Origin of the sequence: Pseudoruegeria aquimaris (assembly GCF_900172235.1) — a bacterium.
In the GTDB taxonomy this organism is placed as follows: domain Bacteria; phylum Pseudomonadota; class Alphaproteobacteria; order Rhodobacterales; family Rhodobacteraceae; genus Pseudoruegeria; species Pseudoruegeria aquimaris.
This window is the reverse complement of record NZ_FWFQ01000002.1, coordinates 108,506-164,548: the sequence shown is the minus strand read 5'-3', so window position 1 is coordinate 164,548 and position 56,043 is coordinate 108,506. Positions and strand designations below refer to the sequence as shown.

Sequence of the window (56,043 nt, the reverse complement as noted above, 5' to 3'; positions counted from 1 at the left end):
CGCACCTACTGCCCCGTCGGCGCGGTGCTCTTCGATCACCCGGATCCCTCGATCTTCACCGTGCTCACCGCGCCTTCCGGCGTGCCGGGCACGGCCAACATCGATTTCGTCCTGTTCCGCGAGCGCTGGATGGTGGCCGAGGATACCTTCCGCCCGCCGTGGTATCACAAGAACATCATGAGCGAGCTGATGGGCAACATCTACGGAATCTACGACGCCAAGCCCGAGGGCTTCGTGCCCGGCGGCATGAGCCTGCACAACATGATGCTGCCCCACGGCCCCGACCGCGACGCCTTCGAAGGCGCCTCCAACGCCGATCTCAAGGCCGAGAAGCTCGACAACACCATGTCCTTCATGTTCGAGACCCGCTTCCCGCAGCACCTGACGGCCTTCGCCGCCAATGAGGCGCCGCTGCAGGACAATTACATCGATTGCTGGGCCTCGTTGGAGAAGCATTTCGACGGCACGCCGGGCCGCAAATGACGCTCCACGGCTACTGGCGCTCCACCACGACCTTCCGCGTGCGGGCGGCGCTGAACCTCAAGGGGCTCGCCTACGCCTGGGAGCCGGTGGACCTGCTGGCCGGCGCCCAGCACGCCGCAGGCTTCGTGGCGATGAACCCGGCGCAGGGGGTGCCGGCGCTGGTGCTGGAGGATGGTACCGTGCTCACCCAGTCGCTGGCGATCATCGCCTGGCTCGACGCGCTCCACCCGGAGCCGCGGCTCCTGCCGGAGGATCCGCTGGCGCGGGCGCGGGTCGAGGCGCTGTCGCACGTCGTGGCGATGGACATCCACCCGGTCAACAACCTGCGCGTGGTGGACCGGCTGCACGATGTCTTCGGCGCGACGCAGGCGCAGGCCCGCGACTGGATGATCCACTGGATGGAGCGCGGCTTCGCGGCGGCCGAGGCGATGGTGGCGCCGGAGGCCACCTTCACGCTCGGCGAGGCGCCGGGCATGGCCGATCTCTGCCTCGTGGCGCAGCTCTACAACGCGCGGCGCTGGGAGATGGATCTCGCGCCCTATCCGAACCTGCGCCGCGTGGAGGCCGCCTGCCACGCCGTCCCCGAAATCGCCGCCGCCCATCCGGACACACACCAGACACCCGAGGCCATCGCATGACCCTGATGAAAAGCTGGCTCGAAAGCGCCAATTCCGAAGACACCCCGTTCCCGCTCAACAACCTGCCCTACGGGGTGTTCTCGATGGACGACGGCGAGATGCGCTGCGGCGTCGCGATCGGCGACCGGATCGTGGACGCCACAGGGCTGGAGGCCGCCGGCATCCTGCGCGCCGATCCCGAGGCCGATGTGCTGGATGCGCCCTACTGGAACGATTTCATGGAACTGGGGCCGAAGGCCTGGGCCGAATACCGGGCCGCGCTGCAGGCGATGCTGGGCGCGGGGGCCGACGAGGCCACGCGGGATGCGCTCACCACCTATTCCGTCCCGATGGCGAAGGCGCGGCTGCACATGCCCTTCCGCGTCAGCGAATACACCGATTTCTACGCCGGGCGGCACCATGCCGAGAACGTGGGCACGATGTTCCGCGGCCCCGAGAACGCCCTGCCGCCCAACTGGCTGCACATCCCGATCGGCTACAACGGGCGGGCGTCGTCCGTCGTGGTTTCCGGCACCCCGGTGCGCCGCCCGATGGGGCAGGTGAAGGCGCCGGACGAGGCGGCACCGCGCTTCGCGCCCTCGGCGCGCTTCGACATCGAACTGGAGCTGGGCGCCATCGTCGGGCAGGCCTCCGACGGCCCGCTCACCGTGGCGCAGGCCTTCGAGAACATCTTCGGCTACGTGCTGCTGAACGATTGGTCCGCCCGCGACATCCAGGCCTGGGAATACCAGCCGCTCGGCCCCTTCCAGGCCAAGGCCACGGCCACCTCGATCAGCCCGTGGATCGTCACCGCCGCCGCGCTGGAGCCCTTCCGGGTGGATGCGCCGGCGCGCGAAGTGCCGCTGCTGCCCTACCTCGCGGAGCCGGGGCCGATGCTCTACGACATCGCGCTCTCGGTCGGGCTCACGCCGGCCGGGGGGCGGGAGACCATCCTCAGCCGCACCAACGGGCGCGAACTCTACTACTCCGCCGCGCAGCAGCTCGCCCACCACAGCAGCTGCGGCTGCCCCATGCGGGTGGGGGACCTGCTGGGCTCGGGCACGATCTCGGGTCCCACGAAGGATAGCCGGGGCTCGCTGCTTGAGATGAGCTGGGGCGGGCAGGAACCGATCGCCCTTCAGGATGGCGGCAGCCGCAGCTTCATCGAGGACGGCGACACGCTCGCGCTCTACGGACATGCGCAGGGGCGGGGCTACCGCATCGGCTTCGGCACCTGCACGGGCACGGTTCTGCCGGCCGAGGCCCCGCCGGGCTGAGCCGCACGCCACGCTTTGCGCAGGCCTGCCTTTTCGCTAAGGAAAGGAAGAGTGACGGCCGGCAAGGAGTTGAGGCATGGCAAAGCGCATCGCGCTGGTGGCGCATGACGCCCGCAAGGACATCATCGTGGAATGGGCGAAGGCCAATGCAGAGGCCCTCTCCGGCTTCTCGATCTGCGCCACGGGCACGACCGGGGGCCGGTTGCAGAAAGACGCGGGCCTCACCGTGGACAGGCTGCTCTCCGGCCCGCTGGGCGGGGATGCGCAACTGGGCGCGATGATCGCCGAGGGGCGGCTGGATGCGCTGTTCTTCTTCATCGATCCGCTTTCGGCGTTGCCCCACGACGTGGACGTGAAGAGCCTGCTGCGGCTGGCGATCCTCTATGACACGCCGCTGGCGATCAACAAGGCCACCGCCGATGCCGTGCTCGGCCACCTCGTGCGGGGCTAGGCAGTAGCGCCGGACAGCCTATCTTTCCGTACAGGCAAACGAAGGAAGCGTGCCATGACCGCCCGACTCATCGATACCTCCGCCCCCGTGATGGTGACCGGCGCCACCGGCTACGTGGCCGGGTGGATCGTGAAGGGCCTGCTTGAGGCGGGGGTGACCGTCCATGCCGCGGTGCGCAACCCGGAAGACACCGAGAAGACGGCCCATCTGAGCGCCATCGCCGCCACCGCGCCGGGGCATCTGAAGCTCTTCGCCGCGGACTTGCTGGAAGAGGGCAGCTACGCCTCGGCCATGGCCGGCTGCGCCATCGTCTTCCACACCGCCTCGCCCTTCAGGATGAACGTGGCGGATCCGCAGGCCGATCTGGTGGATCCGGCGCTCAAGGGCACGCGCAACGTGCTGGCCGAGGCCAGCCGCCACGGCTCGGTGCGCCGGGTGGTGCTCACCAGTTCCGTCGTCGCCATCTACGGCGACAACGCCGACATCGCGCAGGCGCCGGGCGGCCGCATCGACGAAACCCTCTGGAACACCTCCTCCTCGCTCACCCGAAACCCCTACGCCTATTCCAAGACGCTGGCCGAACGGGCCGCGTGGGAGATGGCGGAGGCGCAGGATCAGTGGGATCTGGTGGTCATCAATCCGAGCCTCGTGATCGGCCCGGCGCTTCAGGCGCGGCCCACGTCGGAGAGCTTCAACATCCTGCGCCAGATGGCGAGCGGGCGCATGAAGGCCGGCGCGCCGCGCTGGGGCATGGGCGCGGTGGACGTGCGCGACCTCGCCGAGGCCCACCTGAGCGCGGCCTACCTGCCGCAGGCCGAGGGCCGCAACATCGTCTCCGCCCATGAGACGGATTTCGTCGAGATGGCGGCCACGCTGCTGCCGCGCTACGGAGATCGCTACCCGCTGCCGCGGCGCGCGCTGCCCAAGTGGCTCGTCTGGCTCGTCGCGCCCATGGCCCGCATGACGCGGGAGACCGTCGCCCGCAACGTAGGCCTGCCGTTCCGGGCCGATACCAGCAAGGCCCAGGCGGCTTTCAGCCTTGCCATGCGGCCGCTTGCCGAGTCGATGAACGACATGTTCGCCCAGATGATCGAGAGCGGGCAGATCCCGGCCCGCTAGCGGTGCGTCAGGCCTCGTAGAGCTCGATCGGCAGCCCGTCCGGATCGGCGAAGAAGGTAAAGCGCGCGCCGGTGAAAGGGTCCACGCGGACAGGCTCGACCTTCACGCCGCAACTATCCAGCCGGGCCACTTCCGCCGCGATGTCATCCACCCGGAGGGCAAGGTGGCGCAGCCCGCAGGCTTCGGGCCGGCTCACGCGCGCCGGTGGATCGGGAAAGGAAAACAGCTCAAGCTGCCCGCCCCCCGGCACCGCGAGATCGAGCTTCCAGGAGTCGCGCTCGGCGCGATGGGCCTCGTGCAGGATCTCGCAGCCCAGAATCTCGGTGTAGAAGGCTTTCGAGCGGGCGTAATCCGACGCGATCAGCGCGATGTGGTGCAGGCCTTTGATCATCGCCTTCTCCTGGCTTGGCCCCCGGTGGGCGCGCAGCCCGCCCGAAGGCATTGGGTGTCCGGCCCGCCGGGTGCGCGGGCAGCGGTGTTGCTCCCGAGGTATAGCGCATCGGAGCGGCCGCGCATCGGGCGGTGTCGCGATCGCGACCTGTTCGCCGTTGCCCGTGGCCCGCCGGCTACGGGCCTTCGGGCAGGAACCGCGCCCGGAAGGCCGCCACCACCGCCGGGTTTGGCGGGGTGCCGGTGAAGCCGGTCAGGTAGTGTTCGATCCGCGAAAGGCGCAGCTCCATCGGTTCGCGCACGTCCAGCGCGTGGTAGCCCAGCTGCATGAAGTAGAGGATGCGCGCGCGGGCATCGGCCTCATCCGCGGGGTAGCCCTGGCGGACGAACATCGCGGTGACGGCTTCGATGCGGCGGGCGTCGGCGGAATCGATGCGCGCGCGCACGCCGGGATCGCGGCGGGCCCATTCGCGGACGGCGAAATCCAGCCCCTGATCAAACAGTTCGGGATCGACGAAGCAGGTGAAGAAATTGCAGACGGCCTCGGCGATGGAGGTGGCGGGCAGGGCGCAATGGGTTTCGATGGTGGCGGTGTTGTGGGCCTCCCACTCGGCCAGCAGCGCCTCCAGAAGGTCGGTGCGGCTCTTGAAATACCAGTAGAAACTGGAGCGCGAGACGCCGAGCCGCGTGCTCAGGGGCAGGATCTTCACCTCGCCCACGCCATCGCTCACCAGCACGTCCCGCGCGGCGCGCAGCCAGTCTTCGCGGGTGGCCTTGGTGTGCGCCAGCGGCGGGCTGTCGGAAGGGGCGGGGTCGGCCATGGCTCAGCTTTCCGGCGGGGCGCCGCCTTCGGCGGTGCGCTTGGCGATGAAGGTGCGCAACTGGTCGGCGCGGGCCTGATCTACGGCCACCGCGGGGCCCTGCGCAAGGATGTCTTCCCAGATCGCGGTGGCCCGCTGGGACGCATCCCGCGCGCCCGCCTCCTGCCAGGTTCCGAAATTGGCCGTATCGGCCACCAGAGGCTGGTAGAATTCGCTCTGGTAGCGCGCCATCGTCTGGGTGGTGGCGAAGAAATGGCCGCCCGGATCCACCTCGGCCAGCGCGTCGAGCCCGATTTCGGCCTCCCCGGCTTCGGTCGCGGCGCAGAGTTCGGCCACCATTTGCAAGACCTCCAGATCGCAGATCATCTTTTCGAACGAAACGGTCAGCCCGCCCTCCAGCCAGCCCGCCGCGTGGATCACCACCGTGGCCCCGGCCATGAGGCAGCCCCAGAGGCCGAATTGCGTTTCATTGGCGGCCTGCGCGTCGTTCAGGTTGGCCGCCGATCCGGCCGCACTGCGCCAGGGCAGGCCGATATGGCGCGCCAACTGCCCGGCCGCGAGCGACGCCTTGAAGTGCTCCGGCGTGCCGAAGGCGGGGCTGCCGGATTTCATGTCCACGTTGGAGGTGAAGGTGCCGTAGCAGACCGGCGCGCCGGGGCGGGCCAGTTGCGCCAGCGTGATCGCCGCCAGCGCCTCGGCATGGCTTAAGGTGATCGCACCGGCCACGGTGATCGGGGCCATCGCGCCCATCAGCGTGAAGGGCGTGATGATCGAGACCTGCCCGGCGCGCGCAAAATCGATGATCCCCTGCGCCATGGGGATGTCGAGCGTGCGGGGGCTGTTGGTGTTGATGATCGTGTAGCAATGGCTGGAGCCGTGAAAGGCGTCATCCGACAACCCGCGGAAATCGCGCAGCATCTCGAAACTGTCCATCACCTGCGGCGTTCCGCGGGAGAAGATGAAGGGCAGCTTGTCCGACAGGGTGAGCTGCGCTTCCAGCGTGAAGTAGTGGCGCAGATGGGTGGGGATGTCCTGCGGCTCCACCACCGGCGGGATCATGTGCAGCACGTCGAAGGCCTGTGTCAGCTGCACGAACTCGCGGAAGTCCTGCCCCGATCCGGGCCGCCGCCCGCGCTTCAGATCGGTGGCATGGGGCGCGCCCGCGCCGGGCTGGAACACCAGCGCGCCGGGCTCCAGCACCAGATCCCGGTGCCGTGCGCCCGCAAGGCAGGGGATGCTGCGGGGGGCTGATGCCAGCGCCGCCTCCACCATCTCGCGCCCGATATGGACCATCTCGCCGTCCGGCGCGATGCGCGCGCCGCCGGCCTTGAACAGTGCGCGGGCCTCGGGCAGCAGGACCTTGATCCCGAGCCTTTCCAGCACCTCCAGCGCCGCCGCATGCATCGCCTCCACCCGGTCCTGCGTGAACAGGTTCATCGGTGGAAAGGGGTTGCGCAGGGTGCGGTAGTTGACGTCGCGCCGCGGGGCAGGGGGCTCGGCGCGGGCGCGCCGCCCGCCGCCCGCGCGCCGCCGCCCGCTCATCCGCGCATCGCCTTGCCGGCGGGATCATAGGGCGACGCCGCGATCACCTCGGCCGCGCGCTCCACGCCCACCACATGCACCGAAAGCGCCGTGCCCGCTTCAGCACAGCCCGCCTCCACCAGCGCCATGGCGAGCGAAGCGCCCACCGTGTGGCCATAGCCGCCCGAGGTGACGAAGCCGACCTTGCGCCCGTCGCACCACACCGGCTCATAGCCGCTGGCATCGGCGTCGCCATCGGCGACCTTCAGCGTCACCAACCGGCGAGCGGGGCCGTTGCCCTCGGCCTCTGCCCTGGCGGCCGTGCGCCCGAGAAAATCGCCTTTCTCCCAGTCGATCCAGCGATCCATCCCGGTTTCGCCGGGGGTGTAGGCCTGCGTGAACTCGCGGCTCCAGATGCCGAAGCTCTTCTCCAGCCGCAGGCTCAGCAGCGCGTTGAAGCCAACCTCCCTCAGTCCCAGCCCTTCGCCCGCTTTCAGGAGCGCGCGGCGCAGGGCGGCGTGATCGCCCATGCGGCAGGTGATCTCGTAGCCGAGTTCCCCGGTGACCGACATCCGCGCCACATGGGCCCGGATCAGCCCGATGTCGAAACGTCCGCAGCCCATGAAGGGCAGATCGCCCACGGGATCTTCGCTGAGGCGTTCGATCACCTTGCGCGCATTGGGGCCGGAGAGCGAGAAGCCCGCCATCTCCTCCCCCAGATCACGCAGCGAAACGCCCGCGTCCATGTGATCGTCGAACCAGCGCATGTGCCAGGCGCGCAGGTAGTAGGAGCCCATGATCCACCAGGTGCCATCGCCCCAGTTCAGCAGCGTCAGATCGCCCTTGAGCTTTCCGTTCTCGCCAAGCGCCACCGCCAGCCGCGCCCGGCCCGGCTTGGGGAGTTTCGTGGCGAAGATCCGGTTCAGCCAGCGCTCGGCATTGGGGCCGGAGACCTCGTAGCGCGAGAAGCCCGTGATATCCAAAAGCCCCACCGCCTCGCGCACGGCGCGGCATTCCTCGGCCACGATCGGGTGCGCGTTGGAGCGCTTGAGCGTGGGGGTTTCCACGAAATCCTCGCTGGGGGCGAAGTAGAGCGGCACCTCCAGATCCCAGCTCACGCCCCAGTGGCAGCCGGCTGCGCTCATCTCGGCGTAGGCCGGGGCCATCTTCAGCGGGCGGCCCGCCGGAAGCTGCTCGTTGGGGTAGGTCATCACGAAGCGGCGGGAGTAGAACTGCCCCGTCGTCTGGCGGATGTATTCGCGGTTCTCGGCAAAGCTTCCGTAGCGGGCCACGTCCATCGGCCAGGCGTCGGCCTCGGGCTCGCCGTGGATCATCCATTCGGCCAGCGTCTTGCCCACGCCGCCGCCCTGCAGGAAGCCCGCCATCACCGCGCAGGCCGTCCAGTAGCCGCGCTTTCCGGGCACCGGGCCCACGAGCGGGTTGCCGTCTGGAGAGAAGGTGAAGGCGCCGTTGACCCATGTCTTCACGCCGACCTCCTGCAGGCAGGGGTAGCGCTCGAAGCCCATGATCAGCTCTTTCTCGATGCGGTCGGTCTGCTCCTGGAACAGCTCCATGCCGTAGTTCCAAGGCGCGCCGTCCATCGCCCAATGCTCGTGATCCACCTCGTAGATGCCCAGCAGAACGCCCTTCTGATCCTGCCGCAGGTAGGTGAAGCCTTCCAGATCCACGGTCATCGGCACTTCGAAATCAAGCGCCTCGATCTCGGGGATGCTGTCGGAGATCAGGTAGTGGTGCTTGAGCGGGGAGACGGGCAGTTCCACCCCTGCCATGCGCCCCACCTGCTTGGCCCAGAGCCCGGCCGCATTCACCACGTGCTCGCAGGTGATCGTGCCCTTGTCGGTGATCACGCGCCAGCCGTCCGCCGTCTGTTCCAGCGCCTCCACCTTGGTGTGCTCGAAATAGCTCGCCCCGCGCTTCTTCGCGGCCACGGCATAGGCGTGCACGGTGCCGGTAGTATCAATATAGCCCTCGCGATCGGCCCACATCGCGCCGAGAATGCCGTCGGTGGACATGATCGGGCAGCGCCTCTGCGCCTCTTCGGGGGTGAGCAGTTCGCAATCCTCGATGCCGATGGATTGGAACACCCGGTATGCCGATTGCAGCCATTCCCAGCGGTCCGGCGTGCCCGCGAGCGTGAGCCCGCCCGTCATGTGCAGCCCGATGTCCTGGCCGCTCTCGGCCTCGATTTCGCTGAGTAGATCAATGGTGTAGGCCTGAAGCGCGGCCATATTCGGGTCCGCGTTGAGCGCGTGGATGCCCCCCGCCGCATGCCAGCTTGAGCCTGCCGTGAGCACGCTGCGCTCCAGGAGGCAGACATCCTGCCAGCCGAATTTCGCAAGGTGATAGAGCACGGAGGTGCCGACGACACCGCCCCCGATGATGACGACACGATACTGTGATTTCATGGCCGGCCTTCCCGAATTGGCATCTGCGGCAAACGGTAGGTGGATGGGGCGGGCCGTGTCTAGACATTTGTGTCTAGGGAGGCGTTGGAGGCGCGGGCGGACGGTTTCTTCAGGAGAATTTGATCCTCATGCGATTTGGGGCCGTAGTCTCTTCGATAGCGAAACGAGGAGCACATATGTCCAACCGCATGGGAATCGCCTGCATGGCCGTCGCGCTGGCCTGTCTGGGAAGCGCCGCGCAGGCCGGCCTGCTGGTCCGCTTCGTCGAAGGCGCGCCGAAGGACCGGTTTGAAATCCGCAACGAAGGCACATGCCCGACAGCGGCGGGCACGCTGATGCTGGACCTGTCGAAATCCGCAGGGGGCCTGATCTTCGACGTGACGGGCCGCGGGGCCGGTGTCGAGGTCTTCCAGCCATTCGAGATGGTCGCGGGGGCGGAGGCGCTGGCCTCTCTGCCGAAGGTGCGCGACGGGCAGGACAGGCTCGAACTCGCGATCGAGAACTTGCCGCCGGGCGGCCTGATTGCCTTCACCATCGATGTCGATGACACCCTCGGCGCAAGGGCCATCACCGTTTCCGGCGCCGAAATCGCCGGCGCGACGGTGTCTCATGTGCATGGGCAGGGCGCGACCATGGCCACGTTCACGGAAGGGGCTACGGCGCGGCTGTCCGGCAACGGCTGCTGAGGAGGAACGGGAAGGGAGCCGTCAGAACACGCCTTTTCGGCGTTCAAACGATGATGATTTGTGGAGGGAAAGTGGCTGGGGTGGTAGGATTCGAACCTACGGTACACGGTACCAAAAACCGCTGCCTTACCGCTTGGCTACACCCCAACTGTGAGCGCGTATTTACGGCTACGCCCCGGTGGGTGCAAGCCCAAAACGGCAAAAAATTCGGCGGAGGTTTCACTTTTTTGCCCCCGCCGCGCGCAACGTGTTGCAGCGGCTTCGGTGGTCGGGGGCGGGCGAAATGCACGCCCCCGGACGCGGCCGGATGGCTCAGATGGTCTGGTCGTAGTCGCCCACCGCGGGCTCGGTGCGGATGAAGCCGTCGATCTCGGTGAAGATCTGCTTCAGTTCCGCCTCGCTGTCCGGGCTTTCGCAGACGACGACGAGATTCGGCGTGTTGGAGGAGGCGCGCACCAGCCCCCAGGCGCCGTTTTCGAGAATCACGCGGGCGCCGTTGACCGTCACCACGTTGGCGATCGCACGCCCTGCGATCGTGCCGCCGCCTTCGGCGTGCGCCACCAGCCGGGCCACGATTCGATCCAGCACCGCGTATTTCTCGGTGTCGGCGCAATAGGGCGACATGGTGGGGGTGGAGTAGGTTTTCGGCAGGGCCTTGCGCAGGTCCGACATGCTCTTGTCGGGGTTGCGGTCCATCAGTTTGCAGATCTCCACGGCGACCCGCATGCCGCAGTCGTAGCCCCGGCCCACCGGCTCGGCGAGGAAGTAGTGGCCGGATTTCTCGAAGCCCGCCAGAGCGCCGATTTCCTTCACGCGGCGCTTCATGTGGCTGTGGCCCGTCTTCCAGTAGTCGGCCTTCACGCCGTTGGCCTTCAGTTCCGGATCGGAGGCGAAGAGCCCGGTGGATTTCACGTCGGCCACGAAGGTGGAGTTCGGGTAGAGCTTGGAAAGATCGCGGGCCATGATCACGCCCACCTTGTCGGCGAAGATCTCCTCGCCCTCGTCATCCACGACGCCGCAGCGATCGCCGTCGCCGTCGAAGCCGAGCGCGAGATCGGCGCCGGAGGCCTTCACGCTGGCAGCCATGTCATGGAGCATCTCCATGGCCTCGGGGTTGGGGTTGTAGTTGGGGAAGGTGTAATCCAGCTCGGTGTGGCTGGGCACGACCTCCACGCCGATGCGCTCGAAAATCTCGGGCGCGAAGGCGGCGGCCGTGCCGTTGCCCGTGGCGCAGACGACCTTCAGCGGGCGGCTCATTTTGAAATCGCCCACAAGATCCTCGATGTAGGCTTCCTTCACGCCCTCCACGAATTCGTAGGAGCCGCCGGGCACCTCCTCCCAATCGCCCGAGAGTACGATGTCGCGCAGTTCGGCCATCTCGTCGGGGCCGTGGGTGAGGGGGCGGTCGAAGCCCATCTTCACGCCCGTCCAGCCGTTGGGGTTGTGCGAGGCGGTGACCATCGCCACGGCCGGCACGTCGAGGTGGAACTGGCTGAAATAGGCCATGGGCGAGAGCGCCGGGCCGATGTCCTTCACGGCGATGCCGGCGCGCATCAGCCCCTGGATCAGCGCGAGCTTGATCGAGAGCGAGTAGTCCCGGTAGTCGTTGCCGACGGAGATCACCGGTTCGATGCCGCGGCGGCGCATCTGGGTGCCGAGGCCGAGGCCCAGGGCCGTCATGCCCGGCAGGTTGATCTCTTCGGGGTATTTCCAGCGGGCGTCATATTCGCGAAAGCCCGTGGGGGCGATCATCGGGTCACGCAGGAAGCTCCAGGTGTTCGGGGCAACGGCGGCGATGGGTTTCTTCAATGTCAAAACTCACTTGGATCGGTTCAAAACGAAAAACGGCTTTGCCGGTGTATCGGCGCAATACCACCAGACTATGACATGGTTTCAAGCCCCAAGCCCACCGGGCAATGGCGATGGGGCCCGAAATTTCTGCATCTGCCCTGCGCTTGGGCAGGGCAGAGCTCACGAGGAAATCTGATCGCGCAGCACGGCGGCGGTGAGCGAGATCATCAGGTAGATACCGCTGAAGATCAGGAAGGCCAGAACGGTGTTCTCGAAGGCGCGGGGGTAGGTGGCCTCGTCCGGAGCGACGGGGCTCACGCCTTGCGAGATGTAGCGCACCTGGCGGTTGGCCTCCACGCGGGCGGTTTCAAGCTGTTGCAGCGCCTGCTGCAGGAGCAGCGTGCGGGTTTGAAGATCCGATTCCGCCACGGCCAGCTCGCTGCTGATGCGCGCGATGGAGAGGCTGTCGCCCTGGCCTTCGGTCAGCTGGTCGCGCAGCGAGGCGATCTCTTCCTCGAGGTTCTGGATCCGGCGCTCCAGCGGGGCCAGCTTGGCGGGGTTGGGGCGCGTGTTGGATTGCAGTTCGCGCAGGTTGAGCCGTTCCTGGGTCAGCTCCAGTTCGAGGGTCGAGATCAGGTTGGTGGCAGCGAAACCTCCAGATCGCCGCTGATGACCTTGAACTGCTCCTGCAGTTCGATCACCCGCTGCTGGGCGCGGCGCATTTCCTGCTCGGCCTGCTCGTAGCTTTCGCGGGCATCGCGCATCTGGTCTTCGCGCAGGCGCTGGGTCAGATCGTCCACCTGCTCCTCGGCATAGCTGAGCAGGGCGCGCGAGAAGGCCGCGCTTACCTCGGGATCGGCGGCAGTCACCTGCATCTTGATGATGCCCTCGGTCGGATCGTAGCCGAGTTTGACCCGTTTCTTGTAGACCTTGTAGGCATCCTCGTTGGTGGCATCGCCGGGCAGGCGCTGGATCGGATCGATCGTCGGCTGGCTGAAATGCGCCTTGAAGCCGAGGTCCTGGTCCAGGCGCAGCATCGCGTCCCGCGATTCGAGGTAGCTCTGCACGGTGATCGAATCCTGGGAGGCGGCAAAGCCCGTGCCCGCGAACAGGCTGCCCAGCGAGGTGGTGCCCTGGCTTTCCGTCTTCTGGATCAGGAATTCGGAGCGTGTCTCATACATCGGGGTGGCGATGTTGTAGTAGTAGTAGCCCGCGATGAGGGTGGGCAGCCCCACGAAGAAGGCCAGCCGGGTGGCCAGCAGCGCCATCTTGCGGCGGCGGCGGCGCACGATGTCGCGCTGGATCTCGCGGATCTCGCGCTCGCGGATTTCGGAGGGCGCCAGATCCTGGCTCGGCAGGTTGGAGCCGGGGGACGGCACCGTCTGGGGCAGGTTCGGCGGGGGCGTGCCGCCGCCGCTGCCGCCCTGATCCTGGGTCACCAGATCCAGCGCGGTGGTGCGCTGGAAGGGATCGATCCCCTGCGCGCGCAGCAGGCGGACGGCGTCGAAATCGGACGTGGGGGCGAGCCCGTGCTTCTGGGCGACCCTGCGGGCCATGCGCAGCTGGCGGCCCGTCAGCCCTTCCTTGCGGATGGCGGCAATTTCCTGCTCCGTGCTCACCTCGCGCGCGGAGGAGACCTCGCCGGCCCGTGCGGCCGGGGCCGCGCCCGGCTTCGGCGCCGCGGCCTGCGTGTTGGCGGGGGTGGGCTGGGCCGCAGCGGCGGCGTCTGCCTGCGGGGCGGGGCGCCGGATCCGGAACTTCTTCGCTTTAGGCTTGGTAGTCATAGAGCCGCTTCGCTTCTTCCAGGGTGTCGAACATGAACAGCTGCCCGTTGCGCAGCACGGCTGCGGAGCGGCAATACTGCTCGAGCGTTTCGGGGGAATGGGAGACCACGACGATCGTGGTGTTGCGCAGGCGCTCGCGCAGGATGGAGCCGGCCTTGCGGTTGAACTCCACGTCGGTGGTGGCGGGCATGCCTTCGTCGATCAGGTAGATGTCGAAATCCAGCGCCAGCAGCAGCGCGAAGGAAAACCGCGCTTTCATGCCGGAGGAATAGGTGCCCACCGGCATCTCGAAATATTCCTCCAGACCGCACAGCCAGCGGCAGAAGGCCTCCACGTAATCGGGATCGAGATCGTAGAGCTGGGCGATGTAGCGGGAGTTCTCCACCGCGGAGAGCTTGTTGGAGACCCCGCCCATGAAGCCCAGTGGGAAGGAGATGCGACAGCCACGCCGGATCTCGCCGGAATCGGGCTTTTCGAGCCCGGCCATCATGTTGATCAGCGTCGTCTTGCCGGTGCCGTTGGGCGCGAGGATGCCCATCGAACGCCCCAGATCCACCCGGAACGAGACGTTGTCCAGGATCACCTTGTGCTGTTCCCCGGTCCAGAACGATTTGCTGACATTGTCGAATTCGAGCATCCCGTTGCCTCGATCATGCCTCTCTTGGCAGGTGCTTGTATCAGACACTTCTTAACGGGTCTTGTAGCCTGCCTTCAGCCGATATTATGGCGCAGGCTGCGGGTAATTGACAGCCCATTGCCACGCCTCCGCGGGAATTTCCCCGCCTTGCCCAAGGGTATAGCGCGGGAAAATGTCCAAAAATGGGAAACGGTGTGGCCAAAACCCCATGGCGTCACAGGTGTTGTTTCTGCACGCGGAACAATCGCCCCGCCCCGAGCGAAATCAACGCGGCGCCGAAGCTGAAGAGCGCCCCCATCTTGGCCGCGTCCTGCACCGGCCCGGCCGGGAAGGCCACCGAGGCGATGAAGAGCGCGACGGTGAAGCCGATCGCGGCGACGCATCCGATGACGAAGAGATCCACGACCCGCATACCCACCGGCAGCCCGAGCCCGAGCGGGCGCGCGGCGATCCAGCCGAACAGCAGGATGCCGGCCGGTTTGCCCAGCAGCAGCCCCGCCAGCACCAGCCAGGTGGGCGCGCCGATGGCGGAAAACTCGACGCCGGCGTTGAGCAGCCCGAAGAAGAAGAGAATGACTTCCACCGGGTGCTTCAGCAGGTGTTCGGTTTCGTTCAACAGGTCGTGCAGGTGGGTTTCGGCCTCCGAGAAGATGCCGAAGGCCCTGTCGGCGTGGGGGATGGCCGGAACCACCGGCAGCAGGCCCAGCGAGGGGTGCAGGCCGGCCTCCTGGAAGCCATACCAGCTGAGCGCGCCGGCGGCGGCGTAGGGCCAGAACGACAGCCGCTTGCGGCACCACGTCGAGCAGCTCCGCAGCTGGTTGCCCCGGTCCAGCCGGCGGGGCAGCCAGTTGAACAGCAGGAAGGCCGCAAGAGCGGCGCCGGCCGAGAGCAGCAGCCATTCGGGCGCCAGTTCGCCCGAAGGGTAGAAGACGGCCAGGATGATGAGGCCGGCGGCGTCATCGGCGATGGCCAGCAGCAGCAGGAAGCGCACCGCCGGATGCCCCGCGCCGAAGACCAGCCGGCCCACGAGGTAGGAGAAGGCGATGTCCGTCGCCGTGGGGATGGCCCAGCCGCGGCTGACCGCGCTCAGCGTGTCGGAGCCGAGCACCGCGGCGATGCCGAGATAGACGGCGACGGGCCCCAGCATGCCGCCGGCGGTGGCAAACAGCGGCGTGGCCGCCTTCCGGCCCCGCAGCGCGCCGTTCTTCAGGATGATCGCCTCCCAGACCTCCTTGGCGGCGATGGCGAAGAAGAAGGCCATCAGCACGTCGTTGACGAGGTAATGCAGGGTCAGGGTGCGGCGGATATGGCCGTGGTCGTCCGCGTGGGCGTGGCCGATGAAGAAGTCGTCGATCAGCACGTAGTCGACGAAGGCGTGGTAGCCGTGGGCGTCGATGTTGGCCCAGATCAGCGCCGAGACGGCGCCGAAGATCAGCAGCAGTGAGTAGTTGGTGACGAAGTTCCAGACCCGATACATGCCGCTCTCTCCCGGCGCTTTGCGCGCCCGTTCTGCCGTTCCCTTCGCGCAGCATGAAACGAGTCTGGCCCCGGGGCAAGCTTTCGTGCCGCCGCCGGGTCGGGGCGGCGGCGCGAGGGGTGTTTACGGCGCTGTGTCCGGCAGCCTTCAGGGGCGTTTCTCGGCGGCGGTCAGGCCACCGCGGCCCAGGCGAGCCCGGCCAGCGTGGCCCCCGCGAGGGCGATGCCGAGATAGGCGAAGAACACCCGCGGCTTCACCAGCGCCCAGACGGCGATGGCGGCGGGGATGCAGCTCACGCCGCCCGCGATCACGAAGGACATCGCGGCGCCGTTGCTCATGCCCTGTTCCAGCAGCGCATCCACCAGCGGCACGGCGGCATAGCCGTTGAGGTAGGCCGGAGCCCCCACGAGTGCGCCGAGCAGGATCGGGCCGACGCCCTCCCCGCCCAGCACGCGGGCGATCACCTCGGCAGGCACGTAGTGCAGCATCAGGGCCTCGATCATGTAGGCCAGAAGCAGCCATTTGCCGAGGAAGAGCGCGTTCTCGAAGGCGGTGTCGCGGAAGGCGGCCCGGCGGGTCGGCTCTTTCCAGAAGGCCCATTCCGGCTTGCCGGTGAACGGGTTGCTGCCGCAGCCGCAGCCGCGTTTCGCGGGTTGTTCGCGCAACGGATCGGCGAACACCGGCCCCTTGGCGAAGGCCATGACGGTGAAGCCGCCCAGCAGGCCGAGGCTGACGGCGGCGAGCGTCTTGGCGAGGGCGAAATCGAAGCCCAGCGTGCCCGAGGTGATCAGGAACATGGCCGGATCCATCAGCGGCGAGGCCAGCCAGAAGGCCATGACCGCCGAAAGCGGCGCCCCCACGGCGAGAAGGGCGGCGATGAAGGGGATCACCTCGCAGGAGCAGAAGGGCGAAAGCCCGCCCAGCAGCGCCGCGAGGAAGATCATGCGCACCTGCCGCCCCTCGAAGGCCTTGGCCAGCAGCGATTCCGCGCCCGTGGCCTTGAGGTAGGCCACCGCGAGCACGGCGAAGGCGATGAAGATCCCCGTATGCCCGAGCGCCTCGACGGCGAAGCGGATCGTCGGGCCGACCTGCGGCCGGTCGAAGAGCGCGAGGATCAGCGGGATCAGCACGATGGTCAGCCAGGCCTTGTCGGCCCGGCGCAGGGCTTCGAGCGGAGACCGGGACGGGTGGGGCAGGTCAGTCATGGTGGTGGGCCTCGTGGGGGGTGGGGCAGTCGGCACAGCATTCCGACAGCAGGAAACGGGAGAGCGCGCGCATTTCGTCATAGGCGGCGGCGACGCAGATGATCGAGCGGCCCTGTTTGGACTGGCTCACCAGCCCGGCCTGCGCGAGGATCTTCATGTGATGGGTGAGGGTGGAGCCCGTCACGCCGCAGCGCGCGCCCAACTCGCCGATGCTCAGGCCCTCCGGCCCGGCGCGCACCAGCGTGCGCAGGACGGAGAGGCGCTGCTCGGATCCGAGCGCGGCGAAGGTGGAGGCGGCGACTTCCAGCGGCAGGGGCGGGGCTTCGCCGGCGGTGGCGGGTGTGTGGGGGTCATGTTTCATGATTCGATAATTCTAGAAATGTCGAAATGAGTCAAGCCCGGGGGTGAATTTCTTTGCCCGCGGTCATGGGCTCGGGTAGTCCTGCCGCCATGCAGCAGCAGCCCGAGAGCCTCGAAGCGCGGATCCGCGCCTGCCGCCTCTGCGCGGAGCGTTTCGCCGCCACCCATACGGCCCATGGCCCGCGGCCCGTCGTCTGGTTCCGCTCGGGCGGCACGGCGCGCATCCTCGTGGCAGGGCAGGCGCCGGGCCTGAAGGTGCACCAATCCGGCCGCCCGTTCACCGATGCCAGCGGCGCGCGCCTGCGCGACTGGATGGGGGTGAGCGAGGCCGAGTTCTACGATCTTTCCCGCATCGCCGTGGTGCCCATGGCCTTCTGCTTTCCCGGCTACGACGCCAAGGGCGCGGACCTGCCGCCGCCTGCGATCTGCGGCGCCACCTGGCATGGCCGGGTGATGGACGCGCTGCCCAACCTGCGCCTGCCCATTCTCGTCGGCGGCCACGCGCATCGCTATCACCTCGGCGGCCGCAGCAGCGTCACCGCGCGGGTGCGCGCCTGGCAGGACCACGCGCCGCAGGTCTTTGCCTTGCCGCATCCCTCTTGGCGCAATACAGCATGGCTCAGGAAAAACCCGTGGTTCGAAGAGGAGGTTCTGCCGGCTCTTCGCACCACCGTCAGGAGCCTTCTGGATGACCCCGCTTGATACCGCCCATGCCGCCATGCAGGCCGCGCCGCAGGATGATGCCGCCCGGTTGCGTTTCTACGAGCGGCTGGCCGACGGCGAACTGTTCCTCCTGCTGGCGCGCGAGGCCGAAGGCGAGCAGATCGAGCCGCGCCTGTTCGAAACCGATCAGGGCAGCTTCGTGCTGGTCTTCGACCGCGAGGACCGCCTTGCGGATTTCGCCGGCGGGATCGCGCCCTACGCCGCCCTGTCGGGCCGGCTTATCTGCGGGATGCTCGCGGGGCAGGGGCTCGGGCTCGGGGTCAACCTCGGCGTGGCGCCTTCCGAAATCCTGATCCCCGCGCAGGCGGTGGACTGGCTGAACGATACGCTCTCCGAAGCGCCCGACGAGGTGCAGGCCCGCCCCGAAGAGGTGCGCGCGCCGGGGCGGCTGCCCGAGGCGCTGCTGACGGGGCTCGACGCCAAGCTGGCCACGGCCACGGGGCTGGCCCGTTTCGCCTATCTCGTTTCGGTCACCTACGAGGGCGGCGCGCAGGGCCACCTGCTGGCCTTCGTCGATCCGGTACCCGGCGCCGAGCCGCCGCTGGCGCGCGCCGTGGCCGAGGCGCTGACCTTCTCGGGCATCGAGGCCGGGGCGCTGGACGTGGCCTTCTTCCGCGCGTCCGATCCGATCTGCGCCAAGCTGGCCAAGGTCGGGCTGCGCTTCGATCTGCCGGAGTTGCCGGCGGAGCCCGCGAAGATCCCGGGTGCCGCGCCGGGCATGGACCCGGAAAAGCCCCCGCGTTTGAAATAAACCCGGCCCGGAACAAGGCCGCAGGCCGCCGGGCCAGCGGCGGACCGTCCCGGCGGTCTGCCGCTTTGACAAAGGTGCAACCTCGCCCGGAGGTCATGCGTATTTGGCACGATAAAGCGCTTGGCTCTGGCCGTGGTGCGGCAGCCTACGGTCAGACGCTGGCCCGGCTTTGCGTTCAGTAACCTGCGTTGCGATCCACCAGGTAAAGGAACGGCTCGCCCGCCTCGCCGCGACGGATGTTCTCGGCGATCACCTCCGAGGCGGTCTCGGGGCGCGTTTCCGAGGCGATATGCGGCGTGACGGTTACCCTGGGATGGGCCCAGAACGGGTGATCGGCGGGCAGGGGCTCCACCCGGAAGACATCCAGCGTGGCATGGGCGATCCGTCCGCTGTCGAGGGCGGCGAGCAGGGCGTCATCGTCGACCAGCGGGCCGCGCCCGGGGTTCAGAAGGAAAGCTCCCCGCGGCATCAGCGCCAGCGTATCGGCGTTGAGCAAGGCTTCCGTGGCCGGTGTCTGCGGCAGCAGCAGCACGCAGATCTCGGCCTGTACGAGTGCCGCCTCAAGCCCGTCGGCACCGGAGAGACAGGCTACGCCCGGCACCTCCTTCGGGCGGCGGCTCCAGCCCGTCACCCGGAAGTTCAGCGCCGCCAGGGCCTGTGCGCAGGCGGCCCCCAGCGCGCCGAGGCCCAGAACCGTCACCCGGCGGTTGCGCGCAAGCGGCGGGATGACGGGCTCCCACAGGGGGCGCTGGTCCGTGATCCAGCGATCCATGCCGAGGTGGTGGCGCAGCACGTGGCCAGTGACCCATTCCACCATGCCCTCCTGCAGACCGGCATCCACCATCCGCGTCAGCGGCTGGGTGAGTGTCGGGTTGCCCACCAGCTTCTCCACCCCGGCCCAGAGGTTCAGCACCGCCTTGGCGTTCACGAAAGGCGAGAAATCCTCGACCGATCCGTTCGGCGCGTGGACGAGATAATCCACCGCTTCGGGCCGGTCGTGATCGCGGTGCAGACGCACCTTGAGCCCCTTGGCGGCAAAGGCGGCGGGCAGGGCTTCGGCATAGGCGGGCCAGCGGGCTCCGCCGGCGGAAAACAGGACATCGATCACCGGGCGAACACCCCTTCGCTTGCGGCGAACCCCTTGATCTCGATCGGGTTGCCGGAGGGATCGCGGAAGAACATCGTGCTCTGCTCGCCCGGCTCCCCGGCAAAGCGGGTGACGGGGGGCAGCTCGAACGCGACGCCGGCCCCGGTGAGCCTTTCGGCCAGCGCGTCCCATTCCGGCTTCGGCAGCACCACGCCGAAATGCGGCATCGCGACGAGGTGTTCGCCCACGTGGCCGGTGTTGGCGGTGGCAAAGGGCGTGCCGAGGTGCAGCGAAAGCTGGTGGCCGAAGAAATCGAAATCGACCCATGTCTCGGTGCTGCGGCCCTCCCGGCAGCCCAGCAGCCCGCCGTAGAAGGCGCGCGCGGCGTCCAGATCGGTGACGTTGCAGGCGAGGTGGAAGACGGACATGGGGGGCGCTCCTTGGTTTGGCTGGCCACAGGCCTAGCAAAGCCGCACCGGCTTGCACAGACGCCTATCGTGGGCGATGCACATGCGCGCTCTGCACCAGCCCGAAGGCCGCGAGCAGCACCAGCATGGCCGAGCCCCCGTAGGAGACCAGCGGCAGCGGTACGCCCACCACCGGCGCAAGCCCCATCACCATCGACATGTTCACCGCGAAGAAGAGGAAGAACGTCGTGGCGATGCCAAGGGTCAGCAGCGAGGAGAAGCGGTCGCGGTTGGACAGCGCCGAGGCGACGCAGAACAGCAGGATCAGCGTGTAGAGCGCAAGCAGCGTCATGCCGCCCACGAAGCCGAATTCCTCGGCCAGCGTGGTGAAAATGAAATCGGTGTGTTTCTCGGGCAGAAAGTTCAGCCGGCTCTGGGTGCCCTGCATGAAGCCGCGCCCCGTCCAGCCGCCGGAGCCGAGCGCGATCTTGGACTGGGTGATGTGATAGCCCGCGCCCAAGGGGTCGGACGAGGGATCGAGGAAGGTGTCGATCCGGCGATACTGGTAATCCTTCAGCAGCTGGTAGGGTGTGCCGCGGAAGTGGAAAACGGCAAAGATCAATCCGCCGACCATCGCCAGCACCGCGCCGAAATACCACCAGCTCACCCCGGCCAGGAACATCACCGTGGCCCCGCCCACGAGCAACAGCACCGAGGTGCCAAGATCGGGCTGGCGCAGCACGAGCGCGGTGGGCACGAGGATCAGAACTACAGGAATGGCCACGTAGAGCGGGCGGGAGACCTTCTTGATGTCGAGCCAGTCGTAGTAGGCCGCGAGGATCATCACCAGGGTGATCTTCATCAGTTCGGACGGCTGCAGGCGCATGAATCCCAGGTTGATCCAGCGCTGCGCCCCCATGCCGACGGAGCCGAAGAACTCCACGTAGAGCAGCAGCAGCAGGGAGATGCCGTAGGCCAGCCCCGCCATGTTGCGCCAGAACCAGATCGGCACCATGGCGATGGCAAACATCACCGCAAGCCCGAGCGCGAAGCGCTTCATCTGCGGCTCCGCCCATGTGGAGAGCGTGCCCCCGGCCACCGAGTAGAGCATCAGGAAGCCGACCGAGCAGACCGCCGCCAGCAGCACCACAACGGGCCAGTTCAGGTAGAGCACCTTCTTCAGCCCGGTGGGCACGGTCTTGACGTTGTATTCGAGGTAGCTCATGCGCGCGTCTTGCCCTTGCCGAAATTGTCGAAATCGCGCAGCACGAGCTTCTTCTGCTGGCTTTCGATCCGGGGGCGATCCTTCTGCGGATAGGCGGTGAGCGGCGGCGTGCCCTCGTAGAGCGCCTGGAGCACGATGTCGCGCGCGATGGGCGCGGCCGCCGTCGAGCCGCCGCCGCCATGTTCCACCACCACGCTCACGGCGATGCGCGGATCGTCATAGGGGGCGTAGCTGACGAAGAGCGCGTGGTCGCGGCGCTCCCAGGGCAGATCGGCGTTGCGCACCACGCCGCGCGCGCGCTCGGCGGCGGTGATGTTGCGCACCTGGCTGGTGCCCGTCTTGCCGGCCATGCGGAAGGCGTCCTCGACGATGCGCATCGAGTAGGCCGTGCCGCGCCGGCTGTTGGACACGTTGTACATCCCCTCCTGCACCTCGCGCAGGAAACTCGGCGAAAAGCCGAGGTCGCCCCCGCCCTTGATCGGCTGCTCCACGTCGTTGATCGCCTTGATCAGCCGCGGCACCACCTCCTTGCCGGTGGCGAGCCGGGCCGTCATGACGGCCAGTTGCAGCGGAGAGGCCAGCACGAAGCCCTGACCGATGGAGGCGTTCAGCGTGTCGCCCTTGAGCCAGGCCTGCCCGCGCACTTCCTGTTTCCACGCCCGCGTGGGGATCAGCCCTTCGGCGACGGCCGACATCTCCACGTCGAACCGCGTGCCCAGGCCCAGCCTGCGCGCCATCTCGGCGATCTTGTCCACCCCGATGCGAAGCGAAAGATCGTAGTAGTAGACATCGCAGGACTGCTGGAGCGACTTGTTGAGATCCACCTGCCCGTGGCCGCCGCGCTTCCAGCAGTGGAAGCGGCGGTCGCCCAGTTCCATGTAGCCTGGGCAGTAGACCGTTTCGCCCGGTTTCACCGCCCCTTCTTCGAGTGCCGCCAGCGCCACCACCATCTTGAAGGTGGAGCCCGGCGGATAGGTGCCCTGCACGGATTTGTTGGCCAGCGGGCGATACTTGTTGCCCGTCAGTTCGGCGTAATCCTTCACCGAGATGCCGCGCACGAACTTGTTGGGATCGAAACTCGGGGTGGAGCCCGCGGCGAGAATGTCGCCGGTGCGGGTGTCCAGCACGACGGCGGCGGCGCTTTCCTCGCCGAGACGGGCCTGCACGTAGTTCTGAAGCCGGCTGTCGATGCTGAGTTGCAGGTTTTCGCCCGGATCGCCTTCGCGGCGGCCCAGCTCCCGCATCACCCGGCCCACGGCGTTGACCTCGATCTGCTTGGCCCCGGCGCTGCCGCGCAGGACTTTCTCCATCTTGGTTTCGATCCCCGATTTGCCGATCTGGAACTTCGGGATCTGAAGCAGCGGGTCCTGATCGTCGATCCGGCTGAGATCGTAATCGGACACCGGGCCGACGTAGCCCACGATATGGGCGTAGTCCTCGTATTGCGGATAGTAGCGCGACAGGCCGACCTCCGGCGTGATGCCGGGAAGGGCGGGGCTGTTCACCGCCACGCGGGAGAATTCCTCCCAGGTGATGCGGTCGGTGATGGTGACCGGCACGAAGGGGCTGCGGCGCTTGATCTCCTTGCGGGCCCGTTCCAGGTCCGCCGGTTCGAGGTAGACGAGCTTCTGCAGGCGGGCGATCACCTCGTCCACGTCGCCGGCATCCTCGCGCACCATCACGATGCGGTAGTTCTGCGTGTTGTCGGCCACGGTGATGCCGTTGCGATCGTAGATCAGCCCGCGCGGCGGCGGCAGCAGGCGGATGTTGATCCGGTTTTCTTCTGCAAGAAGGCGGTATTGGTCGGCTTCCTTCACCTGCAGTTGGCGCATGCGCAGACCCAGCACGCCGATGAAGGCAAGCTGGATGCCGCCCACGAGAAGCCCGCGGCGCGAGATGCGACGGCTGCTTTCCGCCGTGTCCTTGGGCGAGCGCTTCATACCAGTCTCCCCTTGGGGTCCACGTCGCCGGGGGTGCGCTTGCGGATGCCCAGAACATGGGTCGTCGCCAGCACCACCAGTGGATAGGCCGCGATCGTCATCAGCGCCTGGATGAAGGTCAGGCCGAGGCGGGGCAGCGGCACGAAGATCGCCGCCATCACCAGCCGTTCGGCCAGCGCGATGCCCAGCACCACGGCCCCGACGAGCGCCCATTCCACCAGGAAGGGCAGATCACGGTTCAGGATCATCCGGCTGCGCAGGAATTCCGCGCCGATCAGCACCAGCGCCGCCTGCAGCCCGGGCGGGCGCTGCAGCAGCAGATCCCCGGTGAAGGCCACCGCCGCGATCAGCAGCGCAGGCAGGTAGTCCGGGCGCCGCAGCATCCAGGCGAAGGTGAGCGCCATCAGGAAGTCCGGCGCCGCCCAGCCGCGCGGCACCGTCTGCAGCGGCACGAGGTGGAGCAGGATGATGAGCCCCGAGAGCGCCACGTAGAAGATCCGGTAGGCCAGCCGGCTGGTGAAGATGGAGTTACCCATTGCCGGCCTCCGCTTCCGCGCCGGCCTCGGCGGTGCCCGCGGCCGGATCTTCCGGCGCGGCCGGCGCCTGCACCGGCGCAAGCAGGCTGCCGGGATCCGACAGCGGCTCCACGACCCGGCTGCGCAGCACCCGCAGGAACTCCAGCCGCTCGTAGTCGGCCGCAAGCCGCACCCGCAGCCGGCGATCGCTGCCCTGGGCCACGTGGCCCACCAGCAGGCCCGCCGGGAACACCCCGCCGTCGCCGGAGGAAACCACCCTGTCGCCGGGGCGCACCAGTTCGGGGCTCTCGATGAAATCGATCGGGGGCAGGGCGGTGTTGTCGCCCGAGAGCATCGCCTTCTGGCCCGAGGGCTGGATGGTGACGGGGATGCGGCTGTTGGAATCGGTCAGCAGGATTACGCGCGCGGTCGAGCGCCCCACGCCCGACACCCGGCCCACGAGGCCGATGCCGTCCATCGTCGCCCAGCCGTCCTGGATGCCGTCCCGCGCGCCCACGTTCACCAGGACGGACTGCCGGAAGGGGCTGCCGGAGTCGGCCAGCACCACGCCGGTCACGTAGGTGAGCTTGGGATCGAGGCGCACGTTGTTGAGATCGAGCAGCTTGGCGTTCTTCTGCTCCAGCTGCAGCGCGGCCTCCTTCCACGCCTTCATCTGCTGCAGCTCCCGCTTGAGCTCCTGGTTCTGCTCGTAGATCCGCTGGTAGGACTGGAAATCGTCGAACACGTTGCCCACGAAGGTCAGCGGCGCCAGCGCCCAGTCGAAACTCGGCACGATCCGGTCGGTGATCTCGGCGCGGAACCGCTCCACCCGCGGGCTGTCGATCCGCCACACGGCGAAGATGCCCAGCAGGACAAGCAGCAGAATCCCGATCAGGATGCGCCTGATCGGGTTGAAATATTCCGATGTGGTATTCCGCTCGTATGCCACCGTCTCTCCCGGGGGCGAAGGGCGCCCGTCAGCTTTCGTAGTCTATCACATGGCGCAGTTGTTTTTCATACTCCAGCGCCTTGCCCGTGCCCAGAGCCACGCAGTTCAAGCTTTCGTCAGCCACCGAGATGGCCAGGCCGGTCTGCTCCCGCAGCGCGAGATCCAGCTCGCCCAGCAGCGCGCCGCCACCGGTGAGCATCACGCCCCGGTCCACGATGTCGGCCGCGAGATCGGGCGGCGTGGCTTCCAGCGCCGTCATCACCGCCTCGCAGATCTGCTGCACCGGCTCGCTCAGGGCCTCGGCCACCTGCGCCTGGTTGATTTCGATCTCCTTGGGCACGCCGTTCAGCAAGTCGCGGCCCCGGATCTGCATCGCCGCGCCACGCCCGTCATCGGGCATCCGCGCGGTGCCGATGGAGGTCTTGATGCGCTCCGCCGTGGCTTCGCCGATCAGCAGGTTCTGCTGGCGGCGCAGGTAGGAGATGATGGCCTCGTCCATGCGGTCGCCGCCGACGCGCACGGAGCGCGCGTAGACGATGTCACCCAGCGACAGAACCGCCACTTCCGTGGTGCCGCCGCCGATGTCGACGACCATGTTGCCGGTCGGATCGGTGATCGGCATCCCGGCCCCGATGGCCGCCGCGATCGGCTCGGCGATCAGCCCGGCACGGCGCGCGCCCGCGGAAAGCACGGATTGCCGGATCGCGCGTTTCTCCACCGGCGTGGCACCGTGCGGCACGCAGACGATGATCTTCGGCTTGGAGAAGGTGGTGCGCTTGTGGACCTTGCGGATGAAGTGCTTGATCATCTCCTCGGCCACGTCGAAATCCGCGATCACGCCTTCGCGCATCGGCCGGATCGCCTCGATGGAGCCGGGCGTGCGCCCCAGCATCAGCTTGGCATCTTCCCCCACCGCGAGCACCTGCTTGCGGCCGTCCTTGACGTGGTAGGCCACCACGCTGGGCTCGTTGAGGATCACGCCCCGTCCCTTCACGTAGACGAGCGTGTTCGCCGTCCCAAGGTCGATCGCCATGTCCGACGAAAACAATCCCCCAAAGCCTAGCATGTATCGGTCTTCCCGTTCCCCAGATGCGCCATTGGCCCTGCCCGAGTCGTGGCTCGGCGGGCCGCAGTGTTATAGGCCCTTGACGCTCAGGTTGAAAAGGCCAATGGCACCCGCCTCGGCACCTTTTCGCCGCCTTTCGATTTTCTGACTTTTTGCCAGGATTTCGTCAGGCCGAACGCCGAATCCTTTCCAATATCCAACATCTCCCCGGCCCCACTTTGTTTCGCAAATATCCCGGGGGAGCCGCCGGACGGCGGCGGGGGCGGAGCCCCCTCAATTTCGCGACGCAACGAAAAACGCCCCGGCCGCGGGGGCCGGGGCGCTCAGAAAGGGGCCGCCATGGCCCGTTTCGTCAGGAGACGTCCTTGTAGGAAACCGTCTTCACGTCGTCGCCGGGCTTGGATTTCTCGCGCCGCACCAGCAGGCGGTTGAGCGCGTTCACGTAGGCCTTGGCCGAGGCCACCACCGTGTCGGTGTCGGCCGCCTCGCCGTGCACGATCTTGCCGTCTTCCTCCATGCGCACGCTCACCGTAGCCTGGGCGTCGGTGCCCTCGGTCACCGCGTGCACCTGGTAGAGTTGCAGGCGCGCGCTGTGCGGGAACAGCGCCTTCACCGCGTTGAAGGTGGCGTCCACCGGCCCGTCGCCCTGGGCGGTGATCTGCTTGTCCACGCCGTCGATGGTCAGGGTCAGATCCGCCGACTGCGGCGCTTCGGTGCCGCAGATCACGCGCAGGAACTTCACCTGGATGCGCTCGTTGGCCGGGTCCGAGCCGCTGTCGCGCATCAGCGCCAGCAGGTCGTCCTCGTAGACTTCCTTCTTGCGGTCCGCCAGCGCCTTGAAGCGCACGAAGACGTCCTTGAGCTGGTTGTCGGCCAGCTCGAAGCCCAGTTCCGCCAGCTTGGCGCGCAGGGCGGCGCGGCCCGAGTGCTTGCCCATGACGAGGTTCGTTTCGGACAGGCCGATGTCCTCGGGGCGCATGATCTCGAAGGTCTCGGCGTTCTTCAACATGCCATCCTGGTGGATGCCGCTTTCGTGGGCGAAGGCGTTCTTGCCGACGATGGCCTTGTTGTACTGCACCGGGAAGCCCGAGACCGTCGCCACGCGGCGGGAGATGTGGATCAGCTTCTTCGTGTCGATGCCGGTGCGGAAGGGCATGATGTCGTTGCGCACCTTCAGCGCCATCACCACCTCTTCCAGTGCGGTGTTGCCGGCGCGTTCGCCCAGGCCGTTGATGGTGCATTCGATCTGGCGCGCGCCCGCCTCCACGGCGGCCAGCGCGTTGGCCGTGGCCATGCCCAGATCGTTGTGGCAGTGGGTGGCGAAGACGATCTCGTCCGCGCCCGGTACGCGCTCCAGCAGCATGCGGATCAGATCGGCGCTTTCGCGCGGCGCGGTGTAGCCCACGGTGTCGGGGATGTTGATCGTGGTGGCGCCGGCCTTGATCGCGATCTCCACCACGCGGCAGAGGTAGTCGTGCTCGGTGCGGGTGGCGTCCATCGGCGACCATTGCACGTTGTCGCACAGATTGCGCGCGTGGCTCACGGTCTCGTGGATGCGCTCGGCCATTTCGTCCTGCGTCAGGTTCGGAATGGCGCGGTGCAGGGGCGAAGTGCCGATGAAGGTGTGGATGCGCGGGCGGGCGGCGTGTTTCACCGCTTCCCAGCAGCGGTCGATGTCGCCGAACTGGGCGCGGGCCAGCCCGCAGATCACGCTGTTGCGGCTGCGCTTCGCGATCTCGCTCACGGCCTTGAAATCGCCTTCCGAAGCGATGGGGAAGCCGGCCTCGATGATGTCCACGCCCATCTCGTCGAGCAGCGAGGCGATCTCCAGCTTCTCGTCGTGGGTCATGGTGGCGCCGGGGCTCTGCTCGCCGTCGCGCAGGGTGGTGTCGAAGATCAGGACCTGGTCCTGCTGGCTCTTGTCGGTCGTCATGGCAATGTCTTTCGTGCTGTCTGCTTAGCCGGATTGGGGTTCAAGGTGCGTCACGTATCCTCTGAGCGGTCGCACCGAACCGGCACGCTCAGAGGCGGCTAAGGAGCAGGGCTAGCGCGGACAGCACGGCGGCACCGGCAAAAGCCGGGGCGGCGAAGGGGCTGATATGCGCAAAGCGATCCATGGCGCGCGATAATACGCAGCTGCGAAGGAAAGGGAAGCCAAATCGGGCTGCGGTGGGCGGGAAATTGACGCATCTTCCTTTCGGCTTAGCTCCCGCCATGATCGTCGTGCGGCGGAAGGCCGCCGAAGCGCAGGAAAGGCAGAGGAACACCATGGAGCGGGTTCTCATCATCGGGTCATCGGGCGGAATCGGCGCGGCGCTGGCGCAGGCGAGTCGCGCGCGTGGGGCTGAGGTGGTCGGCCTGAGCCGCAGCGGCGACGGGCTGGACGTGACCGACGAGGCCAGCGTCGTGGAGGGTCTGGGCCGGGTGCCGGGGGCATTTGATCGCATCATCTGTTGCGTCGGCCAACTGGCCCCGCCGGGCGCGGCGCCTGAAAAATCCCTTCGAGCCGTCGAGTCAGATGCGCTGGCCCACCTCTACGCGGTCAACGCCATCGGCCCGCTGCTGCTGCTCAAGCACCTGCTGCCCCGCCAGCCGCGCAACGCGCCGTGGCAGTTTGCAGCGCTTTCGGCCCGTGTCGGCTCCATCGGCGATAACCATCTCGGTGGCTGGTATGGCTACCGCGCTTCGAAGGCGGCGCTCAACCAGATGCTGCGCACCGCCGCGATCGAGATCGCGCGCACCCACAGGCAGGCCGTGATCGCCGCGCTGCACCCCGGCACCGTGGCCACCGATTTCACCGCGAACTATCGCGGTCGCCACCCGGCCGTCGCCCCGGAGGAAAGCGCGGCGAAGCTGCTGGCGGTGCTCGACGGGCTTACCCCGGCCGAAACCGGCTGTTTCCGCGATTGGGCCGGGAAGGAGATCGCCTGGTGAGCACCTCCGATTCTCCCCGGCTCGTTCTCGTTCTCGGCGATCAGCTTTCGCCGGGCCTCTCGGCGCTCAAGGCGGCGGACAAGCGCCGCGACGTGGTGGTGATGGCGGAGGTCGCCGCCGAGACGGGCTACGTGCCGCACCACCCGAAGAAGATCGCCTTCATCCTCGCCGCGATGCGCAGGTTCGCCGCGCGGCTGGAGGCCGAGGGCTGGCGGCTGCGCTACACGCGGCTCGACGGCGATGACCCAGTGGCCTCCATCCCCGAGGCCCTTCTGGCGGCGGCGCAGGCCACCGGTGCCCAAAGCGTTCTGGCCACGCGTCCGGGCGAATGGCGCCTGATCGAGGCGCTGGAAGAGATGCCGCTCGAGATGCACTTGCTGGAAGATGACAGGTTCATCTGCGCGCAAAGCCGGTTCGCTGCCTGGGCGGAGGGGCGCAAGAGCCTGCGGATGGAGTATTTCTACCGCGAGATGCGGCGCGAAACCGGCCTGCTGATGGAGGGCGGCAAGCCCGCCGGCGGAAAGTGGAACTACGATCACGACAACCGCAAGCCCGCCAAACCCGACCTGTTCCGCCAGGGGCCCAGGCGTTTTGCGCCGGATGAGACGACGCGCGCGGTGATCGCAATGGTGAACGATCGTTTTTCCGGCAACTTCGGCAGCCTCGATGATTTCTGGTTCGCCACAGATGCCGCCGAGGCGCAGCAGGCTTTCGCGCATTTCCTCGCCCACGGGCTGCCGGGGTTCGGCGAGACACAGGACGCCATGCTGAAGGATGACCCTTTCCTGAACCACGCGATGATCGGGCTCTATCTCAACGCGGGCCTGCTGGATCCGCTGGAGGTCTGCCGCGCGGCGGAGGCGGAATACGCCGCGGGCCGCGCGCCGCTCAACAGCGTGGAGGGCTTCATCCGCCAGATCCTCGGCTGGCGTGAGTTCATCCGGGGCGTCTACTTCCTCGAAGGCCCCGGCTACACCCGGCGCAACGCGCTCGGGCACACGGCCGATCTGCCGGCGGCCTACTGGGGTGGTGAGACACGGATGGCCTGCATCAAGGCCGCCGTGGGCCAGACCGAGCGGGAGGCCTATGCCCACCACATCCAGCGGCTGATGATCACCGGAAATTTCGCGCTGCTGGCGGGCGTCGATCCGGCGCAGGTGCACGAATGGTATCTCTCCGTCTATGCCGATGCCTTCGAGTGGGTGGAGGCGCCCAACACGCTGGGCATGTCGCAGTTCGCCGACGGCGGCGTGGTGGGCAGCAAGCCCTATGTCTCCTCAGGCGCCTACATCGACAGGATGTCGGATTACTGCAAGAGCTGCGCCTACGACGTGAAGGCGAAGAAGGGGGAGGGGGCCTGCCCGTTCAACCTGCTCTACTGGCATTTCCTGAACCGCCACCGGGAGCGCTTCGCGGGCAATCCGCGCATGGCGCAGATGTATCGCACCTGGGAGCGGATGGACGCGGGCCACCGGGCGCAGGTGTTGCGCGAGGGCGATGCGCTGCTGGCGCGGCTGGAGGCGGGGGCGCCGGTCTGACGCGGCGCCGGCGCCGCCGGCCGGGCGCGACGCGACGATTCATTGCGGGGGCTGCGGATTTTCCTCGCCTTGGGCTGCGTTTGCGTGAATAAGCCGGAGTCTGTGTTGACGGCGCGGCGTGGGTTGCCGCGCGAAACGGAGTGACGTCATTGGACACGCAATTCCTGCTGGGATGGGAAGAATGGCTGAGCCTTCCGGAGCTTGGGCTTCCGGCGGTTCTGGCCAAGGTGGATACCGGGGCCCGCACATCGGCGCTGCACGCGGCGGAGATCGAGCCCTTCGGCGCTGCGGACAACCCGCAGGTGCGCTTCCTGCTGCACCCCAATCCCGATGACCCCAACCTCGAGATCACCTGCTCCGCGAAGGTCGTGGACAGGCGGCAGGTCACCAGTTCGAACGGCGAGGTGGAACTGCGCTACGTGATCGAGACGCCGCTTCAGATCGGCGGGCGGGTCTGGCCGATCCAGGTGACGCTGACGAACCGCGAAACCATGGCCTACCGGATGCTGCTCGGGCGCACGGCGATCCAGGACGACATGGTGGTGAACCCCAACATTTCCTGCGCCCAGCCGGTGCTGTCCTACGACGCCTACAAGGGGCTGCCGCGCCGCCGCCCGGTGAAGCGCCCGCTGCGGCTGGCGCTGCTGACGCGCGAGGCCGGCAACTACTCCAGCCGCCGCCTGATAGAGGCGGCGCAGGCCCGCGGGCACGTGGTGGAGGTGATCAACACCACGCGCTGCTACATGAAGATCGGCGGCGTATCGCCCGAGATCCATCTCGACGGCAAGGTGCTGCCCCGCTTCGACGCGGTGATCCCGCGCATCGGGGCCTCGGTGACGGGCTACGGCATGGCCGTGCTGCGCCAGTTCGAGGCCACCGGCGCCTACTGCCTGAACTCCGCCGCCGCCATCGGCGCCTCGCGCGACAAGCTGCTCGCGCACCAGCTTCTGGCGCGGGCCAACATCCGGATGCCGGTGACGACCTTCGCCAACTCGCCCAAGGACACCAAGGACCTGATCGAGCTGGCCGGCAAGGCGCCCGTGGTCGTCAAGCTGCTGTCCTCCACGCAGGGCAAGGGCGTGATCCTCGCCGAGACGCGCAAGGCGGCCGAAACCCTCGTGGATGCCTTCCGCGGGCTGGACGCCAACTTCCTCGTGCAGCAGTTCGTGAAGGAGGCCGCCGGCTCGGACCTGCGCTGCTTCGTGGTGGGCAACAAGGTGGTCGGGGCGATCAAGCGCACCGGGGCGGAAGGGGATTTCCGCTCCAACCTGCACCAGGGCGGCACCGCGAAATCCGTGCGCACGACGAAGGAGGAGCGCGAGACCGCCAAGCGGGCGGCGCGCGAGCTTGGTCTGTCGGTGGCCGGGGTGGACATGCTGCAATCGGCCGAGGGGCCGAAGGTGCTGGAGGTGAACTCCTCGCCGGGGCTCGAAGGCATCGAGAAGGCCACGGGCAAGGATCTCGCCTCGCTGATCATCGAGCACCTGGAGCGGCAGGTGCGGCCGCTGTCGCGCTATCGCGATGGTCGCGCCTGATTGGGCCCGATCCGGTCTGACGGGCCACGAGTAAAGCTGAACGTCTTGTGAAAACACGGCGCCCGGACGGGAAACCCGACCGGGCGCTGCTGTTTTCGGAATGGGCCTTCGGTGTCGCGAAGGCCCAAGGACGGGCGCGGCTCAGTTGCCCGTGCCGCCGTCGGCCGCTTCGCCCTGCGCCGGTGCGGTGCCGGCATCGGACTGCGGCGCCTCGGCGCCATCGCCCGCGGGGAAGGTCGTCTCGCCGTCGGCGAAGGCGCCGCCTTCCCAGGTGCCGCTCTGGCGCTGGCCGGTGGCGAAGCGCATGGTGCCTTCGCCCTGGCGTTTGCCGGCCTTGAACATGCCCTCGTAGACATCGCCGTTGGCATAGGTGGCCACGCCCCTGCCGTCGATCTCGCCGCCTTTCCACTCGCCCTCGTAGCGGAAGCCGTCGGGCATCACGATGGTGCCGAAACCTTCGCGCTGGCCGGCGCGGAACTCGCCGGTGTAGACGGTGCCGTCGGCATAGGTGGCCACGCCTTGCCCGTGGCGCTGGCCGTCGAACCACTCGCCTTCGTAGCGGTAGCCGTCGGGGTAGGTCATCACGCCCTGGCCGTGGTTCCTGGCATTGGCGAACTCGCCCTCGTAGACGAGCCCGTTGGTGTAGCGGGCGATGCCCTTGCCCTCGATCACGCCGGCCTTCCACTCGCCTTCGTAGGTGTTGCCGTCCGGGTAGGTGATCTTGCCGGTGCCATCGGCGAGATCGTTCCTGAAGGTGCCCACGTAGACGGAGCCGTCGGGGTAGGTGACTTCGCCGGTGCCCTCGATGCGCCCCTCCACCCAGCCGCCGACGTAGCGGTAGCCGTCGGTGCCGATGAAGGTGCCTTGCCCGTGGCGCTTGTCGTTTCGGAAGCTGCCTTCGTAGACATCGCTGTTGGCGTAGATGACCTTGCCCTGTCCGTGGCGCTGCCCGGCCACGAACTCGCCTTCGTAGACGTCGCCGTTGGGCTGGGTCAGCTTGCCGGTGCCGTCGATCTGGCCGTCGAGCCAGTCGCCTTCGTAGACCAGCCCGTCGGGCATCGTCAGCTTGCCCTTGCCCTCGCGCTTGCCCGCGACCATGCCGCCTTCGTAGATCGCGCCGTCGGGGTAGGTGATGAGGCCGGTGCCCTCCTTCACGCCATCCACCCAGTCGCCTTCGTAGATGTAGCCGTTGGGGCTCTTCATTGTGCCCAGCCCGTGGTGCAGCGCGTTGCGGAAGCCGCCTTCGTAGACCACCCCGTTGGCGTAGGTCGCGATGCCGTTGCCCTCGATGCGGCCGTCCGTCCACTCGCCTTCGTAGGTGCCGCCGTCGGCGAAGGTGATCTTGCCCACGCCCTCGGGCTTGCCGTTGGCGAAGCTGCCCACGTAGACCGAGCCGTTGGGGAATTTCGCCATCCCCTGGCCGCGGATCTCGCCGTCCTGCCATTCGCCCGTGTATTCGTAGCCGTTGGGCAGGCGGTAGGTGCCCTGCCCATGCTGTTTGCCGTTGCGGAAGGTGCCTTCGTAGATGCCGCCGTCCTCGTATTGCTTCGTCACCACGGCGCCGCCGCCGGCGGACTGGGCCGCGGCGATGCCCGGCGCTGCGAGCGCTATGAGAATGGCGGTTGCGGCGCCTTTCGCGGCGCGTGTTCCAACGGTTGTGACCTGCACGTGAGCCCCCTTAGCCCTTTTGGCATTCTTCTCTGCGTGCTGCCTGAGCGCACTTCGGGGCCGAAAGTAAAGGAGCCTCCGGAACGTGACAACGGCTTTTGCGCCGATCGGGCGGATGCGGCTTTCCCTTGCCGGTCAGTCTGGTAAAGACGGGGGCGACGACAGAAACGAGGCCCGCGCATGAGTGACCGTTTTCGCCTGACCCTTGCCCAGCTGAACCCCACCGTGGGCGATCTCGAGGGCAACGCCGCCCGCGCCAAGGCCGCGTGGCAGGAGGCCCGTTTCGCCGGGGCGGACATGGTGGCGCTGCCCGAGATGTTCATCACCGGCTACAACACGCAGGATCTGGTGCGCAAACCGGCCTTCTTCGAGGCCGCCATCGCCCGGATCGACGCGCTGGCCGCCGAATGCGCCGACGGCCCCGCCATGGGCATCGGCGGGCCGTGGTTCGAAGATGGCCGGCTGTTCAACGCCTACCACATCCTGAAGGGCGGCAAGGTCAACAGGCGCGTGCTCAAGCACCACCTGCCCAACGAAACCGTCTTCGACGAGGTGCGCCTCTATGACAGCGGCCCCCTCGGCGGCCCTTACAGCGTGGGCAACACACGTATCGGAACGCCGATCTGCGAAGATGCCTGGCACGAGGATGTGGCCGAGACGCTCGCCGAGACCGGGGCGGAGTTCCTGCTGGTGCCCAACGGCTCGCCCTACTACCGGGGCAAGCTGGAAACGCGGCTCAACCACATGGTCTCCCGCGTGGTCGAAACCGGCCTGCCGCTGATCTATCTCAACATGGTCGGCGGGCAGGACGACCAGGTGTTCGACGGGGCGAGCTTCGTGCTGAACCCGGGGGGCGAGATGGCGATGATCCTGCCGCCCTTCGAGGAGGAACTGGCCACGGTGGACCTGGTGCGCACCCCCGAGGGCTGGCGCGCCGAGGCCGGCGTGAAGGCCCATCAGCCCGACGCCTGGGAGCAGGACTACCGCTGCATGGTCGAAGCCCTGCGCGACTACTGCCGCAAGACGGGGTTCGGCAAGGTGCTGCTGGGGCTCTCCGGCGGGATCGACAGCGCGCTGGTGGCCACGATCGCGGTGGATGCGCTGGGCGCGGAAAACGTGCGCTGCGTGATGCTGCCCTCCGAATACACCTCCCAAGCCTCGCTGGAAGACGCCGAGGCCATCGCCAAGGCGCTGGGCTGTCGCTACGACTACGTGCCGATCACCGAGAGCCGCGCCGCCGTCACCAATACGCTCGCGCCGCTGTTCGAAGGCACGCAGGCCGACATCACCGAGGAAAACATCCAGTCCCGCCTGCGCGGGCTCTTGCTGATGGCGCTGTCCAACAAGTTCGGCTCCATGCTGCTGACGACGGGCAACAAGAGCGAGGTCGCCGTGGGCTACGCCACGATCTACGGCGACATGAACGGCGGCTACAACCCGATCAAGGATCTCTACAAGACGCGCGTCTTCGAGACCTGCCGCTGGCGCAACGCCAACCACCGCCCGTGGATGAAGGGCCCCGAGGGCGAGGTGATCCCGCCCCGCGTGATCGACAAGCCCCCCAGCGCCGAGCTGCGCGAGGACCAGAAGGACGAAGACAGCCTGCCGCCCTACGAGGTGCTGGACGCGATCCTGACTCTGCTGATCGACGAGGAGGCCAGCGTGGCCGACTGCGTGGCCGCGGGCTTCGACCGGGACACCGTGAAGCGGGTGGAACACCTCGTCTATATCTCGGAATACAAGCGCTTCCAGTCCGCCCCCGGCACCCGGCTTACGCACCGCGCCTTCTGGCTGGATCGCCGCTACCCGATCGTCAACCGCTGGCGCGACGAAAGCTGAAGCCGCGGGCGGGGCGCAGGGAAAAGGAGCAGGTCCGACATGCGCAGCACCCGCAGCCCATCCGCCGCCGCCACCGAAGCCGCCGCCCCGCTGACCTGGCGGGAGGGCGGCCCTTCCGCCAACCGCGCCACGCTGCGGCGCATGGAGGCCATGCTGCGCGCCGGGCAGGAGGCCGCGCTGCTGGACGCGCTGGGGCACTGGCACCCGGCGGACGTGCTGAAGGCGATGGTGGCGCTGACGCCGCGCGATGCGCGCAGGCTGTTCCACTGGCTGCCCGAACATCTGAGCCTCGCCGTGCTGGACGAGCTGGATTCCGATCTGCACGCGGTGCTGTTCGATCCGGCGACGGTCGGGAAATTCCGGCGCCTGCTGCGCCGGATGCCGATGGACGAGGCCGTGGCCACGCTGCTGGAACTGCCGGAGGATTTCGCCGAGGAGCTGATCAAGGGCCATCCGCACGCCGAAGCCCTGCGCCGGGCGGTGCAGGCGCAGGCGCATACCATCGCCACCGTCATGCGCCACGGGGTGATGACGGTGCCGCTGTCCTGGACGGTGGGCGAACTGACCGAGGACATCCGCCGCCGCTCTGATGAGATCGCCAAGATCGACATGATCTTCGTGGTGGACGATCTGCGCCACCCGGTGGGGGTGCTGCGCTTTCGGGACGTGCTGATCGCCGCACCCGACACGCCCGTGGCCGAGATCTGCACACCCAACCCGCCGATCGTCAGCGCCGACGTGGACCGCGAAGAGGTGCTGCGGCTGGCGGAGGCGCGCCACCTGTCGGCCATCGCCGTGGTGGATGGCGCCGGGCGCCTCGTGGGGGGCGTGGCCCCGCGCGAGCTGGCCGAGATCCTGCGTGAGGAAGCCGAGGAAGACATGCTGGTGATGGGCGGCGTTGCGCCGGCCTCCACCCAGTTCGACTCGCCGCTGACGATCCTGAAGCGCCGCCTGCCGTGGCTTCTGGCCGGCCTCGTGGGCTCATCGGTCGCCGCGATGGTGATCGGCTCCTTCGAAGACGTGCTGGCCCAGGCGGCGATCCTGGCCTCCTGCATCCCGGTGGTGATGAGCACGGCGGGCAATTCCGGCATCCAGGCCAGCACGGTCTCGGTTCAGGCCATCACCTCGGGCCACAGCTGGCACGGGGATTTCCGGGGCCGCATCCTGCGCGAGATGGCCGGGGCGGCGCTTAACGGGCTGAGCGTGGGGGCGGCGACGGCGGCGCTGGTGCTGCTGGCGAGCCTGATGCTGCCGGTTCCGTCCGCGGGCGCGCTCGCGCTGACCGTGCTCGTGGCCCTGACGCTCGTCACCCTGCTGGCCGGCACGCTCGGCGCGGTGGTGCCCTACGGGCTCAGGGCGCTGGGGCAGGATCCGGCGGTGGCCACGGGCATCTTCATCACCACGTCGAACGACGTCTTCGGGGTGTTGATTTTCTTCCTCGTGGCCAGCACCCTCTACCTGTAGCGGCGGGAGGCGATCATGGCCGACAACAAGACGCAAGCCACGACGGCCAGCGTGGCGGATTTTCTGGCCCGCGTCGCGCCGGCGCGCCGCGCGGAAGATGCCCGCGTTCTGGCCGCGCTGTTCAGCGAGGTGACGGGCTTCGAGCCGCGCATGTGGGGCGAGAGCATCGTCGGCTACGGGCGCTACCACTACCGCTATGCCTCCGGCCGGGAAGGGGATTTCCTCGCCACCGGCTTCTCGCCGCGCAAGAGCGCGCTGTCGCTCTACATCATGCCCGGCTACCAGGATTACGGCGAGATCCTTGCGCGGCTCGGCAAGCACAAAACCGGCAAGGCCTGCCTCTACATCACGAAGCTTGCGGATGTGGATCTGGACGTTCTGCGCGAACTGATCGCCACCGGGCTGAAGGACCTGGACGCGATCTGGCCCGTGCATCCGGAATGAGCCTGAGCCGTTAACGGCCTGTTTGCCAGACTCACCCCATTGCTTGGACATGCTGACCAACGCCTTGCGCGCCCTCGCGGCGCTCGTCTGCCTGTTCGTTCTTCCCGGTGTCGCGCGTGCGCAGGCGCCGGGCACGGCCTGCCTGCCGGTGGATCCGGCGGCTTTCTCCTGCCCGTCGGCGGCCTTCCAGCCCTGCGGGATCGCAGTGGAGGGGGCCACGCGCCACTACTGCCGCCACATCCCCGATCAGGGCGGCGTGCTGCCCGTGGTGATCGCCTTCCACGGGGCCGGGGCGGGGGCGGATGCGATGGTCAACCTCTGGCGCTACCGGGCGGAGCAGGGGATGATCATCCTGGTGCCGGACGCCCATGAAACCGGGCAGGAGGGCGTCTGTTCCTCGATCTGGCGCCAGATCGGCTTCCAGGCGCAGGACTGGGCCGGGCTGGCCGCGCCCTATGGCTGCGCGGGCGGCTCCGGGCTTTCCGATCTGGCCTTCGTCGAAGCGCTGATGGACGCGCCCGAGGCCGAGCGCGCGGTGCAGGGCTTCTACGCCGCCGGTTTCTCGGCGGGGGCCGGCTTCGTCTTCCAGCTCTATCTCACCGCGCCCCTCGCGGAGCGCTTCGCCGGCTTCGCGGCGGCGGGGATGGGGATGAGCGCGGCCAAGATGCGCGCGGTGGAGCCCGAGGCCCGGGGCACCGGGCGCTACGGGCTCAACCGTTCGGCGCGGCGTCCGTTCCTGTTCCACATGGGCACGGCCGACAAGTTCTCGCTGCCGGTGGAAACCATCGTCGCCGAACTTCAGCGCCATCCCCGATGCGCGGAGCCGGGCAGCATCTACGCCGCCATGCGCTGCGTGCTGTTCAACCCGATCGGGCAGGAGCGCGGCAATTTCGATCTCACCAGCCAGCGCCGGATGACGGAGAAATGGCTGGCCGCCTTCAACCGCACCCTGCCACGCCGGATCGAAAGCCTCTATCCCGATCTCGGGGCCGGGGAGGGGGGCGATGAAACCATGACGGTGCGCGCCGATTACCTGCCGGCCGAGGGCGGCGCGCCGGTGGCGGTGCTGACGACGTTGGACGGGGGGCATGACTGGCCGGGGTGGGGCGGCAACCAGGCCCCTTGCGGCTCGCGCATGTGCGACGTGGATCTCACGCAGGAGATCCTGCAGTTCTGGCGTGCGACGGCGGGGATGGTGACCCCGCCGCGCTGAGGTTTCGCGGCCGTCAGGCTCAGCTCATGATCATCTGGTAGCTGGCCGGCACGTAGCGGAAGCCGGAGTCCTTCGCTTCCACGAAGCCCACCGCCGGGAAGGGCATGTGGTAGCCGATGAAGGGCACCTTGTCGGCGGCCAGCATCCCGAAGACCTTGCGGCGCGTCGCGGCGGCGGCGGCCTTGTCCATGTCGAAGCGCACTTCCCAGTCCGGGTAGCCGAGGGACCAGACGTAGTGGTTGGCGGTGTCGCCGATCAGCAGGAGCTGCTGGCCGTCGCTTTCGAGCATGAAGGTGGTGTGGCCGGGCGTGTGGCCGTGCGCGGCCATCGCGGTGATGCCCGAAACCACGGAGCCGCCGTCGTCCAGGAAGGTCATCTTCTCGGCCATCGGCGTCACCTTCGCGGCCACCATGTCGCCCACGCGGTTGCCGGCCTCCATCTTGCTCCAGAAGTCATACTCGGTGGAGCCGGTCACGTAGCGGGCATTGGGGAAGGTCGGCGTGCCGTCGTCGCCGGTGGTCATGCCGCCGATGTGATCGGGATGCATGTGGGTCAGCACCACGATGTCCACCTGGTCCGGGGTGTAGCCGGCATCGCCGAGCGCCTTGACGATTCCGCCCTGGCCGAGGCCGGTGTCAAACAGCACCAGCTCGCTGCCGGTGTTCACCACCGTCGGCGTGAAGAAGAACTGCGATTTGTCGGTGGGGATGAAATGGGCGCCCGAGACCTCGGCGAACTCCTCCGGCGTGGCGTTCATGCCGAAGATTTCCTGCGGGTTCTCGACGGTGCGGTTGCCATCCAGCAGGGTGGTGACCTCGAAGCCGCCCAGCTTCATGCGGGAATAGGCGGGGCCGCCGGGCCCCATCATGTCGGCCGCGGCGCGGGCCGGGCGGCCGGAAAGGCCGGTGAGCCCGGCCGCCAGCGGCAGGGCGGCGCCCGTCAGCATGGCGGCCCGGCGGGTGATCTTGACATCGGACATGGGGTACTCCTCTAACGTTGCCTGAGCGCAAGGTTAGGGCGTTCGGCCCGGGTGGCGAGTCAAAACCGCGTGAAAAATCGATTTTTCTACTTCTTCGCCGGTTTTTCCGAGATCCAGAGCGTGATCGTGCCCTTCACGACGACGATCCCCTGATCGTCCTTGGCCTCCACGCGCACGGTGAGATCTCCGGGCACCCAGGCCTCCGGCTCCACGTCGGCCGTGCAGGTGATGTCGCTGCCGGCCTTCGCGGTGTAATCCAGCTGCATCCCCTTGGGAATCCAGCGCAGATGTTTCGGGATGCTGGCTTCGGCCATGAAGCCCATGGCCATCTCCAGCCCGTTGGCGATGGCGATCACATGCACGGTGCCGATGTGGTTCTCCACGCTCCGGCGCTTGCGGATCAGCACCGAGCAGTGGTTTGGGCGCACATCGGTGACGAGCGGTTTGATGGTGCGGAAATAGGGGGCGCGACGCGCGGAATAGGCCGAGAAGATCTGTCGGCCGAAGGGCCATTTCAGAAGTTTCTCGTACATGTTCAGAACGTAGTTGCCGGCCATGATTTCTCCTCTCGCACACGGGCTTTGCTTCTGTTAGACCGCGCGGATGCAAAAATCCCCTCTGACGTTGGGTCGGCGCGCCACTTGGCCTTTGCGCGGGCTGCGGCTAAGAGGAGGCGACGCTTCAAAGCGAAGGCAAGAAGAGATGACCGTTACCCGTTTCGCCCCCAGCCCCACCGGCTACCTCCACGTGGGCAACCTGCGCACCGCGCTGTTCAACTACCTGATCGCCCGCAAGGCGGGGGGCCAGTTCATCCTGCGGCTGGACGACACCGACCCGGAGCGCAGCAAGCAGGAATACGCGGATGCCATCAAGGAGGATCTGGAGTGGCTCGGCCTGACGTGGGACCGGGTGGAAACCCAGTCCAGCCGGCTTGAGCGTTACGAGGAGGCCGCCCAGCAACTGCGCGACATGGGCCGCTTCTACGAGTGTTTCGAAACGCCCACGGAGCTGGATCTGAAGCGCAAGAAGCAGCTGAACATGGGCAAGCCGCCCGTCTACGACCGCTCCGCGCTGAAGCTTTCCGAGGAAGAGAAGGCCCGCCTGCGCGAGGAGCGCGGCAACGGCCACTGGCGCTTCCTGCTCGATCACGCGCGGATCGAGTGGAAGGACGGCATCCTCGGCGATCTTTCGATCGACGCGGCTTCCGTCTCCGATCCCGTGCTGATCCGGGGCGACGGGCAGTTCCTCTACACGCTGGCCTCCGTCTGCGACGACGTGGATTTCGGCATCACCGACGTGGTGCGCGGCTCCGACCACGTGACGAACACCGCGACCCAGATCCAGATCATCGAAGCGCTGGGGGGCCATGTGCCCAACTTCGCGCACCATTCGCTGCTGACCGGCCCGCAGGGCGAGGCCTTGTCCAAGCGGCTCGGCACGCTGGCGCTGCGCGATCTGCGCGCCCGCGGGGTGGAACCCATGGCGCTGCTGTCGCTCATGGCGCGGCTGGGTTCCTCCGATCCGGTGGAGCTGCGCGGCTCGATGGAGGAACTGATCGAAGGCTTCGATCTCTCCAAGTTCGGCGCGGCGCCGACGAAATTCGACGTGGAAGATCTCTTCCCGCTGACCGCCCGCATCAACCAGGGGCTGCCGTTCGAGGCGGTGAAGGACAGGATCGCCGAGATCGGCGTGCCCGACGAGATCGCCGAGCAGTTCTGGTCCGTCACCCGCGAGAACATCACCACGCTCTCCGACCTTGAGGGCTGGTGGGCCATGTTCCGCGACGGCGCCGAGCCGGTGATCGACGAAGAGGATGCCGAGTTCGTTGCGCAGGCCCTCGCGCTGCTGCCCGAAGGCCCCTACGATTCCGACAGCTGGGGCAAATGGACGGCCGAAGTGAAGGCCGCCACCGGGCGCAAGGGGCGTGGCCTGTTCATGCCGCTGCGCAAGGCGCTCACCGGCCAGAGCCACGGGCCGGACATGAGCGCGGTGCTGCCGCTTCTGCAGGTGATCCGCGCCAAGGGCTGAGCCCGCCCGCGGTTTGGCACGGGCCGTGCACACGGCCTGTGCAATTTTCATCGTTCTCTCCCGCCGCATTGCGCGTATTTTGACAGCCTGAGCCGGGGCGGGAGCGAATGATGGCCAACGAACAAGCAAAATTCCTCGAAGGCAGCCTGTTTCGCCACGTGGCGGTGATGAGTTTCACCGCCTCGGTGGGGCTGATGGCCGTGTTCTTCGTGGATTTCGTCGATATGGTCTTCATCTCCATGCTGGGGCAGGCCGAACTGGCCGCCGCGGTGGGCTACGCGGGGGCGGTGCTCTTCTTCACCACCTCGCTGGGCATCGGCATGTCGATCGCGGCCGGGGCGCTGGTGGCCCGCCAACTGGGGGCGGGCGACGCCGGGGAGGCGCGCCGCAAGGCCACCCACACGCTGGCCTACGGCGTGGGCATGGGCGTGGTTCTGGCGGCCGTCGTCTGGGCCAACCTGCATAGCCTGACAGGCTTTCTGGGGGCCGAGGGGCTGACGCAGGAACTGGCCGTGGACTACCTGCGGATCATCATTCCCTCCATGCCGCTGATGCTGGCCGGCATGGTCGCCAGCGCGATCCTGCGCGGCCACGGCGATGCACGGCGGGCGATGTTCGTCACGCTCTGGGGCGGGGGGGTGAACGCGGTGCTGGACCCGATCTTCATCTTCGCGCTGGGCCTGGATCTGAACGGAGCGGCGCTGGCGAGCGTCTGTGCGCGGATCGCGATGTGCATCTCGGGGATCCTGCCCGTCCTGCGCCACTACGGGGGCTTTTCCCGCCTGAGCGTCCCGCTGCTGGCCGCTGATTTCAAACCGGTTTTCCAGATCGCCCTGCCGGCGATCCTGACCCAGGTCGCCACGCCTTTCAGCTCCGCCTACGTGACCCGCGCCATGGCGGCCTACGGCGAGGAGGCTGTGGCGGGCATGGCCATCGTCGGGCGGCTCACACCGCTGGCCTTCGCGGTGATCTTCGCGCTGTCGGGCGCGGTCGGGCCGATCATCGGGCAGAACGCCGGGGCCGGGCAGCCGGCGCGGGTGCGCGGCGCCTACCGCGATGCGCTGATTTTCTCGGGAGCCTTCATCCTCGGGGTCTCCGTGCTGCTGTTCCTGCTGCGCGCGCCGATCGCCGATCTCTTCAACGCCACCGGGCTGGCGCGCGAACTCGTCTACCTGTTCTGCGGGCCGCTGGCACTGGCCTTCTTCTTCAACGGGGTGCTCTTCGTGTCCAACGCCGCCTTCAACAACCTCGGGCACCCCTTCTATTCCACCTGGCTGAACTGGGGCCGGCACACCATCGGCACCATCCCCTTCGTGATGCTGTTCTCCGCGCTGATGGGCGCGCCGGGCGTGCTGGTGGGGCAGGCGGCGGGGGGCATCCTTTTCGCCCTCGTCGGCTACCTGCTGGCGCAGCGGGTAATGGCAAAACAGGCCGCCGGAGCGGTGGAGAAGCCCAAGCCTGCGCCCTTCCAGCGGCAGGCCCGGCAGCAGAGCCTGTTCAACCTGCGCAAGTAGGGCTGTTTCGCGCAACGGCAGCGCCGACCCGTTTTGCCGAAGGCAAACCTTTGGTTTGACGGGGCGGGTCGGCGCGGCCCGACGGTGCCTGTCGGGCTTGTCCGGCGGAACCTTCGCAATACACGGCGCTACGATGCAGGAAGTCTAGAAATCCGAAAGATGCTTGTCCGTCAGCAGCTTGGCGTCCAGCGTCGTTGCGCTTGCACGGGGGTAGAGCGGATCTGAACGGTCGTCCAGAATGCCCGCCTCCCAGCCGGTGGTGGTGGCAAAGAAATCCGCAACGCCTCCAGTGCCGAACTCCTGCAGATAGCCCTGCACCACCACGTCGAGGTAACTCAGCGCGATGGGGTGCGGGGCCTCTGGCGCGGGATGCTTGGCTTCCGGGATCTCGTAGATGGCGATGGCCGCGGCGCTGGCGTGTGCATGCGAGATCTCCGCACCCAGAAGAACCCTGTCGTAGGCCGCTTCGCGGGCGTCGAGCCGCGCCCAGTCGGCGCCGGGCACCCGCGCGATCAGCCCGTCGATGCGGCAGTCGGGCTGCCGGGCGGCCGTCAGAATCGCGCGCGGAAAGCTGGCGATCTGGCGCCAGTGGCGCCGCCAGCCCTGCAGTCTGGCCGGGGCGGAATCGCGGTAGTCATGGGTGCCCCGATTGACGAGGGAGCCGTAGCCGAAGAAGAATGGGTCGCGCATGGGCGCAGGCTGGCGCCGGCTTTCGGGTTTTGCAAGCCCTTGCCAGAAGCCGACGCTTCGCTTAACACGAGCGACAACCCCATGGGAGAATCCGGCCGCGCAGGCTGCCGGTGCCGAAGGAGCAACCGCCCCGGTAAACTCTCAGGCAAAAGGACCGTGGGGCGTCTAGACACTCTGGAGAGATCCCGCCGCACGCGGGGCGCCGAAGGGATAACGATCTCAGGCCAAGGGACAGAGGGGGCATCAAGGCGCGCCGCGGCGCGCGGGATTGATGCCGGGTGACGTTTCAAACGCCGGCGACAGGGGGAACGCGATGGGCGATCTGGAACGGACGGTTTTCTACGATCTTCATGTGGAGCTCGGGGCAAAGATGGTGCCCTTTGCCGGCTACGAAATGCCGGTGCAATACCCGATGGGCGTGATGAAAGAACACCTGCACACGCGTGAGCAGGCCGGGCTCTTCGATGTCAGCCACATGGGGCAGGTGATCCTGCGCGGCGCAGGCGCGGCGGGGGCGCTGGAAAGCCTCGTGCCGGTCTCCATCCTCGGGCTTGCCGAGGGGCGCCAGCGCTATGCGCTGTTCACCGACGAAGACGGCGGCATTCTGGACGATCTGATGGTCGCCAACCGGGGCGATCACCTGTTCCTCGTGGTCAACGCCGCCTGCAAGGCCGCCGACGTGGCCCACATGCAGGCGAAGATCGGCGCGGCCTGCGAGATCGAGGTGATCACGGACCGGGCGCTGCTGGCGCTGCAGGGGCCGAAGGCGGAGGCCGCGCTCTCGGCGCTGGTGCCGCAGGCCGCCGACATGCGCTTCATGGACGTGGCGATCCTGCCCAGCGATTTCGGCGATCTCTGGATCAGCCGCTCCGGCTATACCGGCGAAGACGGCTACGAGATTTCGGTCGCGGACGATCAGGCCGTCGCCTTCGCCCGTGCGCTGCTGGCGCTGGAGGGCGTGGCCCCCATCGGCCTCGGCGCCCGCGACAGCCTGCGGCTGGAAGCGGGGCTCTGCCTCTACGGCAATGACATCGACACCACGACGAGCCCGGTCGAAGCGGCGCTGGAGTGGGCGATCCAGAAGATCCGCCGCACCGGCGGGGAGCGCGCCGGCGGCTTCCCCGGCGCCGAACGTATCCTGGCCGAGCTTGATAACGGCGCCGCGCGCCGCCGCGTCGGGCTTCTGCCCGAGGGCCGCGCCCCGATGCGCGCGGGCACGAAGCTCTTTGCCGACGAGGCCGCCGACACGCCGATCGGCGAAATCACGTCCGGTGCCTTCGGACCCTCGATCGGCCGCCCGATGTCCATGGGCTACGTGCCCACGGAGCTTGCCGCCGAAGGCACAAGACTCTTCGCCGAAGTGCGCGGCAAGCGCCTCCCGGCAACCGTTTCCGCCATGCCGTTCCGGCCCTCCACCTACAAACGCTGATCTCAGCACACAGACAGGGAAAACTCAGATGAAATTCACCGAAGAACACGAATGGCTCCGCGTCGAGGATGATCTCGTTGTCGTGGGCATCACCGAACACGCCTCCGAGCAACTGGGCGACATCGTTTTCGTGGAGCTGCCGGAAGAAGGCACCGAGGTCTCCAAGGACGACGAGGTCGTGGTGATCGAATCCGTCAAGGCGGCCTCCGACATCCTCGCCCCGCTCGATGGCGAGATCGTGGAGGTGAACGAGGCCATCGTGAACGACCCCGGCAAGGTCAACGAGGATCCGCTCGGCGACGGCTGGTTCTTCAAGATGAAGGTCGAGGATCTCTCCGTTCTCGACGATCTGATGGACGAAGCCGCCTACAAAGACTTCATCGGCTGAGCCGGAGGCCCCCATGCCCTATACGCCCACAGGCTACAATTCCTACGATTTCGCCAACCGCCGCCACATCGGGCCCTCGCCCGAGGAGATGGCGGAGATGCTGGAGGTGATCGGAGTCTCCTCGCTGGACGAGCTGATCGATCAGACGGTGCCCGCCAGCATCCGCCAGAAGGACGCGCTCGACTGGGAGCCGATGACCGAATACGCGCTGCTGCAGAAGATGCGCAAGGTCGCCGGCAAGAACAAGGTCATGACCAGCCTGATCGGGCAGGGGTTCTACGGCACGGTGACGCCGCCCGCGATCCAGCGCAACATTCTCGAGAACCCGGCCTGGTACACGGCCTACACGCCCTACCAGCCCGAGATCGCGCAGGGGCGGCTGGAGGCGCTGCTGAACTTCCAGACGATGGTGGCCGATCTCACCGGGCTGGAGATCGCCAACGCCTCGCTGCTGGACGAGGCCACCGCCTGCGCTGAAGCCATGACGATGGCGCAGCGGGTGGCGAAATCGAAAGCCACGGCCTTCTTCGTCGATGAAAACTGCCACCCGCAGAACATCGCCGTGATGCAGACCCGCGCCGCGCCACTGGGCATCGAGGTGATCGTGGGGGCGCCGGAAGATCTGGAGGCCGACAAGGTCTTCGGCGCGATCTTCCAGTATCCGGGCACCTACGGGCACATCCGCGATTTCACCGCCGAGATGGAGGCGTTGCACGCCGCCAAGGCGGTGGGCATCGTCGCAACCGATCTGCTGGCGCTCACGCTCATCAAGGAGCCGGGCGCGATGGGGGCCGACATCGCCGTGGGCTCGGCGCAGCGCTTCGGCGTGCCGATGGGCTACGGTGGCCCGCACGCGGCCTTCATGTCCTGCAGAGATGCCTTCAAGCGTGCCATGCCCGGCCGCATCGTCGGGGTATCGGTGGACGCACTCGGCAACAAGGCCTACCGCCTGAGCCTGCAGACGCGCGAGCAGCACATCCGCCGCGAGAAGGCCACCTCCAACGTCTGCACCGCGCAGGCGCTTCTGGCGGTGATGGCCTCCTTCTACGCCGTGTTCCACGGCCCGAGAGGGCTGCGCTCCATCGCCGAGATGATCCACTTCCACGCCGGCACCCTGGCCAAGGGGCTGCGCGAGGCCGGTTTCAACGTCGAGACCGAAAGCTTCTTCGACACGGTGACCGTCGAGGTGGGCCCGTTCCAGAAGGCGATCATGAAATCCGCCGTGGCCGAGGGCATCAACCTGCGCGCCGTCGGCGAGAGCCGCATCGGCATCTCGGTGGACGAGATCGTGGACCACAAGCTGGTGGAAGCCGTGTGGAAGGCCTTCGGCGTCAAGGCCAAGGCGCCGCAATGGCTGGGCACCGACCGCAAGCTGACCTCGGTGCTGGAGCTGAACTTCCCGGAGGAGATGCTGCGCCGGTCGGAGTATCTGACCCATCCGATCTTCCACATGAACCGCGCCGAAGCCGAGATGATGCGCTACATGCGCCGGCTCGCCGACCGCGACCTCGCGCTCGATCGCGCCATGATCCCGCTGGGCTCCTGCACGATGAAGCTCAATGCCGCGGTGGAGATGATGCCGGTCACCTGGCCCGAGTTCGGCACGATGCACCCCTTCGCGCCCCGCGACCAGGCCAAGGGCTACGCCAAGATGATCGAGGATCTTTCGGCCAAGCTCTGCGAGATCACCGGCTATGACGCCATGTCGATGCAGCCGAACTCCGGCGCGCAAGGAGAATACGCGGGCCTGCTGACCATCGCCGCCTACCACAAGGCGCGCGGCGATCATCACCGCGACATCTGCCTGATCCCGGTGTCCGCGCACGGCACGAACCCGGCGTCGGCACAGATGGCGGGGATGAAGGTCGTGGTGGTGAAATCGGCCGAGAACGGTGACGTGGACCTCGAGGATTTCCGCGCCAAGGCGGAAGCCGCCGGGGAGAACCTCGCCGCCTGCATGATCACCTATCCCTCCACTCACGGCGTCTTCGAGGAAACCGTACGCGAGGTCTGCGAGATCACGCACCAATACGGCGGGCAGGTCTACCTCGACGGTGCCAACCTCAACGCCATGGTCGGGCTCGCGAAGCCCGGCGAGATCGGCAGCGACGTGAGCCACCTGAACCTGCACAAGACCTTCTGCATCCCCCACGGCGGCGGCGGCCCCGGCATGGGCCCGATCGGGGTGAAGGCGCATCTCGCGCCCTATCTTCCGGGCCATCCCGAGGCCGAAGGCGCCGAGGGGCCGGTTTCGGCCGTGCCCTATGGCTCGGCCTCGATCCTGCCGATCAGCTGGGCCTACGTTCTGATGATGGGCGGGGCCGGGCTGACCCAGGCCACCAAGGTCGCCATCCTGAACGCCAACTACATCGCCGCCCGCCTCGCGGGGGCCTATGACGTGCTGTTCAAGGGCGGCAACGGGCGCGTGGCCCATGAGTGCATCCTCGACACCCGCCCCTTCGCCGAAAGCGCCGGGATCACGGTGGACGACATCGCCAAGCGGCTCATGGATTCGGGCTTCCACGCTCCGACGATGAGCTGGCCGGTGGCCGGGACGCTGATGGTGGAGCCCACCGAAAGCGAAACCAAGGCCGAGCTGGACCGTTTCATCGAGGCGATGCTCTCCATCCGCGCCGAGATCGCCGACGTGGAGGAAGGCCGCATCGATCCGCTCAACAACCCGCTCAAGCACGCGCCTCACACGGTGGCGTCGCTGGTGGGCGAGTGGGACCGGCCCTACAGCCGCGAGCAGGGCTGCTTCCCGCCCGGTGCCTTCCGGGTCGACAAATACTGGCCGCCCGTCGCGCGGGTGGACAACGTGTTCGGCGATCGCAACCTCGTCTGCACCTGTCCGCCGCTGGAAGACTACCTGGACGCGGCGGAGTAAACGCCGGGCGCTCCGCCGGTGGCACCTTCGGGAGCCTCCGGCGGGGATATTTGAGGAACAAAGTGACGCGGGATTCGCTCTTGACCTCGCGTCGTATTTTGGGTCAATAGCAGCCCGAGTGGGGCCGTAGCTCAGTTGGGAGAGCGCGTCGTTCGCAATGACGAGGTCGTCGGTTCGATCCCGATCGGCTCCACCAAGATCCCCCCTGCATCAGCGATCATGAACCGCCGTTTTCCGGTGCGCGTGCCTCAGGCTGCCGCCTCTTTGCCGCTGGCCGGGCGGGGGTAGTGGCCACCGATGCGTTCGACACCCATCCCCTGTTGCGCGAGCAGATCCGCCACGCGGAGCAGAGCGGGATCGGCCAGCACGTCCTGCCCCGTCAGCAGCACCACGCGATCGCCTTGCGCGGCCTTCTGCGCCAGCAGCCGGACCAGCGCCCCCGGCGCGGTGGCCGGGGCGAGGGCGAGGCGCTGCGCGTCGCGCCGGGCGAGTTCGAGCGTGGCGGGCTCATCCACGGCGAGGCAGAAGATCGAGTCGGCCTCCTGCAGCCGCTGCACGGCGCGCAGGGTGATCATGTCGCGCCCGCCGGTGCCGGTGGAGACGAGCGCGACGGGGGCGGCCTCGGGCATGGGGGCACCGCCGGACTCGATGGCCTGTTTGATCATCTTCGCCGCGGCGCGTTCGCTGTCGGCGGAATAGGCGCGGCGGGGGGCGTCCGTGAAGACCCAGCGCCAGAGATCGCGGCGGGCGCGGGGGGCGAGCCGTTGCGCGGCGGCCCCGCGCAGGCGGCCCGCAAGCGCGGCGAGCCCACCGAGGCGCGGCTCCAGCATTTCTTCGACCCGGGTCTTGATCTGGCGGGCCAGCACCGGCGCGGTGCCCTCGGTGCCGATGGCGACCACCACCGGATCCCGATCGACGATGGAGGGGGTGAGCGCGTCGCAGAGATCGGGCTGGTCCACCACGTTGACGGTGGCGCCGGCCGCCTTCGCGATGGCGTGCAGCGCGGCATCGAGGCCGGGGCAGCCGGTCGCCACGAAGGTGAGGGCTGCGTTCTCGAAAAGCGCCGGGGTGACGGCGCCGGCGTGATGGGTGAGCCGCCCCTCCCTGATGAGCGCGGCAAGTTCCGCGTCGGGCGGGCCGGGGAAGGCGAGGCAGATGGCGGCATCGGTCTTGAGTGCAAGACGGGCCTTCTGCGCCGCCTGCTCGCCGCCACCGAGGATCACGATGCGGCGGCCGGTGGTGCGCAGGAACATCGGGAAGGCTTTCATGGCGGGCTCCTTGGCGGTGGCTTGGTGGCTCAGGTGGTGGCGGGGATGGGCCGCGTGGCCCAGAGTTCCGCGGCGAGGGCATCGGCCTCCCGCAGCGTGGCGGCCTTGCCGGCGGTGTGCAGGGCCAGCGCGGCGGTGCCGGTGATGATGGCTTCGGCGAAGGGATCGGCAAGCTGGCCGCGCCAGAGGGCGGGCAGATCGCCCGGGTTGCTGGCCTCGGGGCCATCGGCGAGGCGGGTGGGTGTCTCGGTGAGGGCGGCGGCGGTGCCCTCCCACGGTGCGCCGTCGCGGAGCCCGTAGAGCGCCACCGCCTTGGCCGGGTGGCGTTCGAACTCGCCGCCGCCGCCCTTGATGACGCTCAAGGATTGCTGGCCCAGAAGCTGGCCCGCGTCCTGTTGCAGTTCGCGGTAGGGCGGGTGGAAGACGCCCTGCACGGAAGCCGGGGCAAGGCCCGGGTTCAGCACCCGCAGCGTGGTGTTCACCGCCGAGCGCAGGTTGAGCACGTCGCGCAGTTGCAGGATGCGCAGGGCATCGGCGGAGAGGCTCTCCAGCGGCACGTAGGCGATGCCTGCCGTCTCAAGCGCCCGCGCGGCGGCCTCGGGCGTATCGACGGACGGAATGCCGAGGCCGGGCAGGGCGTTGCGCACGGAGGCGATCGGGTTCTGGTGCGAGTTCCAGCCGTGCATCAGCACCGGCACCCCGGCCTGCGCCACCAGTTTCGCCGCGGCGAGGAACCACGGCAGGCCGCGGCTGCGGCCGGCCGCGTAGGTGGGCCAGTCAAGCCGAACGGGCAGGCCCTGCCAATCGGTGAGCGTGGCGCGCAGGGCATCGACGAAGCCCGCGATTTCCTCGGCGGTTTCGCCCTTGAAGCGCATCAGCATCAGGAGCGCGCCCGTGGCCTCGGGCGCGGCTTCGCCCGAGAGGATCAGCGCGAAGGCCGCACGGGCCTCTTCGCGGGTGAGGGAGCGGGAGCGGCCGGGGCCCCTCCCGAGGATGCGGACATAAGGCCCAAGGCTCATTCGGCGGCCACCTTCTGCAAACCGGCGTCAATCAGCGCTTGAAGCTCGGGTTTGCAGGAGCCGCAGTTGGTTCCGGCGCAGGTGCGTTCCCCGAGGCTGGCAACGGTGGTTGCCCCATCCTGGATGGCAAGCTTCAGGGTGTTTATCCCAACTTCGAAACACGAGCAAACCGTGGCGCCGGGATCAGGGCGATCGGAGCCGGCGCGGCCAGCGAGCGCCTTGAGCGGGCTGGTTTCGCTGCCCAGAAGGCGTGCTGCGTGGCTGCGGGCCACGGCGACGGGCTGGCGGGCGGCGAAGAAGAGCCCGGCGATGCGGCCGTTTTCTTCGATGGCCACACGCGCGGTGCCGGTGGCGGGATCTTCCAGCAGGGTGGCGGTGCCGCCGGAAAGCCCAAGAAGCCGGCGGGCTTCGGCCTCCCAGTCGGCGGGGGTTTTCAGCCCGGCGACCTCGGCGCGCCAGCCGCCGGCGCAGCGGGCCACGGCCCAGTAGGGGCGGTCGGGCTGCATCCGGTTCACCGAGACGGCGAAGCCATACCACGCCGCCGCGAAGCGGCTGATGCGGGCGCGGCTGCCTTTCAGCGCCGGCTGGCCCGAGACGGGATCGGTCACGCCCGCCACCGCCGGGTTGGCCTTGCCGGGGGCCGAGAAGCTGGCCGTCCAGTGCATCGGCAGGAAGATCGCGCCGCGCTGCACGCGGGTGGTGAGCAGGGCGCGGACGCGGGCGGTGCCGGTGGGGCTCGTCACGTCAACCAGATCGGCGTCGTGGATGCCGTGGGCGATGGCGTCTTCCGGGTGGATCTCGGCGAAGGGTTCGGCGAGGTGGCTTGAGAGGCGCGCGGTTTTGCCGGTGCGCGTCATCGTGTGCCACTGATCGCGGATGCGGCCGGTGTTCAGGCGGAAGGGGTAGTGCGTGTCTTCGCCATGTGCGGGCGGCGTGATCGGCAGCATCCTGGCCTTGCCGTCCGGGTGGAAGAAACCGCCCTGCGCGAAGAAGCGGCCGCCGGGCGCGCCGGTTTCGGGCACCGGCCATTGCACCGGGGCCAGCGCGTCGTACTCCGCCTTGCTCAGGCCGGCGAGCCCGGTCAGATCCAGATCCTTGCCGAAGTCGCGCGCAAGCGCCGTGCTGGCGGCATACTCTGCGAAGATCTCGCTTTCATCCGCGTAGTCGAAGCCCTCAAAGCCCATCCGCCCGGCCACATCGCAGAGGATCGCCCAGTCGGGCCGCGCGGCGCCGGGGGCGGGCAGGAAGGGGCGCTGGCGCGAAATCCGGCGCTCGGAATTGGTGACGGTGCCGGATTTCTCGCCCCAGCCGGTGGCGGGCAGCAGCACGTCGCAGCAGGCATTGGTGTCGGTCGCGGCGGTGATGTCGGAGGCCACGGTGAAGGGTACGCTGCGGATCGCTTCGGCCACCGCCTCCGCCTCGGGCAGGGAGACGGCGGGGTTGGTGGAGATCACCCAGAGCGCCTTGATCCTGCCATCGGCACAGGCGCGGAACAGGTCCACCGCCTTGAGGCCTGGCTTGGCGGCCATCGTCGGGCTGTTCCAGAAGCCCTGCAGCGCGGCGCGGTGGGCTTCGTTCTCGATATCGAGGTGGTTGGCGAGCATGTTGGCCAGCCCGCCCACCTCGCGCCCGCCCATGGCGTTTGGCTGACCGGTGACGGAAAACGGCCCCATGCCGGGCCGACCGATGCGGCCCGTGGCGAGGTGGCAGTTCAGGATCGCGTTCACCTTGTCGGTGCCGCAGGCAGATTGGTTCACCCCCTGCGAATAGACGGTGACGACCTTCTCGCTGCCGATCCAGAGATCGTGGAAGGCGGCCAACTCATCCGCCGTCAACCCGGTGTCGCGGGGGTCGGAGGCACGGGCGGCGGCGAGGGCCGTGTCGAACCCGTTCACATGGGCGGAAACATAGGCCGCGTTCACCGCGCCACGGTCGGCGATCTCGGCCAGCAGGCCGTTGAACAGCGCAGCGTCACCGTCGGGGCGGATCGCAAGGTGCAGATCCGCCAGATCGGAGGTCGCCGTGCGGCGGGGATCGACGTTGATCACCTTCATCTGGGGCCGCGCGGCCTTGGCGGCGGCGACGCGCTGGAACAGCACGGGGTGGCACCAGGCGAGGTTGCTGCCGACGAGCACCAGCACGTCGGCCTCTTCCAGATCCTCGTAGGTGCCGGGCACCGTGTCGGTGCCGAAGGCGCGCTTGTGACCGGCCACGGAGGAGGCCATGCAGAGCCTTGAATTCGTGTCGATGTTGGCCGAGCCGATGTAGCCCTTCATCAGCTTGTTGGCGACGTAGTAGTCCTCGGTCAGCAACTGGCCGGACACGTAGAGCGCCACGCTGTCGGGGCCATGGTCGGCCACCGCTTGCGCGAACTTGCCCGCAACCAGATCGAGCGCCTCCTCCCAGCTAGCGTCCCGGCCCGCGATCTGCGGGGCGAGAAGACGGCCCTCGAGATCGAGGGTCTCGCCGAGCGCCGAGCCCTTCGAGCAGAGCCGCCCGAAATTCGCGGGATGCGCGGGATCGCCCGCCACCGCGCCGCCCGCGGCCTGCGGGGCGATGACCCCGCAGCCGACCCCGCAGTAGGGGCAGGTGGTGCAGGTGGGGGCGGTCATTCCGCCGCCACCCGTGCCTGGAGCGCATCCGCCGAGATCAGGATGCGCCCGTTCTCCACCATCGTCGGATAGGTGGCGATGGAGCCCTCGTCGGCCCCCTGCGCCATCCCGGTTTCGAGCGAGAACACCCAGTTGTGCAGCGGGCAGGTGACGGCCTTGCCGTGCACGATGCCCTCGCTCAGGGGGCCCTGCTTGTGGGGGCAGGTGTCGTCCACCGCGAAGACCTCCGCCTCCGAGGTGCGGAACACGGCCACGCAGCCCATGCGGGTCTTCAGAACGCGCGCGCCGCGCACGGGGATGTCTTCGATGCTGCCGATGTCGATCCAGCTCATTCCGCGGCCTCCAGCGTGAGATCTGCGATGGGGTTCCATTTCTTTTCCCGGTAGTCGGGGGTGGCCTGCTCGGCCCAGGGATCCTTGCGGTAGATCGACTGGCTGATCTCGAACCGCTCCACCAGCGCGGTGCGGTTTTCCAGATCCTCGACGATCTGTTCCTTCACCCAGTCGAGGCCCACTTTCGCGACCCATTTGTAGCCGCGATCGAGGTATTTCGCGTTCTCGCGGTAGAGCTGGATGAAGGCGGTGGTCAGCGCGATGGCCTCTTCCTCGGTGGCGACCTTGGCCAGAAGCTCGGTTTCCTTCACGTCCATCCCGGCGGCCCCGGCGACGGAGACCTCGAAGCCCGAGTCCACGCAGACGATGCCCACGTCCTTGCAGGTGGCTTCGGCGCAGTTGCGCGGGCAGCCCGAGACGCCGAGCTTCACCTTGTGCGGCGTCCAGGAGCCCCAGAGAAGCTTTTCGAGCTTGATGCCGAGGCCGGTGGAATCCTGCGTGCCGAAGCGGCAGTGCTCCTTGCCGACGCAGGTTTTCACCGTGCGAAGGCCCTTGGAATAGGCGTGGCCAGACACCAGCCCGGCCTGGTTCAGATCGTACCACATGGCCGGAAGATCTTCCTTCTTCACGCCCAGCAGGTCGATCCGCTGGCCGCCTGTCACCTTCACCGTCGGCACGTTGTATTTCTCCGCCGCATCCGCGATGGCGCGCAGCTCGGCGGGGGTGGTGATGCCGCCCCACATGCGCGGCACCACGGAGTAGGTGCCGTCCTTCTGGATGTTGGCGTGGTTGCGCTCGTTGACGAAGCGGCTCTGCGGATCGTCCTGGTAGTCGAGCGGCCAGTCGGCCAGCAGGTAGTAGTTCACCGCTGGGCGGCAGACATGGCAGCCGTTCACCGTCTTCCAGCCGCAGGCCTGCCAGACGGCCTGCTGGCTTTTCAGCTCCTGCGACTTGATCATGCGGCGCACGTCCTCGTGGCTCAGATCGGTGCAGCCGCACATGCCCTGCGCAGCCGGAATCACGAAATCATCCCCGAGGGTTGCGCCCAGCACCTGCTCCACGAGGCCGGTGCACGTCCCGCAGGAGGCCGAGGCCTTCGTGGTGGCGCGGACGGCCCCCAGATCGTGGGCGCCGGCCTGGATGGCCGCCACGATGTCACCCTTGCATACGCCGTTGCAGCCGCAGATCTCCGCGTCATCCGGTAAGGCTGCAACGGCCGCCATAGGGTCCAGCGGTTCGCCCCCCTGGTAGGCCGGGCCGAAGATGAGCGTATCGCGCATCTCGCTGATGTCCGTGCCGTCCTTGATCAGGCCGAAGAACCAGTTGCTGTCGGCGGTATCGCCATACATCACCGCGCCGACGATCCGGTCGTTCTCGATCACGAGGCGGCGGTAGACGCCGCGGGCCGGATCGCGCAGCACGATGTCCTCGCGGCCCTCGCCTTCGGCGAAATCCCCGGCGGAGAACAGATCGCAGCCGGTGACCTTCAGCTTGGTCGAAAGCTCCTTCTGGACGAATTTTGCCTCTTCGCCCACCAGTGTTTTCGCCAGCACCCTGGCCTGATCGTAGAGGGGCGCGACGAGGCCGAAGACCGCGCCGTCATGCTCAACGCATTCCCCCACGGCGTAGATGTCGGGATCCGAGGTGACCATCTGGTCGTCCACGTGGATGCCGCGCCCGGTGGCGAGCCCGGCCTCCTGCGCCAGCGCGATGTTGGGGCGGATGCCCACCGCCATCACCAGCAGATCGCAGGGCAGTTCGGTGCCGTCCTCCAGCCGCAGCGCCTTCACCCGGCCGTTCTCGCCGAGGATCTCCTTGGAGTTGGCCGAGCACATCACCTTGATGCCCTTGTCCACCAGCGCCTTGCGCAGAAGGTAGCCGGCGGCCTCGTCGAGCTGGCGCTCCATCAGGTGGCCCATGATGTGCACCACCGTCACGTCGACACCGCGCAAGGCAAGTCCGGCGGCGGCCTCCAGCCCAAGCAGGCCGCCGCCGATCACCACGGCTTTCGCGCCGGGCTTTTCGCCCAGTGCGATCATGGTGTTCGTGTCTTCGAGATCGCGGTAGGCGATGACGCCCTCAAGGTCATGGCCGGGCAGCGGAATGATGAAGGGGTTGGAGCCGGTGCCGAAGATCAGCTTGTCGTAGGGCACTTCCTCGCCGGTTTCGGAGACCACCACCTTGCGGGCACGGTCCACCTTGGCGATTTTCTCGCCGAACCGGCAGGTTACACCGTTTTCTTCATACCATTCGGCGGTATGGATCACGATGTCTTCATAGCACTTCTCGCCCGACAGCACCGGGGAGAGCATGATGCGGTTGTAGTTGCCGCGCGGTTCGGCGTTGAAGAGCGTGACGTCATAGGCATCCGGTGCGAGCGCGAGGAGGTCTTCCAGCGCGCGCCCCGAGGCCATGCCCGCCCCGATGATCACGAGGTTCTGCTTAGGCATTAGGCTGCGTCCTTCTTTTTGCTGGTGGAGCCGTGTTCGTATTCCTCAAGGAAATCGAGCACTTCGGAGCGGAAGTTGTAGTAGTCTGGGTGTTCGAGCAGAGC

At 67.8% G+C, this 56,043-nt stretch carries 49 protein-coding genes, 2 tRNA genes and 1 riboswitch (2 of these 52 only partly in view); of the genes, 21 read left to right on the top strand and 30 right to left on the bottom strand.

All coding sequences use genetic code 11. The features are described 5' to 3' along the window. The 5 genes from hmgA to PSA7680_RS02150 all read left to right on the top strand — a co-directional run. Positions 1-483: the end of a homogentisate 1,2-dioxygenase gene (hmgA, locus tag PSA7680_RS02170; protein WP_085867015.1), read on the top strand. Its footprint begins 870 nt before the window's first position; 483 of the gene's 1,353 nt are visible here — the last part of the coding sequence; the start codon falls outside the window, past its left edge; it ends in the stop codon at positions 481-483. Further along, positions 480-1,121, top strand: coding sequence for a maleylacetoacetate isomerase (gene maiA, locus PSA7680_RS02165; RefSeq protein WP_085867014.1), 642 nt, complete (start codon positions 480-482; stop codon positions 1,119-1,121). The genes hmgA and maiA overlap by 4 nt, the downstream gene beginning before the upstream one ends. Further along, on the top strand, positions 1,118-2,377 hold the full coding sequence (gene fahA / locus PSA7680_RS02160; RefSeq protein ID WP_085867013.1) for a fumarylacetoacetase: 1,260 nt from the start codon (positions 1,118-1,120) through the stop codon (positions 2,375-2,377). Before maiA ends, fahA begins: the two co-directional genes overlap by 4 nt. A 76-nt stretch (positions 2,378-2,453) precedes the next feature. Continuing rightward, positions 2,454-2,828 carry a methylglyoxal synthase gene (locus PSA7680_RS02155; RefSeq protein WP_085867012.1) on the top strand — a complete coding sequence of 125 codons (375 nt, stop codon included), beginning with the start codon at positions 2,454-2,456 and terminating at the stop codon, positions 2,826-2,828. Positions 2,829-2,882: 54 nt separating this feature from the next. After that, on the top strand, positions 2,883-3,947 hold the full coding sequence (locus PSA7680_RS02150; protein ID WP_085867011.1) for an NAD-dependent epimerase/dehydratase family protein: 1,065 nt from the start codon (positions 2,883-2,885) through the stop codon (positions 3,945-3,947). Positions 3,948-3,954: 7 nt separating this feature from the next. Here PSA7680_RS02150 and gloA2 read toward each other — a convergent pair whose 3' ends face one another. The 4 genes from gloA2 to PSA7680_RS02130 all read right to left on the bottom strand — a co-directional run bounded on the left by gloA2 (position 3,955) and on the right by PSA7680_RS02130 (position 9,105). Then, positions 3,955-4,338, bottom strand: a complete 384-nt coding sequence (gene gloA2, locus PSA7680_RS02145; protein WP_085867010.1) for an SMU1112c/YaeR family gloxylase I-like metalloprotein — start codon at positions 4,336-4,338, stop codon at positions 3,955-3,957. A 175-nt stretch (positions 4,339-4,513) separates the two neighbouring features. Further along, positions 4,514-5,158: a TetR/AcrR family transcriptional regulator gene (locus PSA7680_RS02140; protein WP_085867009.1), complete on the bottom strand. Its 645-nt coding sequence runs from the start codon at positions 5,156-5,158 to the stop codon at positions 4,514-4,516. A gap of 3 nt (positions 5,159-5,161) precedes the next feature. After that, positions 5,162-6,700 (bottom strand): trimethylamine methyltransferase family protein, encoded by a 1,539-nt coding sequence (locus tag PSA7680_RS02135; protein WP_085867008.1) that lies wholly within the window; start codon positions 6,698-6,700, stop codon positions 5,162-5,164. Beyond that, positions 6,697-9,105 (bottom strand): GcvT family protein, encoded by a 2,409-nt coding sequence (locus PSA7680_RS02130; protein WP_085867007.1) that lies wholly within the window; start codon positions 9,103-9,105, stop codon positions 6,697-6,699. The genes PSA7680_RS02135 and PSA7680_RS02130 overlap by 4 nt, the downstream gene beginning before the upstream one ends. Positions 9,106-9,281: 176 nt before the next feature. On the opposite strand from PSA7680_RS02130, the gene PSA7680_RS02125 reads away from it, so the two are divergent. After that, a complete protein-coding gene (locus PSA7680_RS02125; RefSeq protein WP_245824415.1) occupies positions 9,282-9,791 on the top strand; it encodes an aggregation factor core in 510 nt (169 codons plus the stop codon). A 72-nt stretch (positions 9,792-9,863) separates the two neighbouring features. Here the strand turns inward: PSA7680_RS02125 and PSA7680_RS02120 are convergent. The 8 genes from PSA7680_RS02120 to PSA7680_RS02090 all read right to left on the bottom strand — a co-directional run bounded on the left by PSA7680_RS02120 (position 9,864) and on the right by PSA7680_RS02090 (position 17,046). Then, positions 9,864-9,938, bottom strand: a tRNA-Gln gene (locus PSA7680_RS02120). A 165-nt stretch (positions 9,939-10,103) separates the two neighbouring features. Continuing rightward, positions 10,104-11,543 carry a phosphomannomutase/phosphoglucomutase gene (locus PSA7680_RS02115; protein ID WP_370738521.1) on the bottom strand — a complete coding sequence of 480 codons (1,440 nt, stop codon included), beginning with the start codon at positions 11,541-11,543 and terminating at the stop codon, positions 10,104-10,106. A gap of 219 nt (positions 11,544-11,762) precedes the next feature. Next, positions 11,763-12,011 (bottom strand): hypothetical protein, encoded by a 249-nt coding sequence (locus PSA7680_RS19125; RefSeq protein WP_306372445.1) that lies wholly within the window; start codon positions 12,009-12,011, stop codon positions 11,763-11,765. Between the two features lie 203 nt (positions 12,012-12,214). Then, on the bottom strand, positions 12,215-13,366 hold the full coding sequence (locus PSA7680_RS02110; RefSeq protein WP_306372444.1) for a KpsE/RkpR family capsule polysaccharide export protein: 1,152 nt from the start codon (positions 13,364-13,366) through the stop codon (positions 12,215-12,217). Then, on the bottom strand, positions 13,350-14,003 hold the full coding sequence (locus tag PSA7680_RS02105; RefSeq protein WP_085867005.1) for an ABC transporter ATP-binding protein: 654 nt from the start codon (positions 14,001-14,003) through the stop codon (positions 13,350-13,352). The genes PSA7680_RS02110 and PSA7680_RS02105 overlap by 17 nt, the downstream gene beginning before the upstream one ends. A gap of 214 nt (positions 14,004-14,217) precedes the next feature. Continuing rightward, on the bottom strand, positions 14,218-15,480 hold the full coding sequence (locus tag PSA7680_RS02100; protein ID WP_085867004.1) for a Na+/H+ antiporter NhaA: 1,263 nt from the start codon (positions 15,478-15,480) through the stop codon (positions 14,218-14,220). 170 nt (positions 15,481-15,650) lie between these two features. Beyond that, the gene (locus PSA7680_RS02095) at positions 15,651-16,685 is read right to left on the bottom strand and encodes a permease (RefSeq protein ID WP_085867003.1); all 1,035 of its coding nucleotides are present in this window, start codon (positions 16,683-16,685) and stop codon (positions 15,651-15,653) included. Then, the gene (locus PSA7680_RS02090; RefSeq protein ID WP_085867002.1) at positions 16,678-17,046 is read right to left on the bottom strand and encodes an ArsR/SmtB family transcription factor; all 369 of its coding nucleotides are present in this window, start codon (positions 17,044-17,046) and stop codon (positions 16,678-16,680) included. Before PSA7680_RS02090 ends, PSA7680_RS02095 begins: the two co-directional genes overlap by 8 nt. A gap of 89 nt (positions 17,047-17,135) precedes the next feature. Between PSA7680_RS02090 and PSA7680_RS02085 the strand changes: the two genes are divergently transcribed. Together PSA7680_RS02085 and PSA7680_RS02080 are read left to right on the top strand one after the other, a co-directional pair. Continuing rightward, entirely contained in the window at positions 17,136-17,747 is a 612-nt protein-coding gene (locus tag PSA7680_RS02085; protein ID WP_085867001.1) for a uracil-DNA glycosylase family protein, read from the top strand. Beyond that, a complete protein-coding gene (locus PSA7680_RS02080) occupies positions 17,734-18,519 on the top strand; it encodes an SseB family protein (RefSeq protein ID WP_085867000.1) in 786 nt (261 codons plus the stop codon). Before PSA7680_RS02085 ends, PSA7680_RS02080 begins: the two co-directional genes overlap by 14 nt. Before the next feature lie 175 nt (positions 18,520-18,694). On the opposite strand, the gene PSA7680_RS02075 is transcribed toward PSA7680_RS02080, so the two are convergent. The 8 genes from PSA7680_RS02075 to PSA7680_RS02040 form a co-directional block, all read right to left on the bottom strand. Continuing rightward, entirely contained in the window at positions 18,695-19,627 is a 933-nt protein-coding gene (locus PSA7680_RS02075) for a 2-hydroxyacid dehydrogenase (RefSeq protein ID WP_085866999.1), read from the bottom strand. After that, complete coding sequence (locus PSA7680_RS02070) at positions 19,624-20,034, bottom strand: VOC family protein (RefSeq protein ID WP_085866998.1); 411 nt, start codon at positions 20,032-20,034, stop codon at positions 19,624-19,626. The genes PSA7680_RS02075 and PSA7680_RS02070 overlap by 4 nt, the downstream gene beginning before the upstream one ends. A 64-nt stretch (positions 20,035-20,098) precedes the next feature. After that, on the bottom strand, positions 20,099-21,238 hold the full coding sequence (gene rodA, locus PSA7680_RS02065; protein ID WP_085866997.1) for a rod shape-determining protein RodA: 1,140 nt from the start codon (positions 21,236-21,238) through the stop codon (positions 20,099-20,101). Beyond that, positions 21,235-23,178 carry a penicillin-binding protein 2 gene (gene mrdA / locus PSA7680_RS02060; RefSeq protein WP_085866996.1) on the bottom strand — a complete coding sequence of 648 codons (1,944 nt, stop codon included), beginning with the start codon at positions 23,176-23,178 and terminating at the stop codon, positions 21,235-21,237. Before mrdA ends, rodA begins: the two co-directional genes overlap by 4 nt. Then, entirely contained in the window at positions 23,175-23,714 is a 540-nt protein-coding gene (locus PSA7680_RS02055) for a hypothetical protein (protein ID WP_085866995.1), read from the bottom strand. The genes mrdA and PSA7680_RS02055 overlap by 4 nt, the downstream gene beginning before the upstream one ends. Beyond that, on the bottom strand, positions 23,707-24,642 hold the full coding sequence (gene mreC, locus PSA7680_RS02050; RefSeq protein WP_085866994.1) for a rod shape-determining protein MreC: 936 nt from the start codon (positions 24,640-24,642) through the stop codon (positions 23,707-23,709). Before mreC ends, PSA7680_RS02055 begins: the two co-directional genes overlap by 8 nt. A 28-nt stretch (positions 24,643-24,670) precedes the next feature. Further along, positions 24,671-25,708, bottom strand: coding sequence for a rod shape-determining protein (locus tag PSA7680_RS02045; RefSeq protein WP_085866993.1), 1,038 nt, complete (start codon positions 25,706-25,708; stop codon positions 24,671-24,673). 352 nt (positions 25,709-26,060) lie between these two features. Next, positions 26,061-27,641 (bottom strand): 2-isopropylmalate synthase, encoded by a 1,581-nt coding sequence (locus tag PSA7680_RS02040; RefSeq protein WP_085866992.1) that lies wholly within the window; start codon positions 27,639-27,641, stop codon positions 26,061-26,063. Between the two features lie 335 nt (positions 27,642-27,976). Between PSA7680_RS02040 and PSA7680_RS02035 the strand changes: the two genes are divergently transcribed. The 3 genes from PSA7680_RS02035 to rimK all read left to right on the top strand — a co-directional run bounded on the left by PSA7680_RS02035 (position 27,977) and on the right by rimK (position 31,715). Continuing rightward, positions 27,977-28,642 (top strand): SDR family NAD(P)-dependent oxidoreductase, encoded by a 666-nt coding sequence (locus tag PSA7680_RS02035; protein WP_085867135.1) that lies wholly within the window; start codon positions 27,977-27,979, stop codon positions 28,640-28,642. Then, entirely contained in the window at positions 28,639-30,180 is a 1,542-nt protein-coding gene (locus tag PSA7680_RS02030) for a cryptochrome/photolyase family protein (protein WP_085866991.1), read from the top strand. The genes PSA7680_RS02035 and PSA7680_RS02030 overlap by 4 nt, the downstream gene beginning before the upstream one ends. A gap of 149 nt (positions 30,181-30,329) precedes the next feature. Further along, positions 30,330-31,715 carry a 30S ribosomal protein S6--L-glutamate ligase gene (gene rimK / locus PSA7680_RS02025; protein WP_085866990.1) on the top strand — a complete coding sequence of 462 codons (1,386 nt, stop codon included), beginning with the start codon at positions 30,330-30,332 and terminating at the stop codon, positions 31,713-31,715. Positions 31,716-31,856: 141 nt separating this feature from the next. Here rimK and PSA7680_RS02020 read toward each other — a convergent pair whose 3' ends face one another. Beyond that, positions 31,857-33,383 (bottom strand): 2-isopropylmalate synthase, encoded by a 1,527-nt coding sequence (locus PSA7680_RS02020; protein ID WP_085866989.1) that lies wholly within the window; start codon positions 33,381-33,383, stop codon positions 31,857-31,859. Between the two features lie 180 nt (positions 33,384-33,563). Between PSA7680_RS02020 and PSA7680_RS02015 the strand changes: the two genes are divergently transcribed. The 4 genes from PSA7680_RS02015 to PSA7680_RS02000 are packed head-to-tail and all read left to right on the top strand — an operon-like array spanning position 33,564 to position 38,343. Continuing rightward, entirely contained in the window at positions 33,564-35,222 is a 1,659-nt protein-coding gene (locus PSA7680_RS02015) for an NAD+ synthase (RefSeq protein WP_085866988.1), read from the top strand. A 39-nt stretch (positions 35,223-35,261) separates the two neighbouring features. Further along, the gene (locus tag PSA7680_RS02010) at positions 35,262-36,686 is read left to right on the top strand and encodes a magnesium transporter (RefSeq protein WP_085866987.1); all 1,425 of its coding nucleotides are present in this window, start codon (positions 35,262-35,264) and stop codon (positions 36,684-36,686) included. 15 nt (positions 36,687-36,701) lie between these two features. Then, a complete protein-coding gene (locus PSA7680_RS02005) occupies positions 36,702-37,130 on the top strand; it encodes a DUF1801 domain-containing protein (RefSeq protein WP_085866986.1) in 429 nt (142 codons plus the stop codon). 49 nt (positions 37,131-37,179) lie between these two features. Next, positions 37,180-38,343, top strand: coding sequence for an alpha/beta hydrolase family protein (locus tag PSA7680_RS02000; RefSeq protein ID WP_085866985.1), 1,164 nt, complete (start codon positions 37,180-37,182; stop codon positions 38,341-38,343). A 19-nt stretch (positions 38,344-38,362) separates the two neighbouring features. Here PSA7680_RS02000 and PSA7680_RS01995 read toward each other — a convergent pair whose 3' ends face one another. Further along, positions 38,363-39,322, bottom strand: a complete 960-nt coding sequence (locus PSA7680_RS01995) for an MBL fold metallo-hydrolase (RefSeq protein ID WP_085866984.1) — start codon at positions 39,320-39,322, stop codon at positions 38,363-38,365. Between the two features lie 86 nt (positions 39,323-39,408). Then, positions 39,409-39,879, bottom strand: a complete 471-nt coding sequence (locus tag PSA7680_RS01990; protein ID WP_085866983.1) for a hotdog fold domain-containing protein — start codon at positions 39,877-39,879, stop codon at positions 39,409-39,411. Between the two features lie 145 nt (positions 39,880-40,024). Here PSA7680_RS01990 and gltX point away from each other — a divergent pair, with 145 nt between their 5' ends. Both gltX and PSA7680_RS01980 read left to right on the top strand, forming a co-directional pair. Further along, a complete protein-coding gene (gene gltX / locus PSA7680_RS01985) occupies positions 40,025-41,350 on the top strand; it encodes a glutamate--tRNA ligase (RefSeq protein ID WP_085866982.1) in 1,326 nt (441 codons plus the stop codon). 110 nt (positions 41,351-41,460) lie between these two features. Next, the gene (locus PSA7680_RS01980; protein WP_085867134.1) at positions 41,461-42,864 is read left to right on the top strand and encodes an MATE family efflux transporter; all 1,404 of its coding nucleotides are present in this window, start codon (positions 41,461-41,463) and stop codon (positions 42,862-42,864) included. 144 nt (positions 42,865-43,008) lie between these two features. Here PSA7680_RS01980 and PSA7680_RS01975 read toward each other — a convergent pair whose 3' ends face one another. Beyond that, positions 43,009-43,554, bottom strand: a complete 546-nt coding sequence (locus PSA7680_RS01975; protein WP_085866981.1) for a gamma-glutamylcyclotransferase family protein — start codon at positions 43,552-43,554, stop codon at positions 43,009-43,011. A gap of 72 nt (positions 43,555-43,626) precedes the next feature. Continuing rightward, positions 43,627-43,721: riboswitch (glycine riboswitch) on the top strand. 146 nt (positions 43,722-43,867) lie between these two features. Between PSA7680_RS01975 and gcvT the strand changes: the two genes are divergently transcribed. The 4 genes from gcvT to PSA7680_RS01955 all read left to right on the top strand — a co-directional run bounded on the left by gcvT (position 43,868) and on the right by PSA7680_RS01955 (position 48,454). Next, entirely contained in the window at positions 43,868-44,983 is a 1,116-nt protein-coding gene (gene gcvT, locus PSA7680_RS01970) for a glycine cleavage system aminomethyltransferase GcvT (protein ID WP_085866980.1), read from the top strand. A 28-nt stretch (positions 44,984-45,011) separates the two neighbouring features. Next, positions 45,012-45,371: a glycine cleavage system protein GcvH gene (gene gcvH / locus PSA7680_RS01965; protein ID WP_085866979.1), complete on the top strand. Its 360-nt coding sequence runs from the start codon at positions 45,012-45,014 to the stop codon at positions 45,369-45,371. Positions 45,372-45,384: 13 nt separating this feature from the next. Then, positions 45,385-48,258, top strand: a complete 2,874-nt coding sequence (gene gcvP / locus PSA7680_RS01960) for an aminomethyl-transferring glycine dehydrogenase (RefSeq protein WP_085866978.1) — start codon at positions 45,385-45,387, stop codon at positions 48,256-48,258. A gap of 120 nt (positions 48,259-48,378) precedes the next feature. After that, positions 48,379-48,454 (top strand) — tRNA-Ala (locus PSA7680_RS01955). A gap of 52 nt (positions 48,455-48,506) precedes the next feature. Here PSA7680_RS01955 and PSA7680_RS01950 read toward each other — a convergent pair. The 6 genes in view from PSA7680_RS01950 to PSA7680_RS01925 are tightly spaced (at most 29 nt apart) and all read right to left on the bottom strand, a layout consistent with a single transcriptional unit that may run on beyond the window. Further along, positions 48,507-49,526 carry an NAD(P)-dependent oxidoreductase gene (locus PSA7680_RS01950; RefSeq protein WP_085866977.1) on the bottom strand — a complete coding sequence of 340 codons (1,020 nt, stop codon included), beginning with the start codon at positions 49,524-49,526 and terminating at the stop codon, positions 48,507-48,509. Positions 49,527-49,555: 29 nt separating this feature from the next. Further along, a complete protein-coding gene (locus tag PSA7680_RS01945; RefSeq protein ID WP_085866976.1) occupies positions 49,556-50,545 on the bottom strand; it encodes a glycosyl transferase family protein in 990 nt (329 codons plus the stop codon). Beyond that, the gene (locus PSA7680_RS01940; RefSeq protein WP_085866975.1) at positions 50,542-53,157 is read right to left on the bottom strand and encodes a nitrate reductase; all 2,616 of its coding nucleotides are present in this window, start codon (positions 53,155-53,157) and stop codon (positions 50,542-50,544) included. The genes PSA7680_RS01945 and PSA7680_RS01940 overlap by 4 nt, the downstream gene beginning before the upstream one ends. Further along, positions 53,154-53,489, bottom strand: a complete 336-nt coding sequence (gene nirD / locus PSA7680_RS01935) for a nitrite reductase small subunit NirD (protein WP_085866974.1) — start codon at positions 53,487-53,489, stop codon at positions 53,154-53,156. The genes PSA7680_RS01940 and nirD overlap by 4 nt, the downstream gene beginning before the upstream one ends. Continuing rightward, positions 53,486-55,939 carry a nitrite reductase large subunit NirB gene (gene nirB, locus PSA7680_RS01930; RefSeq protein WP_085866973.1) on the bottom strand — a complete coding sequence of 818 codons (2,454 nt, stop codon included), beginning with the start codon at positions 55,937-55,939 and terminating at the stop codon, positions 53,486-53,488. The genes nirD and nirB overlap by 4 nt, the downstream gene beginning before the upstream one ends. Continuing rightward, positions 55,939-56,043: the final stretch of an ABC transporter ATP-binding protein gene (locus tag PSA7680_RS01925; RefSeq protein ID WP_176244061.1), read on the bottom strand. The gene runs 1,560 nt beyond the window's last position; 105 of the gene's 1,665 nt are visible here — the last part of the coding sequence; its start codon lies off the right edge, out of view; the stop codon is at positions 55,939-55,941. Before PSA7680_RS01925 ends, nirB begins: the two co-directional genes overlap by 1 nt.

Excerpts from the sequence above, each read along its gene's own strand:
- maiA (WP_085867014.1), top strand. The coding sequence starts at position 480 with ATGACGCTCCACGGCTACTGGCGCTCCACCACGACCTTCCGCGTGCGG.
- fahA (WP_085867013.1), top strand. The coding sequence starts at position 1,118 with ATGACCCTGATGAAAAGCTGGCTCGAAAGCGCCAATTCCGAAGACACC.
- PSA7680_RS02155 (WP_085867012.1), top strand. The coding sequence starts at position 2,454 with ATGGCAAAGCGCATCGCGCTGGTGGCGCATGACGCCCGCAAGGACATC.
- PSA7680_RS02150 (WP_085867011.1), top strand. The coding sequence starts at position 2,883 with ATGACCGCCCGACTCATCGATACCTCCGCCCCCGTGATGGTGACCGGC.
- gloA2 (WP_085867010.1), bottom strand. The coding sequence starts at position 4,338 with ATGATCAAAGGCCTGCACCACATCGCGCTGATCGCGTCGGATTACGCC.
- PSA7680_RS02140 (WP_085867009.1), bottom strand. The coding sequence starts at position 5,158 with ATGGCCGACCCCGCCCCTTCCGACAGCCCGCCGCTGGCGCACACCAAG.
- PSA7680_RS02135 (WP_085867008.1), bottom strand. The coding sequence starts at position 6,700 with ATGAGCGGGCGGCGGCGCGCGGGCGGCGGGCGGCGCGCCCGCGCCGAG.
- PSA7680_RS02130 (WP_085867007.1), bottom strand. The coding sequence starts at position 9,105 with ATGAAATCACAGTATCGTGTCGTCATCATCGGGGGCGGTGTCGTCGGC.
- PSA7680_RS02125 (WP_245824415.1), top strand. The coding sequence starts at position 9,282 with ATGTCCAACCGCATGGGAATCGCCTGCATGGCCGTCGCGCTGGCCTGT.
- PSA7680_RS02115 (WP_370738521.1), bottom strand. The coding sequence starts at position 11,543 with ATGATCGCCCCCACGGGCTTTCGCGAATATGACGCCCGCTGGAAATAC.
- PSA7680_RS02110 (WP_306372444.1), bottom strand. The coding sequence starts at position 13,366 with ATGACTACCAAGCCTAAAGCGAAGAAGTTCCGGATCCGGCGCCCCGCC.
- PSA7680_RS02105 (WP_085867005.1), bottom strand. The coding sequence starts at position 14,003 with ATGCTCGAATTCGACAATGTCAGCAAATCGTTCTGGACCGGGGAACAG.
- PSA7680_RS02100 (WP_085867004.1), bottom strand. The coding sequence starts at position 15,480 with ATGTATCGGGTCTGGAACTTCGTCACCAACTACTCACTGCTGCTGATC.
- PSA7680_RS02095 (WP_085867003.1), bottom strand. The coding sequence starts at position 16,685 with ATGACTGACCTGCCCCACCCGTCCCGGTCTCCGCTCGAAGCCCTGCGC.
- PSA7680_RS02090 (WP_085867002.1), bottom strand. The coding sequence starts at position 17,046 with ATGAAACATGACCCCCACACACCCGCCACCGCCGGCGAAGCCCCGCCC.
- PSA7680_RS02085 (WP_085867001.1), top strand. The coding sequence starts at position 17,136 with ATGCAGCAGCAGCCCGAGAGCCTCGAAGCGCGGATCCGCGCCTGCCGC.
- PSA7680_RS02080 (WP_085867000.1), top strand. The coding sequence starts at position 17,734 with ATGACCCCGCTTGATACCGCCCATGCCGCCATGCAGGCCGCGCCGCAG.
- PSA7680_RS02070 (WP_085866998.1), bottom strand. The coding sequence starts at position 20,034 with ATGTCCGTCTTCCACCTCGCCTGCAACGTCACCGATCTGGACGCCGCG.
- rodA (WP_085866997.1), bottom strand. The coding sequence starts at position 21,238 with ATGAGCTACCTCGAATACAACGTCAAGACCGTGCCCACCGGGCTGAAG.
- mrdA (WP_085866996.1), bottom strand. The coding sequence starts at position 23,178 with ATGAAGCGCTCGCCCAAGGACACGGCGGAAAGCAGCCGTCGCATCTCG.
- PSA7680_RS02055 (WP_085866995.1), bottom strand. The coding sequence starts at position 23,714 with ATGGGTAACTCCATCTTCACCAGCCGGCTGGCCTACCGGATCTTCTAC.
- PSA7680_RS02045 (WP_085866993.1), bottom strand. The coding sequence starts at position 25,708 with ATGCTAGGCTTTGGGGGATTGTTTTCGTCGGACATGGCGATCGACCTT.
- PSA7680_RS02040 (WP_085866992.1), bottom strand. The coding sequence starts at position 27,641 with ATGACGACCGACAAGAGCCAGCAGGACCAGGTCCTGATCTTCGACACC.
- PSA7680_RS02035 (WP_085867135.1), top strand. The coding sequence starts at position 27,977 with ATGGAGCGGGTTCTCATCATCGGGTCATCGGGCGGAATCGGCGCGGCG.
- PSA7680_RS02015 (WP_085866988.1), top strand. The coding sequence starts at position 33,564 with ATGAGTGACCGTTTTCGCCTGACCCTTGCCCAGCTGAACCCCACCGTG.
- PSA7680_RS02010 (WP_085866987.1), top strand. The coding sequence starts at position 35,262 with ATGCGCAGCACCCGCAGCCCATCCGCCGCCGCCACCGAAGCCGCCGCC.
- PSA7680_RS02005 (WP_085866986.1), top strand. The coding sequence starts at position 36,702 with ATGGCCGACAACAAGACGCAAGCCACGACGGCCAGCGTGGCGGATTTT.
- PSA7680_RS02000 (WP_085866985.1), top strand. The coding sequence starts at position 37,180 with ATGCTGACCAACGCCTTGCGCGCCCTCGCGGCGCTCGTCTGCCTGTTC.
- PSA7680_RS01995 (WP_085866984.1), bottom strand. The coding sequence starts at position 39,322 with ATGTCCGATGTCAAGATCACCCGCCGGGCCGCCATGCTGACGGGCGCC.
- PSA7680_RS01990 (WP_085866983.1), bottom strand. The coding sequence starts at position 39,879 with ATGGCCGGCAACTACGTTCTGAACATGTACGAGAAACTTCTGAAATGG.
- gltX (WP_085866982.1), top strand. The coding sequence starts at position 40,025 with ATGACCGTTACCCGTTTCGCCCCCAGCCCCACCGGCTACCTCCACGTG.
- PSA7680_RS01980 (WP_085867134.1), top strand. The coding sequence starts at position 41,461 with ATGGCCAACGAACAAGCAAAATTCCTCGAAGGCAGCCTGTTTCGCCAC.
- PSA7680_RS01975 (WP_085866981.1), bottom strand. The coding sequence starts at position 43,554 with ATGCGCGACCCATTCTTCTTCGGCTACGGCTCCCTCGTCAATCGGGGC.
- gcvT (WP_085866980.1), top strand. The coding sequence starts at position 43,868 with ATGGGCGATCTGGAACGGACGGTTTTCTACGATCTTCATGTGGAGCTC.
- gcvH (WP_085866979.1), top strand. The coding sequence starts at position 45,012 with ATGAAATTCACCGAAGAACACGAATGGCTCCGCGTCGAGGATGATCTC.
- gcvP (WP_085866978.1), top strand. The coding sequence starts at position 45,385 with ATGCCCTATACGCCCACAGGCTACAATTCCTACGATTTCGCCAACCGC.
- PSA7680_RS01950 (WP_085866977.1), bottom strand. The coding sequence starts at position 49,526 with ATGAAAGCCTTCCCGATGTTCCTGCGCACCACCGGCCGCCGCATCGTG.
- PSA7680_RS01945 (WP_085866976.1), bottom strand. The coding sequence starts at position 50,545 with ATGAGCCTTGGGCCTTATGTCCGCATCCTCGGGAGGGGCCCCGGCCGC.
- PSA7680_RS01940 (WP_085866975.1), bottom strand. The coding sequence starts at position 53,157 with ATGACCGCCCCCACCTGCACCACCTGCCCCTACTGCGGGGTCGGCTGC.
- nirD (WP_085866974.1), bottom strand. The coding sequence starts at position 53,489 with ATGAGCTGGATCGACATCGGCAGCATCGAAGACATCCCCGTGCGCGGC.
- nirB (WP_085866973.1), bottom strand. The coding sequence starts at position 55,939 with ATGCCTAAGCAGAACCTCGTGATCATCGGGGCGGGCATGGCCTCGGGG.